The sequence below is a fragment of the Achromobacter sp. 10T422 genome (assembly GCF_056394065.1).
Map to the genome: position 1 here is coordinate 1 of NZ_JBFTHD010000006.1, position 54,787 is coordinate 54,787.

Sequence of the window (54,787 nt, forward strand, 5' to 3'; positions counted from 1 at the left end):
GCCAAGCCCAAGACTATAGCACGATTTTTTGCAGATTGTGCAACTGGCTTTTGCCTAATTTGCTGCAATCCTTGCAATAACCGCTTGGCTCTCATTTCTGATCGCTTCGCGGCAGACCTGGCTCGTTTCTCCTTTTGGAGACCCTCGTTAGGCCTGTTGCGCTTGCCTTGCCTTGCCTTCGCGGTTCAAAACTGTCTGAACTGCGAAGGAGCGAGACTATAGCACAAGTTTTTGCACTGTCATGTCCATGCAGCAAATATTTCTACTGACCCGCCCTGCCGCCTAACAGGCCAACGCCCCTCTATATATAGAGAGGTCCTCGACCAAGCACTTCTCTCTATATATAGAGGGGCGAATTTTGACCGGCCCATCGACAGTGACACCTACCAGCGCATGTAGTCTGCATCCCGCATGCGGCTAAGCTCGCGATGCAGGGTGGTTTCGTTCACCAGCCAGTCCGGCACGCCGATGTCTTGCATGATGTGCGGGTCCATATCGGCGGCCTGATTGCGCATGCGCGCCTTCATTCGCCATTGACGGACCGCAGCAATCAGCTTGCCCAGCAGTCCACCCATCGCGCGCGGCTTATGCGGGGCATCCGCCACCACCGCCACTGGGGCCAGATCTGCTGGTGACGCAAACACTTGCTGGGAAGGCTTGGCGGCAGACTCAAATAGAGAGGAAGAGGCACTGCAAGTATGGGCAGACATGATCGGCTCCTTGGTTTCCGACGTTTTGGTTAGCGTAATCGCCCAATACCCGGGTGAAAATCGAATTGTTTTTGGCCTATTGGTCAGCTAAGCTAACCAAATCGATTTTTCTCCTGAAAAGCCCGTCATGCGCTTGCCTCTGAACACCCTGCCCGCCTTCCGCGCCGTCGCCGAATTACAGAATTTGCGCGCCGCCGCCGATCGGCTGCACCTGACACACAGCGCCGTGAGCCAGCAGATCAAGGGTCTTGAGGAGCAATTGGGCTTCCCTTTGTTTGAACGCAGCGGGCGCGGGATTGTGCTGAACAGCGCGGGCGCCGCACTGCTGTGCAGTGTGCAAAGCGCCCTATCGTTGCTGGACGAAGGGGTGATGGCCGCAGCCGCGGCGGCCACCGGCAGCGAACAGCGCCTGCGCGTGTCAGTCCTGCCCTCTTTTGCGCAACGCTGGCTCTTGCCGCGAATGAGCCGGTGGCGCTTGCGGAATCCCGGGGTGTCGCTGGAGATTGAAACGTCGCAGCAAGTCGTGGACTTGGTACGCGATGGTTTTCATGCGGCGCTTCGGTTTGGACGCGGCCCGTGGGCGGGCACCGAGTCCGAACCGCTATTTGACATGCCGTTACCCCTGATCGCGCTGGCCTCGCCGGAAACCGCGGCTGCGCTTGAAGACCATACGCCCGAAACCCTGGCGCGCCAGCCCTTGTTAGGCGAACGCGAGATGTGGCAGCACTGGTTCAATGCGGCGGGTGTGCGCACACCGGTCACGCCGGTGGCGACCTTCAACGATGCGGGGATGATGCTGCAAGCCGCCGAACAGGGGCTGGGCATCACGCTGGGGCGCGAACTCCTTGCCGCGGACGCGCTGTGCGCAGGCAGATTGGTGCGGATATCCCCGATGAGCGTGCATTACGAACAGGCGCAGACCTATCACCTGGTCTACCCGCCCAGCCTGCGCGACTGGGCGCCGCTCGTGGCGCTCAAGCAATGGCTGCACGAAGAGCTGGAATTGTCCCGCTGCGCGCTGGTCACGACGCAGCCGGAATCCGACGCCTAGACGGCGCCGGGCAAAAAAAAAGGTAAAGCAGCTTGCGCTCCTTTACCTCTACCCAAAACACGGCGCCCGGCGGAAGCCTTCCCCACAAACCAGGATTCGCTTCGCTCGAAGGGCCTGGCGGACGCTGAGACGGCGGCAGCAAAAACGTGCGGGTTCAGGCCGCCTTGCGTGCCGTGGGCTTCGCGGGCTGCATGGAATCCGTTTCGTTGAAACGCTGGTGCCAGGAAAATGCCTCTTCCAGCAGATGGGGCGTTTGGCCGCCGCGCTGGCAGGCGCGGTCGAAATAGTCTTGCAGCGCGGCGCGATAAGACGGGTGCACGCAGTTCTGGATGATGGCGCGGGCGCGTTCGCGCGGCGCCAAGCCACGCAGGTCGGCCAAGCCGCATTCGGTGACCAGCACATCCACATCGTGCTCGGTGTGATCCACATGGGACACCATTGGCACCACGCTGGAGATGTCGCCGTTCTTGGCCATGGATTTCGACACGAAGATCGCCAGATGCGCATTGCGCGCGAAGTCGCCCGACCCGCCGATGCCATTCATCATGTGCGTGCCACCCACGTGCGTGGAATTCACGTTGCCGTAAATATCGAATTCCAACGCCGTGTTGATGGCGATGATGCCCAGACGGCGCACAAGCTCGGGCGCATTGCTGATTTCCTGCGGCCGCAGCAAGATGCGTTCGCGGTAGTGCTCCATGTTGGCCAGGATCTTCTCGTACACGGGCTTGGACACCGTGATCGACGAGGCCGACGCGAACGCGAGCTTGCCCTGGTCCAGCAATTCGATCGCGCTGTCTTGCAGCACTTCGGAGTACATCGTCAGGTTATCGAAGTCCGAAGACTCAAAGCCATGCAGCACCGCGTTGGCGATCGTGCCGATGCCCGCCTGCAACGGCAGCAGCGCGTTGGTCAGGCGGCCCGCATCCACTTCGCCCCGCAGGAACGTATTGATGTGGCCGGCGATGGCGTTGGTTTCATCATCCGGCGGCAAGGCGTTGGACGGGCTGTCCGGCTCATGCGTGATGACGATGGCAGCGATCTTGTCGGGGTCGACTTCGATAAACGGCTGGCCAATACGTTGGTCGACCGACACCAAGCCAATCGGCTGGCGCGCCGGGCGGTCGGCCGGCACGTAAATATCGTGCAGGCCTTCGATGGCGGCCGGCACGCCCATGTTCAATTCGATGATGATTTTGTCCGCCTGCTGCGCGAACGATGCCGAGTTGCCGACCGACATCGTCGGCACGATGGCGCCGGTTTCGGTAATGGAGGCCGCCTCGATGATGGCGACGTTGATCCGGCCCAGATGACCCGCGCGCAATTGCTCAACCGTTTCAGACAAGTGCTGGTCAATGAAGGCGATGTCGCCCTGGTTGATCTTGCGGCGCAGCGTCGTGTCGACCTGGAACGGCATGCGGCGCGCCAGAGCATTGGCCTGCGCCAGCATCTTGTCGGTGTCGTGGCCCAGCGACGCGCCCGTGATCAGCGTGATCGACAGCGGTTCGCGTTCGGCGCGGCTGGCCAAGGCCGCCGGCACCGACTTACAGTCCCCCGCGCGGGTGAAACCGCTCATGCCGACGGTCATGCCGTCCTGAACCAGCAATGCCGCCTGCTCGGCGGATGTGATCTTGGCGTGCAGCCCAGGGTGGCGAATACGGTCGAGATGCATGGTGTCTCCAAATTTAAAGGCCAACGGCTTGCGGCCGGGCGCGGCGATGCCGCCTGCGAGCCCGGGCGCCGTCTGTCGCGGCGTTTCCCGATATCCCGGTGCTGGCGTATGCCCGCCTCGGGATGAATTTTCGGCAGTATAGGAACGCCGGCTCAAATCTCGTAATGACTTAAAATCATTCAATCCAGTCGTTTTTTTCATTGATTGAGTGTTTTGCGCACGACGCGCCCAGGAGCCCGGACATGGATGTGCGTGCATTGCGATACTTCGTCGAGACGGTTCGGCATGCCAGCTTTACGCAGGCGGCGAAGGCCTTGTTCGTTACGCAGTCCACCGTCAGCAAGATGATTCGCCAGTTGGAAGAAGAAGCCGGCACGCCGCTGCTGATCCGCGACGGGCACACCGCCCGCCCGACCGATACCGGACGCGTGATGTACCAGCGCGGGCTGCAAGTGCTGGAGACCATGCGGCAGCTGTCCGAGGAATTGCGCCAGACCGCCGACCTGCATCGCGGCGCGCTGGAAGTCGGCATTCCGCCGATGATCAATCTGCTGTTCACGCCGGTTGTAAAGCGATTCCGCGAGCTGCACCCCGGCATCCATCTGACGCTGCGCGAAGGCACGGGCCAGGCGGTTGAAGGCCTGGTGGCCAGCGGCGAACTGGAAGTCGGCGCCACGATTCTGCCCATTGCGGCCGATAGCGGCCTGACGGCGCAGGCGTTCGGCAGTTATCCGATTTGGGTGATCGGCCCGCCCGACGCCCCCTGGGCCGGGAAGACGTCGCTCCCCTTGAGCGCCCTGCGCGACACGCGGCTGCTGATTCCCACCGATGACTTCGCCATCACGCGACGTTTGCGCCAGGCCTTTGCCGACGCCGGGTTTCAACCCAGCATCGCGGCACAAAGCGCGCATTGGGACTTTTTGGTGGCGATGGCATCTGCCGGGCTCGGCGTGGCGCTCTTGCCCGAGCCGCTGATGCAGCGCATGAAGACGCGGGGACTCAGCACCGCGAAGCTGGCCAAGTCGGGCATGCAGTGGGAAGTGGGTCATATCTGGCTGCAATCGGGCTATCTGTCGTTTGCCGCCCGTGCCTGGCTGGACGTGTGTGATTCGGTGCTGGGAAAACCTAAAAAAGCCCTGCCCCGAGGCCCCGTCGCCTGAACTCAGTTGAATCCAAACGTTGGCGGCGTAAACGTGGATTTCGGGCGGCCGCGCCACTTGGCGGCCATGCCCCCATGGCCAACGATCCGGCCCTTTTTCCACCCCCGGCGCATCGGGGCAATACGCCTCCCTACCGGTGCAAAAAAACAGGGGACATAGCACTAGTTTTTGTTGCAACGGATGGGTCGCAGGCGCGTTATGCTGCCGCCTCGACGCGAGTGCCTCGCCCTTAGAAAATGACCCAGATCAGCCACCCCTTGCTCTTACGCGCCCGCCGCATCCGCACGCCCAATTTCGCCGCAATGCTTGCGGCGTTGTTCCTGGCGCTCTGTATGTTGCCGGCGTTTGCGGCGCCGCCCGCCACGCCCGCCGATACGGAAACCGTGCTGGCTGCCGCCCGCAAGCAAATCGACGACATCCGCAAGCGCGTTGCGGACGAAACCGACGACGCCACGTTGATGCAGCAACGCAGCGACGCGCTCGATATTCAATCCAAGGCGGACGCGGCCAGCGACGCACTGACGCCGCAACTGGCCAGCGTGACGGCCAGGCTCAGTGAATTGGGTTCGCCCCCGGAAGGCGCCAAGGAAGCGCCTGATGTTGCCGCCCAGCGCACGCAGCTGGAGAAAAACAGCCGCGCGCTGGACGCGCAGATCAAACTGGCGCGCTTGCTGTCCGTGGATGCCGCGCAGACCGCCGAACAAGTGTCGGCGCAACGCCGCAAGCAATTCCAGGCGCGCTTGGGCGAACGCCGCGATTCATTCCTGTCCAGCCAGTTCTGGAAGGAATTCCGCGAAGAATTTCCCAGTGACCTTGAACGGCTGGAAGCGTTGGGCACCGACTTGTCGACCGCCGTTGGCCAGACGCCGAAGTGGGGCTGGCTATTGCTGCTGGCCGCCGCGGCAGGCGTGATTGCGCTACGCGTCTGGATCGGCCGGTTTATCTTGCGTCTGACCGCAACGCGAGTTCCGCCCGGCCGGTTGCGCCGCTCGTTCCTGGCGGTGGCGCAAGTGGTGCTGTCGGTCGCCACGCCCGGCCTGGTGGCCCTGCTGATTCAGACCGGCCTGGACTGGAATTCCCAGCTTTCGGACAACACCTCCGCGCTGCTCGTGACGCTGGTGGCCACGGTGTGTTTTGGCGGGTATGTGTCCGGGATGGGCAATGCGCTGCTGTCGACGCATCGCCCGTCGTGGCGCCTGCCGCCCATCAGCGATGCCGTCGCCACGCGGCTGCGCTGGCTGCCTAATTTGCTGGGCACGCTGGTGGTGATGATCTGGCTGGCGGAACGCCTGCCCGTGTTGTTGAACGCCAGCCTGACCACAACGATTACGCTGACCGGCATCGTCGCCGTGCTGATCATGGCGACGATGGGCGCCGTGTTGTCCATCAGCCGCCGGCTGCGGCGCCAGAGCATTCAGGAAAACGACGCGCCGGTGCCCTTCTGGATTTCGCTGCTGCTGGGCGCCGTCTGGACCGTGCTGATCCTGGGGCTGGCGAGCCTGCTGGCGGGCTATGTGGCGTTTGGCGCTTTCCTGGCCAAGCAAGTGCTGTGGGTGCTGATCATTCTGGCCTCCGCCTACTTGCTGTCCACGCTGATCGAAGACGGTTTCAGCACGCTGCTGGGCACGTCGCACCGCGAAGGCGATACCGAAGGCCCGAGCCTGCGCGATCAGGCGGCCGTGCTGTTGTCAGGCCTGGGCCGAGTCGCCGTGGGTCTCTTGACGATCATCCTGCTGCTGGCGCCATTCGGCGAAGGGCCGATGGACCTGATCCAGCGCTTCGACCAGTTGCGCAAAGGCCTGGCGATTGGTGAAGCGCAGATCCGCCCCGGCGCGGTATTACAGGCGCTGATCGTGCTGGCCTTGTCGCTGCTGAGCGTGAAGATGCTCAAGCGCTGGTTGTCGAACCGCTATCTGCCCACGACCGAGCTGGACCCGGGCATGCAGTTGTCGGCCGCCACGCTGTTCGGCTATGCGGGCTTTGTCATCGCGTTTGCCTTGTCGCTGTCAGCGGCCGGCATCGGCCTGGAGCGCGTGGCGTGGATTGCCAGCGCGCTGTCGGTGGGTATTGGTTTTGGCTTGCAAGCGGTGGTGCAGAACTTTGTGTCGGGCCTGATCCTGCTGGCCGAACGCCCCGTCAAAGTGGGCGACTGGGTATCGCTGGGCGGCGTCGAAGGCGACATTCTGCGCATCAACGTGCGCGCCACCGAAATCCAGATGGGCGACCGCTCGACCGTGATCGTGCCGAACTCTGAATTCGTGACGAAGACGGTGCGCAACGTGACGCGGTCCAATCCGCTGGGCCTGGTGCAGATCAAGCTGCCGCTGCCGCTATCGACCGATGCCGAGCAGGTGCGTGAGCTGATCTTGCAGGCGTTTGGTGACCACGAGGACGTGCTGGACACGCCCGCCCCCAATGTGTTCCTGGACGGCATCGAGAACGGCCACCTGATCTTCAACGCCAAGGGCTATGTGTCGTCGCCGCGCGCCGCTTATGGCGTGCGCAGCGCGCTGCTGTTCACCGTGCTCAAGCGCCTGAACGATGCTGGGCTGGAGGTATCGTCGCCGCCCACCATGTTGCTGGCTTCGGCGCCACAGGCCGTCGGGGTCGCCCCTAGCGGGGTTGCCCCAAGCGGGGTCGCCCCAAGCGGAGTTGCCCCAGGCGGAAACGCCCCCGGCGGAGTCGCGCCGCCGGCCTCCAGCTGATCAAGGGCGTGGCTTAGCCCGGCGAATACAGGTCCGCAAACTTCTGGCGGTCCAGACGCGGATTGCGCAGGGGCGGCGACGCCAGCGCCGTGGTTTGCGCCGCCTGCACCGGGTAGGCTTGCACCGGCGCCACCGTGACAGGCAACTGCGCTTGTGACTGCAATTGTGACTGCAATTGCGGCTGCCCCTGTGGCTGCACTCGCGACTGCAATTGCACGGGCGCGGCGGGGACGCCAGCGGCGGTCGACGTCGGCGCGGATTGCGCAACCGCCGTGGTGTCAAAGCGATGATCGGCCGTCGTCAGCGCGGGATTCGTACACAGCCCTTGCGCCACCAACGCGGCCTTGGTGCGGTCGTCGGTCTGGCACAGGATATCGATGGCCGCCGTCTCCAGACGGCGAGAACGGTCGGCGTCCTTCGTGGACGCGGCCGCCTGCATCGTGCGCTCGAAGTTGCGCCGCAAGCTGCATTTCTGGTCTTCGATCGGAATGGCGATGTTCATCCCGAACCCCACCACAGAACCGCCACCGCCGGCGGACACCATGCAGCTGTCCGACGAGAACGATCCATAAAAGCTCTGCCCGCCCACCGGCGGCACCGTCTTTACGGTGCTGGAACCGCTGTTATTGGAATTCAGCGTAATGCCCTGGTTGTTGCCGGCATTGGTCGAGCCCGACGACGCGGACGTCGTGGAACTGGAATTGCTGGTCTGCGCCATGGCCGTGCAGGCCGCAAGCGACAGAGAGACTGCAAGCACTATGTTCTTCATGATGTCCCCTCGCCCGGACGGCCGAAGCCGTCCGGATAATTGGGTCAGCGATTGAAGCCACCAATGTGGCCCATCGAGCCGACACCGCCAATCGCCCCAAACGCACCAATGTTGGCCGACGCGAACGTGCCCGAGGCCGATGCCTTGGTTTCCGTCTGGCCAAACGAGGCGCCGCCGTTGGCGATGCTGTCGCCCACCATGATCGGCGCATTGCCCGACACGTGGCCGTAGGTTTCGCTGGTGGCGTACTGCCGCGTGCTGGTCACGACCGTGGTGCCGTCCCGGTTGAACGTCCCGCCCACTTGCGCGACGCCGCCCGTTTCACCAAACGAAGTCTGGCTGGACGAGCCATAGCCGTTGACCTGAGTGGCTACGACCGAACTGCCGTTGGAGATGGACGAGGCCGTGCCATTGATCGTGCCGGCGTGGCCGGTGACAGACACGGACGGACCGCTTGGTCCACTGGCGTAGGCCGACGCGGCAAACAATGACAACGCTGCGACTGCTGCGAGCTTTTTCATTTGAGCTCCTCCTGATCCGTTTGAAGCGGATGCACAGGTGCCGGTGGCCGACCGGCGCGGACCGCTACGTCCTTGCTGCGCGCCTGACAACGACGTTGGGCGTGGGACTTTCGTATTGGTACGGAATGATTGCTCCGTCCTAGGCACGTCGGTATCGGCTAAACGGGGGACCGCGTCTTTGTGGGCTAGAGACATATGTAAAACATGCAGCGAAAAAGACGAGCACGCTGTCGCCACGCCATGCGTATGGCGGATGAAAGGCGCAGAGGATGCGCGCCGCGCAAGCGCGCGGTTCAACTTTATGGATGGGGAGATGGCCCGTGCGCTCGGACAAGGCGGCTAGCGCACATGCCGGCGGGCAAGCCGTTGATGGCCTTTAGGCTTACTGTCAGCCTTGCTGCCGGGACGCCACGCGAAAGAACTGAGCGGCCTCACGCCGCGCCAGCCACAAGTCGCCCGCCACCAAGAGCAGCAGGAAGCCGCATTCGGCCGAATCAAGATCAGCCAGCACGTGATAGCTGGCCAACAGCACGAAGCCCAAGGTGGCGGTCAACCACGCCGGCCACGCAGACGGCAGCCCACGCAGGGGCGCGCGAACGCCGCGGCTCCAGCTCAGCCATGCCATCAGCGGCAGGCACAGCATCGACAAGGGAATGTAGATGGCGATGGCGGACAGCACGACCACCACGCTGAACTGCGTATGCAGCGACAAGGCCAGGAAAGCGATCACGCCAATGGCGGCGTACCAGAGCAGGCGAACAGCAATAAGACGAGTCAAGGTTACGGCTCGAGGGGTCATCGGACAGGCTGGATTTGGAATTTTCAGCCATACTACTCCGGCCGGCCAGGACCACCCTGGCCCCAATTAATTGGAGACACCGTCATGATCCAGGAGATTGCCAGCATCCATGTCCGCGAAGGGCAGGAAGCGCTGTTCGAAGCAGGTGTTGCACAGGCCAAGCCGCTGTTCTTGCGCGCGCGCGGCTGCCACGGCATGGACCTTTACCGCAGCATTGAACAGCCGCAGCGCTACACGCTGGTCGTTGACTGGGAAACCGTGGAAAACCACATGGTGGATTTCCGTGAATCGGCCGACTTCCAGGAATGGCGCAAGCTGGTGGCGGGCTTTTTCGTCGAACCGCCGCAAGTTCATCACGAACAGAAAGTGATCTGACGGCTACGCATCTGCGGGCGGATCGTTGTACTTGCGCGCGCTGCCCGCAAACCGGTCCGCCGGATATTTCTGCGCATTCTTCACCATCTTGCTCGACACCGCCGCGGCAATGTCGATGCCCAACTGATCGGCCAACGCCACCAGATACATCTGCACGTCGGCGATCTCATCGGCCGCATCCGCCAGGCGTTCCGGCGTCAACTTGCGCGACTCCGCCTCGGTCAGCCATTGGAACAGCGACACCAGTTCGCCTGCCTCGCCCGACAAGGCCATGGCCAAGTTTTTGGGCGAATGAAAGGGCTGCCAATCGCGTTCGGCAGTGAAGGCCCGCAAAGCAAGTTTGATCTGTTCCAGGTCGGACATGAACGCTTCCCGAAAAACCAAAGCAACCGGCGAAGGGAATCAGCCTTCACCCGCCGCCAGACGCGAATGGGCGGCCAGCGCCACCGCTACCGTGGTGCGCACGTCAGCTAACGCGCGGTGAGTCGGATTGGATGCGCCCACATGGCGCGCCAGGATTTCCAGCTTGTGCGACGGCAGTTCCGGCCAGGCATGCCGCGCCAAGGCCAGCGTGCAATGCGTGGGGTTGGCAAACGGCAGGCCGGTGCGATCGGCTGCGGCACCCAGGAACCGCCGGTCAAACGACGCATTGTGAAAAAACACGGGCAGGTCTTCGACGAACTCAAGAAACGACGAAAACGCCTGCACCACCGGCACGCCGTGGCGATCAACTTCCGCCTGGGTAATGCCGGTCAGCCGCGTGATGAAAGGCGGCACCGGAGACATCGTGCGAACCACCTGCGTGTATTCGCGCGCCAACGTGCCGCACGTTTCAACACGCACCGCCGCGAACTCCAGGATTTCGCAAGTGGCCGTGGACAAGCCGGTGGTTTCCAAGTCGGCCACGATGAAGGGGCCGCGCAGGGCTTGCAACGCAGACGCCAGCGCCACGGACGCTTGGGTTCGGGCGCCCGTACTGCGGCTGCTGGTTGCGCGCGGACGCGTAACGCCGGGCGCGAGCGTCGCCGTTACGCCGGGTGTGCGCGGACGCCGGTTGTAGAACGTCACGGTGTTACGACGCCGCGTGCAGCGGCGCAAAACGCGCCGAGCCATCCGCCAGCTTGCCGAAGAACAGCGTTGCGGGGCGCACCCACAAGCCACGCTCGTGCGGCCACAGATGTTCGTACACCACCATCGACTCTTCGGTTTCAGAATGGCGGGCGGTGCCCACATACAGGTACAGGCCGCCTTTGTAATGGCGGTGCGAGGCGAGAGCCAGGGCTTCGGATTCAGTCATGGACGGGGTGCCACAAATAACGTGGCCCGGGCGGGAAGGTTCCGGCCCAGGCCTGGGGTTCAGACAATACCGTCTTTATAGCGCACTCGCGCGGGTCCGATACGGCAGCCCTCAGTAGCGCACATACTCCAGCACCGGCTTGGGCGGCAGCGGCGTATTGGCCGCCGGCCTTGCGCGCACCGTGGCCGTCACCGGCTTGACGAAGCCGACATGCTGGCGCGCCGCCTGGGTATCCGCGGCCTCTTGCGTGGCCCGCAACGTCTGCGCGGCCTCGGCAGTCATCTGCGTGATGTCTTCGGTAACGTCGCCCAGCTTGGCGGACTGGGCGAGTGACACATTCACCACTTCCGCCATGATCTCCGTGACGCGGCGCGACGACGCCACGATGTCTTCCATCGTCGCCCCTGCCGACTGCACCTGGCCCGCACCGCTTTCGATTTGCTCAACCGACGTCGTGATCAGCCCCTTGATTTCCTTGGCGGCGGCGGCGCTGTTCTGCGCCAGGCTGCGCACCTCGGCAGCCACCACGGCAAAGCCCTTGCCATGCGTGCCTGCGCGGGCGGCCTCGACCGCGGCGTTCAGCGCCAGGATGTTCGTCTGAAAAGCGATGCCGTCCATGACGCCGATGATCTCGGAGATGCGGCGCGAGCTTTCGGTAATGGCGCCCATCGTCTGCACCACGCCTTTCACGGTGTTGCCGCCTTGTTCGGCCACCTGGCTCGCGTCCAGCGCCAGCGCGTTGGCCTGGCTGGCGCGCTCGGCGTTTTCCGTCAGCCCCTGCACGGCCACCCGCAAGGTTTGCGCCGCGGTGAAGCGTTTGGTGATGTCGGTGGCGTACTTCACGACTTTAAAGGGCCGGCCCTCGGCGTCGAAGATGGGGTTATAGCTGGCTTCGATCCAGACCTGCCTGCCGCCCTTGCCGATGCGCAGGTACTGCCCGGTGTCGTATTCGCCGCTGCGCAGCTTGCGCCAGAACTCCTTGTACGCCGCGCCGCGCGCTTCTTCCGGCCGCACGAACATGCTGTGATGGCGCCCTTCGACTTCCTCGGCCTGATACCCCACTGCGTTCAGGAACAGATCATTGGCGCGGATGATCGTGCCATCGAGTTCAAACTCGATAATCGCCTGCACCTTTGAAATGGCGGCGAGCTGGCCTTCGGTATCGGCCTGCCGCTGCTGCTGTTCAGTGATGTCGGTGGCGTACTTGACCACTTTGAGCGGCCGGCCGCGCTTATCGAAAATAGGGTTATACGAGGCTTGCAGCCAAACATCGCGGCCATCGGAACGGACCCGGCGATATCGCCCCGCATCATAGGCGCCCTGCCCCAGCTTGTGCCAGAACGCCGCGTACTCAGCGGATTCGCGTTCTTCAGGGTTGACGAACATGCAGTGGTGCTGGCCTACGACCTCGTCCAGGGAATAACCCATGGTGTCCAGAAAGTTCTGGTTGGCCATCAGCACATGGCCTTGAAGATCGAATTCGATCACGGCTTGCGCCTTGTGAATCGCTTCGATCTGGCCGTAGAGTTCGGCCTTCGGCATTTCGCGGTCTCCGCGAAACAGCCGGCGTAGAGTGATCCATTGCATGGTGGCATCTCCTGCCAAGGATGGGACGACGTGGCTGACAAAAATCGGCAAGCGAAATAGTCAAAACAGAACCGCTGGCGCGTCCCAAGCATAGGCAGTGCATGCCGCGCCGCATGCATCGCTACCTGCTGGTCCGTTGCCAATGCGGTAACGGCAGGCTGGAAAAAAACATAAGCACTTCTGAATGTATCCAGTCGAAAATATTTAATCCTAAAAACGGGTGTTTCTCAACATTTTCCCGATAGCCATGACAAAAAATTAATGGTTCAGAAATTATTCAACTTCCGCTTGAAGTCATGGCCGCCACGTTAATCAGGGTTAATACGAAGCCTGCTACGGCATTTTCAGAAAAGTGATTAAGTGGTCACATTTGCGCGCAGCAAATGACCCTATTATTTAATGCGCTGAAAATAATTCGAGACGCATCTTGCGGCATATCGCGCGACCCCATCAGCGCGACCCCATCATTACGCCGGCATTACGCATCCGTCACGCATCCGTCACGCCCCCGTCACGCCGCATCCAGTTCCCGATACTGGCGGAAGATGCCGTCACCAAAGGCCAGGCGTCGGTCGCTGGAAAAATAGGGCTGCAACACTGGCAACTGCGCCACGCGCGCATGCAGCGCCATGACATTCGGATAATGCGAGGCGACCGTCCCCATGCGCTTCGGAAAGGCGTAGAGCAAACCATCAACCAGATGAAAGAGCGACAGGTCCACATACGTCCAGCGCTCGCCACCCGCCAGCCAGGCGTCTGGCCCCGTCAGCACGCGTTCGAAATACCCCAGGAATTTCGGAATGCGCTCATCGCGAAACCCTCGCGCACGCTGCACCGCCGCTTCTTTCTGGTCTTCGTAATAGTCGTCGGCGGAAATGGGGTGATGGGTGTCATGCGCCTCGGTGACCATGTCGGCAATCGTCAATTGCAATTGATTCACCCAAAGCCGGCCTTCCAGGGAATCCGGCGCCAGCCCGTGTTTTTCACCCAGGAAATACAGGATGTTGGCGGTCTGGCCCAAGGTCATCTTGCCCGCCACCAGATAAGGCGGCGCAAAGGGCGGATGCGCGCGTGGCGATTGCATGTCGTCGATCAGCGTACGTTCCGTTGCGCCGGGTTCGCGCGCACGTTCGCGATACGGAATGCCGCCTGCTTCCAATGCCAGGCGCACGAACTCGCCTCGTCCGGTAATTCCGTCCCAATACCAAAGGTCGTAGGTCATGCCGTTCTCCTTGCGTGAGCCGAGGGCTACGCAAGAAACATACCGGCGTCGTCCTCTTGCCCGATGGCGGGTTGCTGGCCACGGGCCTGTTGATACTGCCTGGGAGATAGACCGAAGTGCGCACGAAAGTCGCGTGAAAAATGCGCGCCATCGGCAAAGCCGCAGTCCAGCGCAATCTGCGTGATGCTGGAAGGATTATTCAACAATAACCAGCTGCCGTATTCCAGCCGCAGTTGCCGCTGAAACGCCATGGGCGACATGCCGGTAGCCAGCCGAAAGGCGCGTTCCAATTGCCGGCGGCCCACGCCGACATACCGCGCAATGGCATCCAGCGGCGGCGGGTTGTCGATGCGCTGCTCGATGAAGTGCGCCGCCTGCCGCACGCGCAAGTCCTGAATGCCGGACAAATCTGTGCGGAAATGCGCCTGCGGCACGCGCCCCGGCCGCACGCCCTGAAGCATCATGTGCCGCATCGCCTGCTGCGCCTTGTCGCGCCCGCAATGCCGCGCCACCAGATACAAGGCCAAGTCGATCGCCGCCGTGGAGCCCGCGCAGGAAATCAGATCGCCTTCATCCACAAACAGCCGGTCGACCACCGCACGCGTTTGCGGGAAGCGTTCGCGAAACGCATCCAGCACATTCCAATGCACGCACACCGTGCGCGGTCCGATCACGTCGGCTTGCGCGAGCGCGAACGTACCCGTGCAGATGCCCAGCAGCCGCACGCGCTGCGCGGCCGCCAGACGCAGCCAATCGCGCAGCGGTTCGGGCATGCGCCCGCTGATGTAGTCATTACCGCCGCACACGGCGACGTAATCGAACTCGGCGGGATCGGCGGGCAGGCTGTCGGCGACATCGATGGTCAGCCCCGCACTTGAGCAACGCGGCTTGCCATCCCAGCTCATCACGCGCCACGCGGTATGGATCTGCCGGCTGCGTCCGCCGTGGTCGCCCGCCAGCCGCAACACATCTACCAAGCCGGCGAAAGCGGCCAGCGTGAATTGGTCCATCAGCACGATGCCGACGGTCAGTGCGGGTTTCCCCCGAGGCAAGTCCTCGGCGCCCTCTTCATAGGGAGACGTCGGAAAAGCAGGGGGTGTGGCGGCAGTCATGACGCAATTATTCAAGTTTTTGTCCCGCGCCTTCAAGCTCGTTTTCCCGGGGATCACCCAAGATGCAGTTATGGCAACGTCTTGGATCGTTCCGGCCACACGGACGGGCAGGACACGCCAATAAATCGACAAGGGGAATCCGACATGGCAACACCGAACCGCAGCGCACTGGGCGCCGCCTTGCTGGGCGCCGGGCTATTGCTGGCCACGCCAGCGATGGCGCAGCAGCAGAAGATCACCGTCGCCTGGTATGGCGGCAATTGGGGCGACGCCTTCCGCGCCTGCGTCGCCGACCCCTACACCCAGGCCACGGGCGTCACCGTGGTGCCGGAAGTGGGCACGTCGACCACCACGCTGGCCAAGCTGCAACAGCAGAAGAACGCGCCGACGATCGACGTCGCGTGGATGGACGGCGGCATCAGCGAACTGGCCGCGCAGGCGGGCGTGCTGGACACGCTGGAACCCGCCACGATACCGAATCTGAAAAACGTCATCGACCAAGGCGTGTACCGCAATGGCGATGCGGCCTATGCCGTCAGCACCGGCTATTACTCGCTGGGCATCACCTACAACACCAAGGAAGTGCCGCAAGCGCCGACCAGCTGGAAAGACCTGTGGAAGCCTGAGTACGCCGGCGCCGTCGCCGTGCCCTCGCCTGCGAATTCGTCCGGCGTGCCGTTCATCTTCTTCCTTGCCCGCGTCTTCGCCATCGACCCCTCCAACCTGGCGCCGCTCTACACCAAGCTGGCCTCGCTGGACACGGCCTTGTTCTTCGATAGCTCGGGCGCAGCCAGCAACGCCTATCAAAGCGGCGAAGCCATCATTGGCGCGCATTTCAACGTGGGCGCATGGGACTTGATCGACAAGGGGCTGCCCATCGGCTTTGCCGTTCCCAAGGAAGGCGCGTGGGCCACCGACGCTCGCCTGCATCTGGTCAAGGGCGCGCCCAACGCGGCCGCCGCCAAGCAATTCATCAATACCGCATTGACCCCTGATGCCGCGGCGTGCCTGGCCACGCGCTTGTATCTGGGCCCCGCCGTCAAAGACGTGCAGGTGTCCCAGGACGTAGCCCGCAAGCTGCCGTGGGGTGCTGAAGGCTCGGTCAAGAACTTGAGCCTGTTCGATTGGAACCTCATCAACAGCCGCCGCGCTGAAGTGACCGACGCGTGGAACCGCCAGGTTGCCCGCAAGCGCTAGGCCGGGGTCGACCATGTCTGCTTTGCTCACCATTGAAGGCGTGTCGATGCGCTTTGGCGCCTACCAGGCGCTGGACCATATCGACCTGGACATCCAGCAGGGAGAATTCGTGGCCCTGCTGGGGCCCAGCGGTTGCGGCAAGACGACCTTGCTGCGCTCGATTGCCGGCTTTCTGAAACCGGAATCGGGCCGCATTCTGATCGATGGCCAGGACATCAGCCGCTTGGCCGCGCACCACCGCCCGCTGAACACGGTCTTCCAGAACTACGCGCTGTTTCCGCACATGACCGTGCTGGAAAATGTGGCCTATGGCCCGCGGCGCCAAGGCGCATCCAAAGCCGAGGCCGCTGAACGAGCGCGCGCAGCGCTCGACATGGTGGGGCTGGCGGACTTCGGCCCGCGCTACCCCCGAGAAATGTCTGGCGGCCAACAGCAGCGCGTGGCGCTGGCGCGCGCCATCGTGAATCAGCCCAAGCTGCTGTTGCTGGACGAACCCCTGTCTGCGCTCGATTTGAAGCTGCGCAAGCGCATGCAGCTGGAGCTCAAGCATCTGCAAGCCAAGCTGGGCATCGCATTCATCTTCGTCACCCACGACCAGGAAGAGGCCATGACCATGGCCGACCGCGTCGTCGTCATGCATGCCGGCCGTATCGAACAGGTGGGCGCGGGCACGGATATTTATCGCCAGCCCGCGACCCGCTTCGTCGCCGAATTCATCGGCGATGCAAACTTCATGGCGTTCACCGCGGCAGACAGCAACGCGCTGCGGCTGGACGTGCAGGGCCTGCGCGTGCCACTAGCCGCCGCACCCGCCTTGGCGCGCGGCGTGGCGGTGCTGCGCCCGGAAGATCTGCGCTTGAGCGACGGCCAGGCCGGCTGCGTATTGACGGGCACCGTCACCGACGTCATCAACGTGGGCAGCCACAGCATGATCCACGTCGACATCGGCAGCCAGACGGTCGTGGCGCGCCATGGCGGCATCGCGCCGTCGGGCTTGCGGACAGGAGCCACCGTGAGCCTGGCGTTCGCGCCCGAACACCTGCACCTGATTGGTGAACAGCCATGAACCGGCGCGCTTGGCTCTCACCCGGCCTGCTGCTGGCGGCCCTCGTGCTGTTTTTTGCAGCCTTCTTCCTGGCGCCGTTGGCGGTGGTGGCGTTGGCCAGTATCACGGGCGGCCCGGATGGCGCCACGCTGACCTTGCAGCAGTACACGCGTGTGCTGGCCGACCAATACCACTGGGACGTGATCCTGGTGACCTTCCGCCTGGCGTTCTTCACGACGGTCGTCTGCGTGATCCTGGGCTATCCGCTGGCTTGGTATCTGGTGCGCGTGGTGCGCTGGCAGGCGTGGCGGCGCTTCTGCGTCATCTTGCTGGTCGTGCCGCTGTTCACCAGCAACATCGTGCGCGCCTTTGGCTGGATGGTGCTGTTGGGCCGTAATGGCCTGGTCAACCAGGCGCTGGTGGGCGTGGGCGCGGCCGACCGCCCCGTGCGCTTCATCGGCACCGAGCTGGGCATTTTGATTGGCATGGTCTATGTGCTGCTGCCGTTCGTGGTGCTGGCCGTAGGCAATGCGCTGGCGCGCGTGGACCCGGCGTGCGAACACGCGTCTGCCGACCTGGGCGCCAGCCCCGCCGCGACGTTCTTTCATATCACCTGGCCGCTGACCCTGCCCGGCGTGGTGTCCGGCGCCATCATCGTCTTCACGCTGGCGGTCAGCGCGTACGTGACACCGGCGCTGCTGTCGGGCGGCCGCATCTCGGTGCTGTCCATGCTGATCTTCCAGCAATACAGCTCGGTGTTCGACTTCCATTACGGCGGCGCGCTGAGCATGGTGCTGCTGGTCTTCACCCTGATCCTGGTGGCGCTGGCCAACCGCGCCGCCACCTTGCCCGGAGCCGCGCGATGATCGCCCGCCATCTGATCCGCCTGATCGCGCTGGCAGTGCTGGCGTACCTGGCCCTGCCGCTGATCGTGATCCTGGGTTCGTCCTTCACGGCCACGCCGTACCTGGCGTTTCCGCCGCAAGGCTGGACGCTGGAGTGGTACCGCACGCTGTTGGTCGAAGCCGGCTATGTGGCGGCGTTCACGACCAGCACGGTGCTGGCGCTGGCGGCAACCATCGTGGCGGTGCTGCTGACCGTGCCGGCCGCGCTGGCGGTGGCGCGCTACGAATTCCCGGGCAAGGCGGCGTTGACGTCGGTGCTGATGTCGCCGCTGGTGCTGCCGCACATCGTGCTGGGCGCGGCGCTATTGCAGTACGGCGCGTATTTCGGTTTGACGCGCAGCTTCCTGTCGCTGTTGATCGGGCACATCGTCATCATCGCGCCGTTTGTGCTGCGGTCGACGTTGACGTTGTTGACGCCCGAGCAGCGCGCGCTGGAAGAAGCGTCTGCCGATCTGGGCGCTAATCCCTGGACCACGTTCTTCCTGGTGGTACTGCCGCAGATCCGCCCCGGCATCGTCACCGGTTCCATCTTTGCGTTCATCTCATCGTGGATCAACGTGGAGCTTTCCATCTTCAACACCACGGCGGACCTGAACACCATCCCCGTCAAACTTTTCAACTATGTGCAGTACACGATTGATCCGACCATCGCAGCCGTATCGGGCGCCACGATTGTGGTTGCGGTGATCGCTATCGTCATTCTGGATTTGACCGTCGGGTTGGACATGCTGTCCGAACGCGGCAAATAGTTTCCCTCCTTCCGCTTTTCCCCTTCATCCTACTTAGTCTGGAGCCACAGTCATGCGCAAGCAAGACGCGTTCGATGTCATCTATACCCATACCGAAGGCGAGCCCCTGTGCATCGTGCATAGCGGCATCCCCTACCCCGCCGGGTCAACCATCCTGGAAAAACGGGCCTTTCTGGAGCAGAACTACGACTGGCTGCGCCAAGCGCTGATGCGCGAACCGCGCGGCCACAAAGACATGTTTGGCGTGTTCCTCACGCCGCCGTCCAGCCCCGAGTTCGATGCGGGCCTGATCTACATCGACGGCACCGAGTATTCGCATATGTGCGGCCACGGCACCATTGCGGTCAGCATGGCGATGGTGGCCAATGGCCTGGTTGCCCGCGGCAAGGACGGCATCACGAAAATCCGCTTTGAAACCACGGCCGGGCTCGTGGTGTCAGAAGTGGCGTCCGAAGGCGACAACGTGTTGTGGACGCGCTTTGAGAACGTGCCGGCCTATGTGGCTGCGCAAGACATCCCGGTGGAACTGCCGGGCTATGGCAAGCTGTCGGCCGACATCGTCTGGGGCGGCAACTACTTTGGCATCGTCGACTTGTCGGGCTGCGATCTGCGAATCTCGCCAGACAACGGCACCGAGCTGTCGCGCATGGGCTTGATCGTGCGTGATCAGTTGAACGCGCGCCACCGCATCCAGCATCCGACCCAAGCGCACATCAACAACCTGAACTTCATCACGTTCTGGCACCAGCCGACGATTGAAGGCGCGTTCTACAAGAACGTGCACGTGTTCAGCGCCGGCCAGTTGGACCGCTCGCCTGGGGGCACCGGCACCAGCGCCATGATGGCCATGTTCGAGGCGCGCGGAAAGATGGGCCTGAACCAGCCGATCAAGTCGGAAGGCTTGTTGGGCAGTGGCACGTTCGAAGGCTGCCTTCTGGGTGAAGTGGACCTGAACGGCACGCGCGCCGTGCGCCCCACGGTGAAAGGCACGGCCAGCATTCTGGGCACGGCACGCTGGGTGATCGACCGCAACGACCCGGTGGGTGCGGGGTTTTTGATTCGCTGATGTTGATTGGCTGAAAAAAAGCGCGCAAGGCCAGCCGGCCTTGCGCGCTTTGCTTCATGCCCGGTCACGCTGCCGCAGCGTCTTCCAGGATCATTTCCGCGCCGCGCTCGGCCACCATCATGACGGCGGCCTGCGTGTTGCCGGACACCATCTTCGGCATCACCGATGCGTCCACCACGCGCAAGCCTGTCACGCCATTCACACGCAGCCTGACGTCCGTTACGGCGGCCGCGTCCGACCCCATGCGGCAGGTGCCGATCGGGTGATAGATGGTCTGGCCGTTACGGCGCGCAAACTCCAACCATTGCTCGTCGCTTTCAACCGCTGCGCCCGGGCTGACTTCGGCTTCGATATAGCGTTGCATGGCGGGCTGCCCCACGATACGGCGTGCGGCTTTCATGCCGCCCACGAGACTGTCGCGGTCGATCTGCGCCGACAGGAAGTTCGGGCGGATCGACGGGCCAGCCAGCGGGTCCGCCGACTTCAGATGGATGGAACCCACCGATTCCGGCCGCAACTGCGCCACCCCGATCGTCATGCCCGGATGCCGGTCCAGGATGCGCTCGGCGGCGTTGGCGTAGCTGGCGTGCACAAAGAAGAATTGCACGTCTGGCGTGGGCAGGCCCGGCGCGCTTTTGACAAAGCCATGAACGAGCCCCGTGCCTAGCGTCAGAATGCCGGTGTGACGCGTGTAGTAGCGCGCCACCTGTTGCGCCAGCCGCCAGCCGCGCGACATCTCGTTCAAGGTCACCGTGTTTTTCACGCGCCAATTCATGCGCGTGGCGAAGTGGTCGATATAGTTCTCGCCCACCTGCGGCTGCGCATGCACCACCGGAATATTGAACGATTGCAGCAGCGCGGGGTTGCCCACGCCGGACAGCTCAAGCAGCTGCGGCGATTGCACGGCGCCCATGCACAGCACCGTTTCGCGGCGCGCGCGCACCGTGTGCTCCTGCCCGTTCTGGCGGAACGTGACGCCCACGCAGCGCTTGCCTTCGAACACCAGCCGCGTCACATGCGCGCCGCACTCGACGCTAAGGTTCTTGCGTCCGGCGGCGGGCTTCATGTAGCCGTCCACCACGCTCCAGCGGCGTCCACGATGCTGCAGCACCTGGTAGTAGCCCACGCCTTCCTGGTTGCCGCTGTTGTAGTCGGCGTTCAAGGGCTGGCCGTCTTCCTGCGCGGCGCGCAGAAACGCGTCGGATACGGGAAAGCGCTCGGCCACTTCCTCAAGATGCATGGGGCCATTCTTGCCGCGCGTGTCACCGCCTGCATCGTAATGTTCGATCTTGCGGAACAGGCGCTCGGCCTGCGCATGCCCCCAGCCGGTCGCGCCCGCCGCTTCCCAGCCGTCGTAATCCTGAGGCTGGCCGCGCACGTAAATCATGCCGTTGATCAGCGTTGATCCGCCCACGCCCTTGCCGCGCGGCACGGCGATGGTGCGGCCATACACGTTGTCTTCCGGCTCGGTTACGAAGCGCCAGTTGTAGTCGGGGTTCACCAGCAGCTTGGAAAAGCCTGCCGGGATGCCGATCCACATGCTGCGCGCCTCTTGCCCGGCTTCCAACATCAGCACCCGATGCTTGCCATCGGCGCTGAGCCGGTTGGCCAGAATGCAGCCCGCCGTGCCGCCGCCCGCAATAATGAAGTCGTAATCCGCCATCGCTATTCACCGAATCCTGATGTTGGCTGCATGGCTACTTGGCGGACGTCACGCCCAGCATCTCGGCCATCAATTCAATCTGGCAGGCCAGCATCGGCGCGCCGTAGTGAACCTTGCAGCCCTTGGCTTGCGCGGCCAGCAGCAGCGCGGTGTCTTTCGGCTGCATGATGACTTCGCACACCAGTTGGTCCGGCGTCAGACGCGCGGTGTCCAGCGGCAGCGCATCGCCTTCCTTCATGCCCAGCGAAGTGCCGTTGACGACGAGGTCATGGCCCGACGGGTCGGGCGTGCCCACCGAGATATCGGCATCGGGATGCAGCGACAAAATGCGCGCCTTCAGGTCTTCGGCCTTGGCCGGGGTGCGGTTGGCAATCGTCAGGTGCGACACGCCCGCCTGAACGAGTGCAAAGCCGATGGCGTTGGCCGCGCCGCCGGCGCCCGCCAGATACGCGCGCTTGCCTTGCACCGTGACGCCAGCCGTCAACAAGCCGCGCACGAAGCCTTCGCCGTCCAGCATATGCGCCGTCAGCCGGCCATCGGCATCGCGGCGCACCACATTGGCCGCACCGATTTTTTGCGCGACGGGCGTCACCTCGTCAACGAGGTCCAGGATGGCCGTCTTGTGCGGCATGGTGACGATGACGCCACCCAGGTTTTCCAGCCGGCGCAGGCCGTTGACGACGTCGGCCAGATTGTCGGGCCGCGCGTGAAAGGGCACGCACACGCCGTCAAAGCCCAGCTTGTCGAACAGCTCATTCAAGCGCTGCGGCGTCTTCACGTGATGGATGGGGTCGGCCAGGATGCCGAACAGGCGGGTGTTTCCGCTGATTTCCTTCATGGGGTCTCCGGGATGTTGGGGTCGTATCAGGACTTGATCAGAGCTCGCGCCACGTCGCCAATGCCGGCGGCGTCAAGCTGGTAGTGGGCGTACAAGGTAGTGGGCGGCGCGATCAGGCTGTACTCATCATAGATGCCGTGGCGGCGCAGACGGGTGCCGGTGCCGGCATCCGTCAACACTTCAGCCACGGCCGAGCCCAGCCCGCCCAATACGTTGTGTTCTTCCACCGTCATCATCAGACGGGACTGGCCAGCGGCGGCCAGCACGGCGTCGCGGTCCAGCGGCTTGATGGTGGGCATGTCGATGACGCCCACCGACAAGCCCTCTTCTCGCAATTGCTCGGCGGCTGCCAACGCGGCGTGCAAGGTGATGCCGCAAGCAATGATGTTCAGGTCGCTGCCGGTTGAATGCACGATGGCGCGGCCGAATTCGAATGGCGCGCCGTCTTCATACACCTGCGGATCGCGGCCGCGGCCGATGCGGAAGTAGATCGGTTCAGGCCAGTTGACGGATGCCTTGATGGCCGAGGCCAGTTGCGGGCCGTCGGCGGGCGACACCACCGTCAGGCCCGCCAACGCGCGCATCGTCGAGATGTCTTCGGTGGCGTGGTGCGACGTGCCGTAAAAGCCCAGGCTGATGCCGGTGTGGTGGCCGATGAGCCGGACGGGCAGCTTGGTGTAGGCCACGTCCATGCGGATCTGTTCGCAGCACAACAGGCCCAGGAAGGACGCAAAGGTGGCGACGAACGGCATCATGCCGGTGGTGGCCAGGCCGGCCGCGGCCGACACCATGTTCTGTTCCGAAATGCCGAACTGGATGTAGCGGTCGGGATAGGCCTGCGCGAAACGGTTCAGGCCGTTGGAATATTGCAGGTCGGCCGAGCCCGCCACAACCGGGTGCCCGGCTTGCGCCAATTCGATCAGCGCATCGGAAAGATAGGACAGCCCGGGGTTCACCGCATTCAGGGCGCGGTACTGCCAGGAGTCAGGAGAGAGAACTTGTGCCTGTGCCATTCAGATCTCGCGGGAAAGAATTTCGTCGACGGCGCTTTGCGCGTCTTGCGGCGCCAGATAGCCCAAGTGCCAGCCCGGCTCGGTTTCCATATAGGAAACGCCCTTGCCCTTGATGGTCTTGGCGATGACGCAGGCGGGCTTGTCGCGTGTGTCGTCCGCGCGCAGGCGGCGCAGCAAGGCGGTCAGCGCGTGCAAGTCATGGCCGTCCACTTCATGCACGTCCCAGCCGAAGGCCTGCCACTTTTCCTTTAGCGATTCGACGCCCATCACGTCATCCACCTTGCCGTCCAGCTGGTAGCCATTGCGGTCGATGATGGCGATCAGCCGCGACAGCCGGTTGTGCGCGGCAAAGAGCGCCGCTTCCCAAACCTGCCCCTCCTGCATCTCGCCGTCGCCCAGCATGACGAAGACATTGAAGTCGCGCTGGCTCATGCGCCCGCCCACGGCCATGCCGACGCCGTTGGACAGCGCATGCCCGATGGAGCCCGAGCTGAAGTCCACGCCCGGCACCTTGCTCATGTCGGGGTGGTCGCCCAGCGGGCTGCCGAGGCGCGTGTAGCCGTCAAGCAGTTCGCGGTCGATGAAGCCGTGATCGGCCAGCACCGGGAACAGGCCGACAGCGGCGTGCCCTTTGCCCATCAGGAAGCGGTCGCGATCCGGCCACTGCGGCTCGCCCGGACGCAAGCGCATCACGTCGTAGTACAGCGACGCAAAAATCTCGGCGCACGAGAACACCGAGCTGTAGTGCCCGACCTTGGCGATTTCGATCAGTCTGATTGTCTCCAGCCGGATGTAGCGGGCCTTTTCCCGCAGCATCCCGACTTCCCCCTCGGTGGGGGCCTCCTGGTTGTGGCGCATGGCGCGTCCTTTCTTCGTTAGGATATATGATATATAATATACCCATTGTGCTCGGATTGGCTATGGCGGGCTAGAATTCATCCCGGATTCACCCGTTCCCCTCATACAGCAAGCTCCGAAACGTCATGCCCAGCCTCAAACCGGTCAAGAAAGAGAACCTCTCCGTCAGGGTCTACAACGAAATCCGCAATGCCCTGATCAACGGGCAGTACGAACCCGGAGAACGCCTGATCATTGGCGAACTGGCTCAGGAAATGGGCGTGTCGATCACGCCCGTACGCGAAGCCATCTTCCGTCTCATCAGCGAACAAGGCCTGGAAATGCAGGCGGCCACGGCCGTCTATGTGCCGTACGTGAATTCGGAAAAATTGCGCGAGATCCAGCAGATCCGGTTCCATCTCGAAGGCATGGGCGCGGCTGAAGCCGCGCAGAACATCACGCGCAAGCAGCTGGACAACCTGATCGCGCTGCAAAAGGATTTCATTTCCTGCACGTCGACTGACCCCAAGCGCGCCAGCTACCTGAACCGCAAGTTCCACTTCGGCATTCTGGAAGCCAGCAACAAGCCCATCTTGCGCAGCACCGTGGAATCGTTCTGGGTCATCACCGGCCCTATCCTCAAGGTGTTCCACATCAAGACCGCCGGGCTGGACTATTCCGAAAACGAACACCGCCACGAAGCCGTGCTTGAAGCATTGGAAGCACGCGACTCCGAAGCCGCGCGCAGCGCCATCCAGGCCGATCTGGTCTGGGGCGGCAAGATCATGATCGACTGGTTGGTCGAACGCGAAAAAGAGCTCGACTACCGCCCTCCCGTGCCACGCAAATAGGAAGACTTCATGCTGAAGATTTTTGGCGCTCCCTGCCGCTACATACAGGGAGCGGGCGCCCTGGACACCCTGGGCCAGTACGCCGCCCTGTTCGGACAACGCGCCGCCCTGGTCATCGACCGCTACGTGCATGGCGTGTTGGGGTCCAGAATCGAAAGCCTGTGCGCCGAACACAATGTGGCGCTGACGCCCTTGATCGTTGATGGCGACCTGACGCCTGAACTGATTGCCGAGCTGCGCGCGCAGGCCGCGCCCGCCGGCATCGACATGGTGATTGCAGTGGGCGGCGGCAAGTCGCTGGATGCAGGCAAGGCGGTGGCGAAGTCGTCGCATTGCCACCTGATCACGGTGCCGACGGTGGCCTCCAACGACGCGCCCACCAGCAAGAACTACGTGCTGTACGACGCCCATCACAACCTCCTGGCGGTAGAACACATGCTGTTCAATCCCACGATCGTGCTGGTGGACACGGCCATCATCGCGACCGCGCCCGTGCACTTCTTCCGAGCCGGCCTGGGCGATGCGGTGTCGAAGAAATTCGAAGCCGAGCAATGCCAGCGCAACGGCGGCAAGAACATGTATGACGGCGCGCCCCTGCTGTCGGCGCAGCTGATTGCCGACGGCTGCCTGCGCACGCTGCTGGCCGATGGCGTGGACGCCGTGGCGGCGGCCGGCACCGGCGAACCCACGCCCGCATTCGAACGCGTGGTGGAAGCGATGATCCTCATGAGCGGTCTCGGTTTTGAAAGCGGTGGCCTGTCCATTGCGCATGCCCTGACGCGCGGGTTGCCCAAGATCGGCGGCGTGGGAACGGCGCTGCACGGCTTGCAAGTCGCGGTTGGCTTGCTGGTGCAGCTTGACCTGGAGCAACGCAACGACGGCATGCTGGCCGACCTGACGCAGTGGTACGCCCAAGTCGGTCTGCCCACCACGCTGCGTGAACTGGGCGCGGCCGACATGCCCAGCGACGCCGACCTGACACTGGCCGCCGAACTCACGTTGAAAGCCCGCCATGCCGCCAACTTCGATCGCGTGYTGGACGTCGCCCAGCTGACCGAGGCGCTACGCCGCCACGCTTGAGATCAGCCGGCAGCCGGCGCCCACGCGCCGGCCCGCCGCCCGCTTCCGATCAGAACGCCACGTTGTCCCGGCCCTTCAGGCCGAGCTTGGCGCGCGCTTCGTCAGGCGTCGCCACTTCCAGGTTCAACGCTTCCACAATGGTGCGGATGCGTTCCACCTGCGAGCGGTTGGATTCCGCCAACTGGCCCGGCCCGATCCACAGCGAATCTTCCAGACCCACGCGCACGTTCGACCCCATGGCCGCGCCAATCGTGGCCAGCGGCATCTGGTTGCGTCCGGCGCCCAGAATCGACCATTCATAGTCGTTGCCGAACAGGCGGTCGGCCGTGCGCTTCATGTGCATCAGGTCTTCGGGATGCGGGCCGATGCCGCCCAGAATGCCAAACACCGACTGGATGAACGGCGGCGACTTCACCAGCCCGCGGTCCACGAAGTGCGCCAGGTTGTACAGGTGGCTGATGTCGTAGCACTCGAACTCAAAGCGCGTGCCGTTGGCGTTGCCCAGGGTCAGAATGGATTCGATGTCCTGATAGGTATTACGGAAGATCAGCGAACGGCTGTTCTCCAGATGCTCCCGTTCCCAGTCGTGCTTGAAATCCTGGAAGCGGTCCAGCATCGGGAACAGGCCGAAGTTCATCGAGCCCATATTCAGCGACGCCAGCTCGGGCTTGAACGTCGTGGCCGGGCGCATGCGTTCTTCCACCGTCATGTGCGGGCTACCGCCGGTGGTGATGTTGATGATGGCGTCGGTCTCGTTCTTGATGCGTTCCAAGAAGGGCTTGAACAGCGCCGGGTCTTGCGACGGCTTGCCCGTTTCCGGATCGCGCGCATGCAGATGCAGCACCGCCGCGCCCGCCTTGGCCGCACCAATGGCGGCTTCCGCAATTTCATCCGCCGTGACCGGCAGATGCGGCGACATGCTGGGCGTGTGGATGGCGCCCGTCACGGCGCAGGTGATGACGACTTTCTGTTTCGGCTTAGCCATGATTGTCTCCGTCCTCTTGTTTGTGGCGCATCAAGCGCATCAGTTTTTCATCGCGCCAGAAGCGGCGCTTGCCCAGGTCTTCCTGCGGCAGCAGGCTGCGGCGTTCCTGTTCCAAGGCATCCACCAGCGCGCCATCCCACGCGACGCATTCGCTTTGGTCCGCGCCAATCGATTGGTACAGGCCGCCGTAACGCGCGCAATAGTCGGCAATGCCGCCCGGCGCATTCAGGTCGATGGTTTCAAACGGCCCCATGAACGACCAGCGCAATCCCAGGCCGTCTTTCACCGTTGTGTCGATGTCTTCGGCGCTGGCGATGCCTTCCTTGGCCAGCCGGAAAGCTTCGTGCAGCAACGCGCCTTGCAGGCGGTTCAAAATGAAGCCTTCGATTTCACGGCGCACGCGAACCGGTTTCTGGCCAATGTCCGTCATGACATCGCTTGCGCCCTCAAGCGCCGCGGCATCCGTCCACGGCGCGGGGCAAAGCTCCACTACCGGAATCAGATACGGCGGGTTCACCGGATGCGCGACCAGGCAGCGATGCCGCCCGGCCAGGTGCTCGGTGAACTGGCTGGCGGGAATGCTCGATGTTGAGCTGCCGATGATCGCGTCCGGCTCGGCCACGGCGTCCAGTTCCGAGAACAAGGCGCGCTTCACGTCCACCTTCTCAGGCGAGTTCTCTTGAATGTAGCGGGCGCCCTTGACCGCGTCGGCCAGGCTGGCGGCCACGTGGACCCGTTCGATGATGGTGTCAGCGCCCTTCACGAGCCCTTGCGATTCCAGCTCGCGCAGCTGTTGCAGAATCAGCGCACGCGCCTCGGCCAGCATGGCGGCGTTGACATCGAACAGGCGCACCGTCCAACCCATGCGCGCGAAGACGATGGCCCATCCCTGGCCGATCAGGCCCGTGCCGATGATGGCGGCGCAGCGCACCGCATTGCCGGCGGCCATCAGTAGAGCTTCTGCGTGAAGCCGTCCACCACGATGGCCTGGCCCGTGACGCTGCGGGCGGCCTCGCTGGCGTTGAACAGCACCATGTTGGCGATATCGCGTGCGGTCACCATGCGGCCCAGCACGGCCTGGTTCTCGTACTGCGCAGCAATCTCGTCCACGGGACGGCCCAGCGTGCCGGCCTTGGCCGCGATGACGGCGCGGATGCGCGGGCCTTCAACTGCGCCCGGCAGGATGGCGTTGACGCGAATGCCGTGGGCGCCAAGCTCAATGGCAAGCGACTTCGTGAAACCAATCACCGCCCACTTGGACGCCGAATACACCGAGCGTCCGGCAAAGCCCAGATGACCGGCGGCGGAAGACAGGTTGATCATCACGCCCGCCTTCGATTCCTTCAGCATGGGAATGGCCTGGCGCGCGCATAGGAACTGGCCCGTGATGTTGACGGCCAGCGTGCGGTCCCAGTCGGCCTTGGACAAGGACTCAACATACCCCGTCGGCCCGGCCACGCCCGCGTTGTTGATCAGGATGTCCAGCCCGCCCAGTTCCTGCTTGACCGCAGCAAACAGCGCGCCCACGCTGTCTTCGTCGGACACATCCGCCACCGCGGTATGCACGCCGGGAAGCTCAGAAGGCAGCTCAGCCAGCCGGGCCTGATTCACGTCGCACACGAAAACCGTGGCGCCTGCGTGATGAAACACCTTGGCCATCTCCAGGCCCAGACCATCCGCACCGGCGGTGATCAGGACCCGTTTTCCGGCGAAATCGACTTCCTCGAACATGCTGTTGTCTCCTGGGTTTTATGGAAAATCGCGCGTTTGATCATATACGATATATGATAAAACCCAATTTTTTCTTGTAAGAATTCCACCACGCGACTCCTCCGAAAGGTGCCGTCCGCCTGGCGGAATATTGCGGTTCATTTCCTATGAAATCGGCCGCTAAGGCTTTATTCACGCGGCTTTAGGGAATTCCCCGATTCGGCTTGAAGCCGCCGACACTAGAATCCACTTCGGGGTTTTTGTACCTGACCGGCGCATATATCATATATTTAAAAAAGACGGACAACACAAAAACAGTCCGCATCCCAAACCGACAAAGGAGCGAAGACAGTGTTCAAGTTCAACAAGATTATTGTGGCGCTGGGCGTGTGCGGCGTACTGGCAAGCGGCACCGCAGCGGCCGACATGAAAGTGGGCGCCCTCTTCCCGTTCAGCGGCGCGCTTGCGCTCCTGGGGCAAGAGAGCTATCGCGGCCTGGAGCTGGCCGTCAACGAGATCAACGCTGCAGGTGGCGTCAACGGAGAGAAGATTGAAATCGTCAAGGCGGACGCGGTTGACCCGACGCAAGCCGTGTCGGAAACCAAGCGCCTGATTTCAGCCAATGTGGTCGGCGTGTTTGGCAGCTACGCATCGGGCATCTCGTACGCGGCCTCGCCCGTGACGGAACTGGCCGGCGTGCCGTACTTCGAACTGGGCGCCACCGCCCACAAGATCACGACGCGCGGCTACAAGTACCTGTTCCGCAGCAACCCCAACACGGCGCTGTACGGCGTGTCGGTCGTCAACGCGCTGCACGACACCATTGCCCCGGGCATGGGGCTGAACCCCAAGGACATCAAGATCGGCATCATCCACGAAGACGGCCCTTATGGCACCGACGTGGCGGCGACCGAAAAGAAGCGCGCGCAAGAGCTGGGCTACACGGTCGCCGAAGTGCTGCCGTATTCGGCCAAGACGGTGGACCTGTCGTCGCTCATCCTGCGCTTGAAGGGCGCCAAGGTTGATGTGGTGTTGCAAACGGCTTACCAGAACGACGCCATCCTGTTCTTCAGCCAGGCGCGTGCCGCAGGCTTCAAGCCCAAGGTCGTGATTGGCGCGGGCGGCGGCTATTCGTTGGCCGATACCGCCAAAGCGGTGGGCGCCGACATGAACGGCGTGTTCGATCTGGACTTCCCGCAATCGTCCATCAACCCGGCCGGCGCGCCGGGCCTGGACAAGTTCCTGGAAGCCTACAAATCCACCTACAAGAGCGATCCGCAATCCGGCCATAGCCTGACCAACTACGTCGGCGCCAAGGCCTTCTTCGAAGCCATCGGCAACGCCAAATCCACCGACAAGGACAAGATCCGCGCCGCGGTCATGGCCTACAAGAAGCCCGCCGGCCAGACGGCCAACGGCTGGGCCTTCGACTTTGGCGAAGACGGGCAGAACAACGCTTCCACGTTCTACGTCATGCAATGGCAAGACGGCAAGCTCGTCACCATCGCGCCCAGCAACCTCGCACTTGGCAAGCCTGTCTTCAAGAAATAAGCGCCACGCCAGTGATCAGGCGCTCGGGGGCGCCTGACGATTCCCGGGTTTTGCGCGCCCCGGCGCAGCCGCACTCCATGCGGCCGCGCCGGGGCGGCATCCCGCTCTAAGAGGTTGCACCATGGATATCTTCATTCAACTGGTCATCAATGGCCTGTTGCTGGGTGGCGCGTACACCATCATCAGTCTGGGGCTGACACTGATCTTCGGCGTCGTGCGCGTCGTGAACTTTGCGCATGGCGAGTTCCTGATGATCGGTATGTACCTGGTCTATCTGATCGCCGCGCAATTCGGCGTACACCCTTATGTGGGCCTGGTTCCGGTGGCCGTCATTCTGTTCGCGCTGGGTGCGCTGACGCAGAAGGGCATCATCCAGCCGCTGCTTAACGCCGACCAGCACATTCAGATTTTCGCCACGGTGGGCGTGTCCACCATCCTGCTCAATCTGGCGCTGGTGATCTTCGGCGCCAACGTGTATCGCGCGCCGGTTGCGCTGGGCACCAACGCCATCGACGTCGGTAACTACTCGATGGTGACGGGCCAGTTGATCACCTTTGTGGTCGGCATCAGCCTGGCCGTGCTGCTGCATCTGTTCATGCATCGCACCTACCTGGGACGCGCGCTGCGCGCCGTGGCCCAACATCGCTATGCCGCCACGCTGATGGGCGTGAACGTGAACAACGTCTACGCCATCGCCTTTGGCCTGGGCACCGCATTCGTCGGCATCGCCGCCGGCCTGCTGGCGCCGCAGTATCCGGTGTTTCCGACCGTCGGCACGTATTTCGTGCTGACGGCATTTGTGATCGTGGTGCTGGGCGGCCTGGGCAGTTTGTACGGCGCCGTCGCCGGTTCAATGATCATCGGCATCGTCGATACGCTGGCCGGTTATTACATCGCCCCCGACCTGAAAGAGGTCGTGTATTTCGGGATCTTCCTCTTGATCCTTGTCCTGCGTCCGAACGGTTTGTTCGGCGTCGGCACCGAGTGATCAACGCCACAAGGAGCGAGACGTGTTTCCCGACTTTAGAAGCCCCAAAGCCTACGTCAGCCTGATTCTGCTGATCGTCATGTTCATCGTGCCCGCCGTGATGGGCACGCCTTTCTGGACCAATCTTTTCGTTCTGCTGTTCGTCTTTTCATCGCTGTCGGTGGCCTGGAACATCGTGGGCGGCTACGCAGGGCAGCTGTCGCTGGGCCATGCCGTGTTCTACGGCATCGGCGGCTATACCGCGACGCTGCTCACGCAGAACTTCGGCATCTCGCCGTGGTTCGGCATGTTGGCGGGCGCGGCGATTTCGGCGGCCGTCGCCATCCTGATCAGCTACCCCACGCTGCGGCTGCGCGGCCCCTTCTTCGCGCTGGCCACCATCGCCATTCTTGAAGTGGTGCGGCTGCTGGTCATCCACGAAGAAAGCTGGACGGGCGGTTCTAGCGGCATCAGCCTGCCGCTGAACATCGGCTGGGCGTGGATTGTGTTCCGCGAAAAGCTCAACTACGTGATCATCGCGTTCGGGCTGTTCCTGTTCGTGACGTGGGTGTCCTGGTACGTCCGCAAGTCACGCATCGGCCACTACCTGATCGCCATCCGTGAACGCGAAGACGCAGCGCTGGCCGTGGGCATTCCCACGGTGCGCGTGAAGATCATCGCCGCGGTCGTGTCGGCCATGCTGACGAGCATCATCGGCACGTTCCACATCACCTACCTGACGTTCGTGGACCCGAGCTCGGCGTTCTCGCTGGAGCTGTCGATTCAGGTGGCTATGTTCGCGTTGATTGGCGGCCTGGGCACCGTTGCTGGCCCCATCGCGGGCACCTTCCTGGTGCTGCCAATTGCCGAGCTTGCGCGCGGCTGGTTGTCCAGCGTGGGCAACGGCATGCACGGGCTGATCTACGGCCTGATTCTGGTGGCCGTGGTGCTGACCATTCCGCGTGGTCTGGCCGGCGCGTTCGGCCCTGCCATTGAACGCATGCTGGCGCGTCTGCCTTACCTGGGCACGCCGCGCAAGAAGCTGAAATTGGCTGACGAGCTGCGCATGCATAACGCCACGCGCGTCGAGCAACCGGTGCTGAAGGCCGACAAGCTGTTCAAGAGTTTTGGCGGCCTGCGCGCCACCAACGACGTGTCGCTGACGCTGAACCAGAACGAAATCCTGGGCATGATCGGGCCGAACGGCGCGGGCAAGACCACGGTGTTCAATCTGCTGTCGGGCTTTTTGTCGCCCGACAAGGGCGGCATTTCGATGCTGGATGCGGACGGCAATTGGGTCACGTGCAAGACGCCGGACGAGTTCGCGCACAAGGGGCTGGGCCGCACGTTCCAGATCGCCAAGCCGTTCACGGGCCTGACGGTGCTTGAGAACATCATGCTGGGCGCGTTCATCCGCACGTCCAGCCGCGACGAGGCCGAGCAGATTGCGCTGAAGGTGGCCGAGCAGACGGACCTGGTCAAGTACTTGAACACCGAGGCGCGCAGCCTGACGGTGGGCGGCATGAAGCGTCTGGAGATTGCCCGCGCGCTGGCCATCAAGCCGCGCATTCTGTTGCTGGACGAAGTGATGGCGGGGCTGAATCCCACCGACATTGAAAAGTCGATCCAGATGATTCGCCGCATCCGAGATTCGGGCGTGTCGGTGCTGCTGATTGAACACATGATGCAGGCCACGATGGCGCTGTCCGACCGCATCATCGTCCTGAACGAAGGCGCCGTGCTGGTCAGCGGCGCGCCGAAGGACGTGGTCGAGAACCCCGCCGTCATCGAGGCCTATTTGGGCAAGGAGTACCAGGATGCTTAAGGTGTCGAATCTGTCGTCGGGCTATGGCAAGAGCCAGGTGCTCAACGGCCTGAACTTCGAGGTCAACGCGGGCGAAATCGTGACCCTGATCGGCGCCAACGGCGCGGGCAAGACCACGACGCTGAAGACGCTGTGCGGCGTGATTCCCGCCATGCAGGGCAAGGTCGAGTTCGAAGGCCATGACCTGACCAACCGCAACCCCTACGACATCGTGGACGCCGGGATCACCATGATTCCCGAAGGCCGCCAGTTGTTCCCGCACTTCACGGTGAAAGATAACCTGTTGATGGGGTCGTACAAGCGCGCCGCGCGGCCGATCGTGCAGCGCAAGCTGGACGAAGTGCTGCGCATTTTTCCGCGCGTGAAGGAACGCCTGTCGCAGTACGCCGGCTCGTTGTCGGGCGGTGAGCAGCAGATGGTGGCCATTGCGCGCGGCATGATGGCGGACCCCAAGCTGCTGGTGTTCGATGAACCTTCGCTAGGCCTGTCGCCGCTCTTGGTGCAGCAGATGTTCGACATCATCCGCAACGTCACGTCCCATGGCGTGACGGTGCTGCTGGTTGAGCAGAACGTATTCCGCACCTTGCGGCTGGCCGACCGCGGCTATGTGCTGGAGAACGGCGCCATCGTGCGCACCGGCACTGGCGCCGAGCTGCTTAGCGACCCCCACGTAAAGAAGGCCTATCTGGGCCATTGAAGATCAGGATTCCCTTATGTCCTTACGCTGCACATTCATCGACCATGGCAAGGGCGGCGCGCCCGACTGCATGCACATCGCCGAACGCGACATGGACGCGCCCACCGGCCGCCAGGTGCTGATCGAAGTGGCTTATGCCGGGGTCAACCGCCCCGACGTGCTGCAACGCTCGGGCTCGTACCCGCCGCCCTCGGGCGCATCGCCCTATCTGGGGCTGGAAGTCTCCGGCACCGTCATCGCCGTCGGTCCTGACGTGACCGCCTGGAAAGTGGGCGACGCCGCCTGCGCGTTAACGCCTGGCGGCGGCTACGCGCAGTACTGCCTGGCCGACGAGCGCCATTGCCTGCCGGTGCCGCGCGGCATGGACATGCTGTCCGCTGCCGCCATCCCCGAAAACTACTTCACCGTCTGGACCAATGTGTTCGACCGCGCCCGCTTGTCGGCCGGCGAAAAATTCCTGGTGCACGGCGGCTCCAGCGGTATCGGGCTGACGGCCATTCAACTGGCGCGCGCCTTCGGCGCAGAAATCTGGACGACGGTTGGCAACCAGGCCAAGGCCGACGCCTGCTTGAAAGCGGGCGCGCACCACGCCCTGCTTTACCGCGATGCGGACTTCGAAGCGGAAATCCGGCTCGCCACCGATGGCGCGGGCGTTGACGTCATTCTGGACATGGTGGGCGGCGCCTACATCAACAAGAACATCCGGTCGCTCGGCATCAACGGCCGGCTGGTGCAGATTGCGTTCCTTGAAGGCAGCAAAGCCGAAATCGATGCGCTGCCCATCATGACGAAGCGGCTGCAGTTCACGGGTTCCACGCTGCGCCCCAGGTCAGATGACGACAAAGGCGCCATCGCGCAATCACTGGCGGAAAAAGTCGTGCCCCTGATGGAGCAAGGCCAATGCCTGCCGCTGATTCACGAAGTGTTCCCGCTGGCCGAGGCCGCGCGCGCACATGCCTTGATGGAAAGCAGCAAGCACATCGGCAAGATCATGCTGAAGGTGCAAGCATGAGCGGACGCTTTCAGGATCAGGTCGCTATCGTGACCGGCGCTGTGGGCGGCATCGGGTCGGCGATTGTCGAGGGCTTTCTGGCGGAAGGCGGCCGGGTGGGCCTGATTGATTTCAACGCGCAAGGCGGACAAGCCTACGAAAAGACGCTGCGCAAACACGGCCACGACGCCGTCTTCGTGCCGGCAGATGTGGCGCACTTCGACCAATGCCAGGCCGCGTACGACCGCATTACGTCAGAGCTAGGTGCGGCCACGATTCTGGTCAACAACGTCGGCATCTCGCCCAAGACCGAGGGGCGCGCGCTGAAGGTCTGGGAGATGCCGCCCGGCGAATGGAACAACGTGGTCGCGGTGAACCTGAACAGCGTGTTCTACATGACACATCTGGCCACGCCGCACATGGTCAAGCAACGCCAGGGGCGCGTGATCAATATGTCGTCCGTGGCCGGCAAGGCGTATTGCGACATCGTCGCCGCGCATTACGCGGCGACCAAGGCCGGGCTGATCGGCCTGACGCGCCACTGGGCCGCCGAGCTGGGCGAGTTCGACGTCACGGTGAACGGGCTGGCGCCCGGGCGCATCAGCACGCCACTGCTGAAAAGCGTGCCGCAGGAAATCAACGACGCGGTTACGCGCGTGACCGCGTTGCGCCGGCTGGGCACGCCCGAAGAAGTGGCCGATGCCTGCCTGTTCTTCGCGTCCGATCAGGCAAGATTCGTCACCGGCCAGGTGCTGGATGTGGCGGGCGGCTGGTTGATGACGTAAGCGCCTCAGCCCCAGAAAAAAAGCCCGTTTGCGAAAACGGGCTTTTTCAATGGTGCTGCAACGTCGATGACGCAACAACGGTCAGGCGTCTTGCACACCCAGCCGGTACACCACCGTGTCCAGCCGGCTGACGCCCGCGCTCTGGAACTTGGGTTCTTTTTCAAGAATGTCGCGGCGGTCAATGATGGCCGCGGGCGACACGCCGGTGAAGATTGCCTGCACTTCGCTGTCCAGCACCGCAAACGGCGGCCCCGCCATTTCTTCCTGCGGGTAGTCCAGCGTGATCAGCAGCCCCCGGCTAGCCGGCGACAACTGCCCGTAGACGTGCCGCACATAGTCGGCGCGCATGTCTGCAGGCAAGGCGACGAGCGCGGCGCGGTCGTACGCGCCCACGCAATGCGACAGCAGTTGCGCATCCAGCTTGAAGATGTCGCCGCAGATGATCTCGATGTTGCCCGCCACATAGTGCTTGCCGTACACGGATTCATGCGTCACCGGCCGCAGCTCGTTTTCAGTGAAGAACTGGTCCACCGCGAGCTGCGAGAGTTCAACCCCCAGCACCGAATGCCCCTGCGCCGCCAGCCAGACCATGTCCAGCGATTTTCCGCATAACGGCACCAACACCCGTCCACCCTTCGGTACGGCCAACGTGGGCCAATACTTCTGCAAGAGCGGCGTGATTCGGGTTTGATGAAAATGCGTGCGCCCTTCGCGCCAGCGTTCCAACCAGAATTCTGCGTCCATGCTTTGTCTGCTCCTCCTGTGTTTCGGTTGCAAGCTCATCGCTTCTGCCGGGCCGGCCGGGGCCCGGATGCCTTGGCGTAACCAGCGTAGCGGGTATCGCCGCCCGAGCGCTTGATGCCGCGCAAAATCGGACTGGCGCATTGTAGTGCCCGCACGATGGATGACGGCGACCACCGCCCCCGGGTATGCTCTGGAACAGCACGCCCTTGCCCCCCTAGGAACCGATGCCCGACGCCCAGCACCTCCAGGCCCTGCTCCTTCAGTGCGCGGAAAAACGCGAATCCGCACTGGCGGAGATTTATCGCCTTGCGTCCCCGCATCTGTTTGCGCTGGCCAGACGTATGTTGAGAGACCAGGCCGCTGCGGAAGACGTGCTTCAAGAGTGTTTCGTGTCGATCTGGCGCCAGGCCGGGCAGTACCAGGCCGAGCAGAGCCAGCCCATGACATGGATGACCCGTATCGTTCGCAACCGCTGCATTGACCGCTTGAGGCGCCCCGATATCCTGGTGCCCGACCCGGACGATACGCTGACCCTTGCCATGGCCGACGACAGCCCCGGCCCGCTTGCCCGTCTGGAAGACAGTCAGGAAGGCCGCCGGCTGGCTGATTGCATGGGCCAGCTGGAGGGACCGCAGCGCGTTGCCATCGCCATGGCGTTCTTTGACGACCTGGCTCACCCCGACATTGCGGCGCGCCTGGAAACGCCGTTAGGAACGATCAAGAGCTGGATACGCCGTGGGTTGCAACGGCTAAAAAGGTGCCTGGAATGAATTACCGCCACCCCGAACTGCAAGACCGCCTGGCCGCCGAGTACGTGCTGGGCGGCCTGCGCTCTGGTGCGCGGCGGCGCTTCCAGCAATTGCTGCGCGACGATGCCGGCCTGCGCCGCGCAGTCACCGAATGGGAAGACCGGCTGCTGCCGCTGGCGCTTGCCCTGCCTCCTGAAACGCCGCCGGCCCATGTGTGGAAGGCCATCGCCGCCCGCATCGCGCCCGCGGCCAGCCCGGCCCCGGCCCGCGCCGCGTCGGGCCGTGGTCTTTCATGGTGGCGCACGCTGTCTGCCGGCTTGGCCACGGCCGTGGTGGTGCTGGCCTTCCTGACGCTCAAACCGCCCGCCACGCCGCAAGACGTGCGCACCGTTGCCGTGCTGTCGGGCGAAAAGACGCCGGGCGCGCTGGTCGTGAACACCTTGCCGGACAATCGCTTGTCCGTGCAGCCCATGCAGGACCTCGTTGCCCTGGCCGATGGCCGCGCGCTGGAACTGTGGGCAATCTCGCCCGGGCAAGCCCCGCGTTCATTGGGCGTGGTGCTGCCCGGCCAGACCACCGTGCTGTCGCCGCGCTTGCCACCGCTGCAAGGCGATACGGTTGCCATCACGCTGGAACCGGAAGGCGGCGCCCCGAATGGCATCCCGACCGGCCCCGTCGTGTTAAGCGGCAAGGTGATCTGATCAGGGTTTGTCCTTAGTGAAATAAGCGCATCCATTCGCAGGCCAGCCGCGTATCTCCTCATGACGGCCACACAAAAGGAGATCGTCATGAAATTGCTAGCCTCGATTGCCATCGCTTGCTCCGCCCTGACCCTGTCGCCCGTGTACGCGGCCGACGTCATGGTGGGCGGACAGCCGATGATGCCCGCCAAGAACATCGTGGCGAACGCCGTGAATTCCGCGGACCACACCACATTGGTTGCAGCCGTGAAAGCGGCGGGCCTGGTCGATACGCTGCAAGGCAAGGGTCCGTTCACGGTGTTCGCACCGACCAACGCCGCGTTCGGCAAGCTGCCTGCCGGCACGGTGGACACGCTGGTCAAGCCTGAAAACAAGGCAACGCTGACCAAGATCCTGACCTATCACGTTGTGCCTGGAAAGCTGGACTTCGACGCGCTGGCCGCCAAGATCAAGAAGGGTGGCGGCAAGACCGAACTGACCACCGCCAGCGGCGGCAAGCTGTGGGTGATGATGAACGGCAAACACAACCTGACCTTGAAGGACGAAAAGGGCGGCGTGTCCACCATCAGCACGTATGACGTCTACCAGTCCAATGGCGTTATCCACGTCATTGATACGGTGCTGATGCCGCAGTGATCGTTGCGGCCTTGCGCCGCGCCACGTGATGAAGCGCCCGGCCTATGTGCCGGGCCTTTTCGCTACTGGCCGGGCTTACGGTATCGTAGGAGCCAAATTTGCCTCCCCTTCCTCATCCGGAACCGCCGACCCCATGCTTGCGATCCTGCGCCGCCGTCTGCTGCCCTTTCTGCTGTGCTCACCGCTGCTGATCCTGGCGTTGCCCGCCGCCCACGCACAAAGTGCAGCGCAGCTGGACCATGCTTATCAATCGGAACTCCAGGCGGAGAACGACGCCCTGCGTGCGCGCATCCAGCAGTTGCCCCCCGCCATGCAGGAATTGAACACGCAAATCTCGGCCGCGTTGCGCGCCGGCAATCGCCCGGAAGCGCAGCGTGTCGCCGAAGAGATGGCGCGACAAGATCCCCGCAATGCGGATGTGCGGCTGTTCCTGGGCAAGCTTCACGCCCAGCAGGGCGACCTGCCCGCCGCGCAAGACCTGCTCGACCAGGCCATCAAGCTGAACCCCGACAATAAATGGGCCTACGTGAACAAGGCCGGCACGCAGGCCGAACGTTCTGACCTGCCCAACGCGCTGGCGACCTCCCGTGAACTGACGACACGCTTTCCCGGCTGGAGCATTGGCTACAACGTGCAGGCATCGTTGCTGGATGCCATGAACCGCGAAAGCGAAGCGCTGGACGCTTATCAAAAAGCCGTGCGCGCCGAACCCGCCAGTGCGCTGATCCTGACGAATCAGGGTAATTTGCTGCGCCGCGTGGGGCGGTTGACCGATGCGCGCCTGTCCTATGAAGATGCATTGCGAATTCAGCCGGGCTATGCGCTGGCCAAATCCGCACTGGCTGATTTGCCGAATTCACCGGAGAAACAATGATGAAGCGCCGTCCACTGCTTGCGGGTCTGAGTTTGGGCTGGCTATTGACCGCGCCGTTGCGCGCACTAGCCGCCACCGATCGCAAGCCGATCATCCGGCAGGTGTTCGCCACGCCGGCCGACGCCATCCCGATGTCTTCCCAACACGCGGCCCTGATACGGTTGCTGCGCGTGCTGTGGATGCCCATCGAATCCGGCGCACCGGGCATCGATTTCGAACAACCGCTGCTAGGCGGCCCCGACACGCTGGCCATCGCGCGCCAGGCGTTGAAGACGTCGGATGATGCGCTTGCCATCCGGCGCATGGCCGAGGTGTGCCGCTTGGTGCCCGGCTTCGTTGCATCAATGGGCAAACTGGAGCCGGGCCATTACACGCTGCCGGCCGAGATGAAAGAAGCGTTCGACTTTCCCGAAAGCGGTGTCGACGCGCAAGGCGGTTTTACAGTGCGCGCCGAACACCTGACGGTGTTGCGCGCGGCCGCGTGGCGCGAAGCGAACCCGCAGCAGCTGGAAGCCGTGCTGCGCGAAGGTGATCGGTACTGGCCCGCGCCCCTGATCGACGGCAAGCGGCCCTATGGCGACGCGAGCTACTACCAGGTCGACATGGCCCGCCTGCTGGGCGAGCCCTACCCGCTGGACGCCAAAGGCTACGCCATCACCGAACCGGCCAAGGACGCCCGGCTGAAAAAACTGCATTACGAAACCTACGCCGCGCTACAGGTTTTTCTGGGCCATGCCACCCCGCGCAAAGCGATACGCTGACATTGCCGTTGCCGCTGACGTTGGCGCTGACGTTGCCGCTGACGTTGCCGCTGCCGTTGCCGCTGCCGTTGCCGCCACAGCTGCCGCGCTAGGCGCGGCGCAGAAAGCTGCGGATGTCGTCCGTGATCGGCACCGCCGCCAGCACCATCAGCAGCAGCGCCAGCGGCCAAGTTGAACCGAAGCCAAAGTGGTAGAACGAATACGCGCCCGTCACGCCGCCCACGAAGAACAGCGACACCATCAGGCTCAGCACGATGAGTTTGCCGCGGTCGGCGAGCACGTGCGGCGTGGTCTGCGCATCGCTCTTGGCGACGTTCCAGTAAAACAGCTTGCCCAGTTCAATGCCGATGTCGGTCACCATGCCGGTGACGTGCGTGGTGCGGATCTCGGAGCGCGACACCTTGGTGATCATCGCGTTTTGCAGGCCCATGATGTAGCACAGCAGCATCACGGTGCCTGGCACGTAGAACCAGCGCAGCGTTTCCAGGTTGGCTCCCAGCAGGCCGAATAGCAGCAACAGCACGGCTTCCAGCAGCAGCGGCAGCGCGTATTCGCTGGCCAGGTGCGAGCGCCGTCCGAAATTGATCAGGAACGCGGAGCTGGCCGCACCCGCCAGGAACGACAGCAACGCCGCCACGCCCTGCAACACCACCACCACGCCGCCCAACGCCATGTGGTCGGCCATCATCGAAACGATGCCCGACATGTGCGAGGTGTATTGCTGGACGGCCAAAAAGCCGCCCGCGTTGACCGCGCCGGCGGTAAAGGTCAGGAGGTAGGCAAGATGCCTGTTGGCTTGCGGGCTACGGCTAACCGCCGTCAGTCGGCGCAGATACGGAATGGCCACGCGGTTCCCTTGTCATTGCGACGCGACAGACATTCTAGTCGGGGATGGCGCGTGGCGGCCGGCCAGCGCCAGGCATCGTCATAGCGAAAAATCCCGCAGGTTGGCCACGCGTTCGGCAAGCCCATCCGCGCCAAGGTAATGGCTCAGGTTGCCTGCGCGTACGCGGCGCAGGTCTTCCTGGTAGCTGTTGGCCATGGAATCGCGCACGTCCGCAAACGCGGTGGCGATATCGTCTGCGCAGGCCGCCGCGACAAGACGCGCGGCCTCGGGCGATCCGCAGGCCACGCATCGAGCCACGCCCAACGCATCGGCTTGGGCGCCCTGCGCCAGCAGCCGTTCGACGAGTGCCGCCGAAGGCTTGCGGTCAAAGCGATGGATGGCCGTGGGGCTGACCGTTGCGCCTGCCTGCAGCAAGGCATCGGCGGCGGCGTACGCGTTCTGCATCAGCGCCACATCCACCGGCTTGGCGCTGCCGCGCAAGGGCTGGTCGAAACGCATGCCCTGGTCCGCCAGCTGCCGGACCAGCGCCGCGTCATCGTTGCTTAAGGCATGCTGCAAGGCCAGGCCGGCCAAGCGCGACGATTCCATCAACGTGCCGGCCGCAAGCGGACCACGCCAGTCCACCAGCGCGCGCCGGTAATAGGCGACGAGCGCATCGGCCAGCGCTTGCGGCATGCCATGGTCCGACACGCGTTCATCCACATATTCCAGCACGCGCACGCCGGGGCTATCCACGTCGTCTTCGGGGTCTGTCTCCAGACTCAGCGCGGCGAAGGCGGCGAGCAGATCCGGCGCAATGGTTGCAATGCCATCTTGTTGCAGCGCGTGCGTCCAGCCGGGCAGGCCTTGCTTCCACGCGACGATGCTGCCTGCGCGGGGGCCGGGTTCCGTCGCCACGTAGATGCGGTCGCAGTATTCAAAACCGCCAATCGGCAGATAGCGCAGCGTGCCGTTCCAGGTCTCGCCGTCTTCGGCGGCGGCCTCTTCGGCGCACTCTTGTTCGTGTTCGATCCAGCCTTGCAGATCGCGATAGTGGTCGCTGCCGTCATAGAACAGTTCAGACCAGCTCAACGCCTCTTCATTGCCGTCCATTTGCGCGCGCAAGTCGTAGGCAAGTTCGCCGCCGGCAGTCAGGCGCCATAGGTCGCGTAAGGCTTGTGGCAAGGGGCCGGCGCAGGCGGATTCAATTTCCGCAATGCGCGCATCGGACAAGGGCGGCTGCACCGCAATCAGTACGCGGCCGGCGAACAGTGCAATGCCGTGTTCGCGCAAAACGCGCACATCGTCGGGGGAAAACGGGTCGGTCATCGGGCATCGTCGGTAGTGAAAGCTGCCCTGGATTCTACTAGCCGGCCATCCCATTAAGATGGCCGGCTGAAGCGTCCAGATGACGCCGCCCTTTTTGCTTTTTACGCCGCGCCCGATTCCAGCAACTGCTTGCGGCGGAACTCGCCCTGGCGCACGTGCATCCAGCCGGGATACTCCGGCGGCAGCGCGCTGACCTTGTCCAGTGCGGCCAGCTCGTCTTGCGTCAGCTTGATGCCCGTAGCGGCCAGGTTGTCGTCCAGCTGATCCACGCGCTTGGCGCCGATGATGACGCTGGTGACCACTTGCTGATGCAGCAGCCACGCCAGCGCCACTTGCGCAACCGACACGCCACGCGCATCGGCCACGGATTTCAGCGCGTCGATGCTGTCGTAGGCGCGGTCGCGGTCCACGGGCGGGAAGTCGAAAGCGGCGCGGCGGCTGCCGGCTTCGGCCGAACCATCACGGCCATACTTGCCGCTGAGCAAGCCGCCCGCAAGCGGGCTCCACACCATCAGGCCGACGCCTTCGCTTTGCAGCATGGGCACGAGTTCGCGCTCCAGGTCGCGGCCCGCGATCGTGTAGTAGGCCTGTAGCGATTCAAATCGCGCCAGCCCTAAGCGTTCGGCAATACCCAGCGCCTTCATGATTTGCCACGCCGCCCAATTCGACACGCCCACATAACGCACATGGCCATGCTGCACCAGATTGTCCAGCGCGCGCACGGTTTCCTCGACAGGCGTCGCGGGGTCGAAGCCATGGATCTGATACAGGTCGATATGGTCCAGCTGCAAGCGCGACAAGCTCTTCTTCACGCTATCCAGAATGTGGAAGCGCGAGTTGCCGCGCGCGTTCACCCCGGCGCCGGTCTGGCCGAACACCTTGGTGGCGATGACCACATCGTCGCGCGCCACCTTCAAGTCGCGCAGCGCCTGGCCCGTGATGATTTCCGAGCGGCCTTCGGAATACACATCCGCCGTGTCGATGAAGTTGACGCCCGCATCCAGGGCGCGTCCGACCAGGCGGTTGGCGTCCTCTTGTTGCAGGTTGCCGATCTTGCTCCACAGCTCGCCTTCGCCGCCAAAGGTCATGGTGCCCAGGCACAGTTCCGAGACGAATAGACCGGTGCTGCCAAATTTCTTGTATCGCATGATGGGACTCCTTCAGGGGCGTCGCCGGGCCGCGCGCCCCGGGATGGGACGCCGGGCGCCTGCTTGCCGGGGTGCTGACAGTATGCGTCGCCGCCCATCCGATTGCGCTGCTTGATCCTGCCCTTTTTTTGCCTGATTCTCTGGCAGCCGCTTTGCAGGATCAGGCATGCGCCCGATCCTCCAAACTTTTTGCCCATTTCTCCACACTGGGAAAAAGGCGCTGTGCAGCGCGTTCCGGCCGCGCATACACTGGAGCGCATCCACCCCCTGTTGCGCCGCCGGCCCACCCGCGCGGGCGACGCGCCCTTCGGAGCCCACATGCCTATTACTACCGAACGACCGGGAGACTCCGTCAGCGCCGCCGCCCTGGACATCGCCGTCGAACCGGCCCGCCGGGAACTGTTGTGCACGTTGGACCGGATGACGGGCCACTTGGAAGGTTCATTGGATACGCCCATCGAGGGCTTGTATCTGCACCGCCTGTCGCAGCCGACGGGCGCCAAGCCCGGCTTGCAGAAAGCCGCGTTGGCGGTCATTGCCCAGGGGTCCAAGCGCCTGCTGATCGGCGACGAGAGCTTTGAGTACGACCCCTTCCACTATCTGATCTCGTCGGTGGACCTGCCCGTGGTGGCAAAGGTGTCTGTCGCCAGCCCGACCCTGCCCTACCTGGGATTGCGGCTGGATCTGAACCCCGAAGAGATCGCCGAACTGATCAGCGACGAAAACCTGCCGCCGCTGGTGCCCGCCGAAGCGGCGCGGGCGCTGTGCGTGAACCCGCTGGGCGGCTGCCTGCTGGACGTGGTGCTGCGCCTGCTGCGCTTGCTGGACACGCCGCGCGACATCCCCATCCTGGCGCCCATGATCAAGCGCGAGCTGTTGTACCGCCTGCTGATGAACGGCCAGGGCGTGGTGCTGCGGCAGTCGGTGTTGCAAGACAGCCAGTTGAACCGCGTGGCCAAGGCCATTCGCATCCTGCGCGACAACTATGCGCAGCCGCTGCGGGTGGAAGAGATTGCGCGCGACGTGCACATGAGCGTGTCGTCTCTGCATCACCATTTCAAGCAGGCCACCGCCATGAGCCCGCTGCAATACCAGAAGCATCTGCGGCTTCAGGAAGCGCGCCGGCTGATGCTGAGCGATGACGCCGGCGTGGCGCTGGCCGCGCACGCAGTGGGCTACGAGAGCTCATCGCAATTCAGCCGCGAATACAGCCGCTTGTTCGGCACCCCGCCGCTGCGCGACAAGCAGCGCTGGAAGGAAGAGTCAGCCGGCGCAGCCGCCTAAGCCCGTTCGGACCCCTCGCCCCGCCGCTTTCCGCCCGAAGACGCGGGGGCGTTATATGCTCCCCGCTACGTCTTAATTCGGAAACTGCGGGAAGCTCATGCACGACTTGAATGATCTCTACTACTTTGTCCAGGTCGTGAAACATGGGGGCTTTGCCCCCGCCGGCCGCGCGCTGGATATCCCGAAATCCCGCCTTAGCCGCCGCATCGCCCTGTTGGAAGAACGCCTGGGCGTGCGCCTGATCCAGCGGTCCACCCGCACCTTCGCCGTGACCGAGCTGGGGCAGGAATATTTCGACCAGTGCCTGTCGATGCTGGCGGGCGCCGAAGCCGCGCAGGATGTCATCGACCGCACGCACGCCGAGCCACAAGGCACCATCCGCATGAGCGCGCCGCCCGCGCTGATCTATTACTTTCTGGGTGACGTGGTGGCGCGCTTCATGGAAAAGTGCCCCAAGGTGCATGTGTATCTGAAGAGTTTTTCGCGCTCGGTCGACGTGCTGCGCGAAGGCTTTGACCTGGCTGTGCGCRTGCGTTTCGGCCCCATTGAAAGCAGCGACCTGGTAATGAAGCATCTGGGCATGAGCTGCCAGAGCCTGGTCGCCAGCCCGGCTCTTGCGCGCACCTTGCCCCCCAACGCCGACCCCGCGCAGATCAGCCAATTGCCGACCCTGGCGCTGGGCACCGAGCAGCGCGAATGCCTGTGGCGGCTGGATGGCCCTGACGGCCAGCGGCAGAACGTGCCGTTCACGCCCCGGCTTGTCACCGACGACATGCTGGCGTTAAAGCAGGCCACGCTGCGCGGTGTGGGGGCGGCGGCCTTGCCCCTGATGATGATCCATGAAGAACTGGACGCCGGCACGCTCGTGCCGGTGGGCGCGCCCTGGCACCCCGAGCCCGGGGCCGTCCATGCCGTTTTCCCGTCGCGGCGGGGTTTGTTACCTGCGGTGCGCGAACTACTGGATTTCATGAGCGCGGAGTATCGTGAAAACGCCCGGCGCGAAACGCAAACGCAACTGCGCCACGGCATTTCATCCCCGAAGGGTGTGCCCCCATCGTCCGATTTATAGAACGCTGAGACACGATTTAGCCCTCTACCGGGGCCATTGGCTTGTATTTAGAATTCTGTTCATGCACTCACCGCGCAACACCGCGCACCAAAACTTGAAGACATAACGGAGCAAACCATGACCAAGCCCTACGTGAAACTGGACAAGAACGAAGCCGCCGTCCTGCTGGTTGACCACCAAGCCGGCCTGCTTTCCCTGGTGCGTGATTTCCAACCGGACCAATTCAAGAACAACGTGCTGGCGCTGGCCGATCTGGCCGAATACTTCAAGCTGCCCACCATCCTGACCACCAGCTTCGAAGACGGCCCCAACGGTCCGCTGGTTCAAGAACTGAAAGACAAATTCCCTGCCGCCCCCTACATCGCCCGCCCCGGCAACATCAACGCCTGGGACAACGAAGACTTCGTGAAGGCCGTCAAGGCCACCGGCAAGAAGCAGCTGATCATCGCTGGTGTGGTCACCGAAGTGTGCGTCGCCTTCCCCGCCCTGTCGGCCCTGGAAGAAGGCTTTGACGTGTTCGTCGTGACGGATGCCTCGGGCACGTTCAACGAAGTCACCCGCAACGCCGCCTGGAGCCGCATGGAGCAGGCCGGCGCCCAGCTGATGTCGTGGTTCGGCGTGGCGTGCGAGCTGCATCGCGACTGGCGCAATGACGTGGAAGGCCTGGGTACGCTGTTCGCCAACCACATTCCCGACTACCGCAACCTGATGGCGTCGTACTCGACCAAGGCCGCGAAGTAAGCGGATCTCCCCCCCAGCAGGCCGGATGCAAAAATATTTGCATCCGGCCTGCATCCGTTTCGGCCTCCCGCGTGTAGTACCTGTACCGGCGCGCATCGTGCGCGTCGTCTACAGACCTTTCACGTCGCTGGAGACCGCTCATGAAGACCCAACGTTCGAATCGCCTTCCCACCGTTGCCGGCCTGTTCGCCGTGTCGCTCCTTGCCGCTTGCGGCACGATGAGCTCGAAGTCCATGGCTTATTCGCAGGCCAGCCTGCCCGCCAGCGTTCAAGTGCCCGCGGGCAACAAGGTCGCCTGGGAAACCGTGGGCGTGGGCGAGATCACCTACGAATGCCGCGCCAAAGCCGACATGAAGAGCCAGACGGAATGGGTCTTTGCCGGCCCCAAGGCCGTGCTGAATGACCGCCAGGGCAAACAAGTGGGCACCTACTACGGCCCGCCCGCCACGTGGGAGGCCATGGACGGCTCCAAGCTGACCGGCACGCAAGTGGCCGTGGCCCCGGCTGGCGATGGCAACCTGCCCTATCAATTGGTGAAGGCCAACCCCGCCATGGGCGCGGGCGCGCTGACGGGCGTGACCTATATCCAGCGCGTGGCGCTCAAGGGCGGCGTGGCGCCGAAAACGCCCTGCACGCCGGCGACCGTCGGCCAGAAAAGCCAGGTGCCGTACCAGGCCGACTACATTTTCTGGAAGGCGAACTAAGGCGGGGCTGCGCACCCAGATGTCTCTGGCCGCCGGTCAGCCGATCGTATCGGCGGGCCGGCGGCGGGAAAGAGTCCGGTAAGATGGCGCGATTCCTTGCCGCGCGCGCGTCATGCGCGCGGCCGCCTCCTACTGACCTTTCCCTTGCTATCGCATGCCGAATCGCCAGACCCAGGATTTTGATTACGACGCGGCTATCAAGGCGTGCGCGGCCGGCCATCGGCCCGCACTGGAAACCTTGTACCGGCAAGAAGGCCCACGCCTGCTGGGGGTGGCCCAACGACTGCTGCGCGACCGCGCTTGGGCAGAGGACATCGTGCATGACGCCTTCGTCAAAATCTGGAACCAGGCCGGCAGCTTCGACGCATCGCGCGGCTCGGGCCGCGGCTGGCTCTACAGCATCACCCGCAACCTGGCCCTGAACGCGCTGCGCGACACCGCACGCGAAACCGATGTCGACGACGACACCGCTGCGGCGCTTGACGCCCGCGACGCCATCGACGCCTGGCAAGACACCCGCGACGCCTTCGACTGGCGCGCCAGCGCCGGCCAGATCGGCCCTTGCCTGGAACAACTGGAACCCGTGCGCCGCAATTGCGTGCTGCACGCCTATGTGGAAGGGCTGTCGCATAGCGAAATCGCGCAGCGCCTGGGCGCGCCGCTGGGCACCGTCAAGGCCTGGATCAAGCGCAGCCTGCAAGCGCTCAAGGAGTGCCTGGCATGAGCGCCCCGCAAGATTTTCAAGATGACCGCGACGAACTTGCCGGTGAGTATGTGCTGGGCACCTTGTCCGCGGCGCAGCGCCGCGACGTGCAAGCCCGTCTGATGCACGACGCCGCGTTGCGCGAGGCCGTCGCCCGCTGGGAAGACAGGCTGCTGCCCTTGACCAACTTGTCCGAACCCGTTGAGCCTTCCAGCCGCTTGTGGCCGCGCATCCTTCGTACTCTGGACGCGTCCCAAGCCGCCGCGCGCCCCGCCGCGCCGCGCGCGGCCGGACTATGGAACAGCTTGAACTTCTGGCGCAGTCTGGCGGCCGGAGGACTTGCCGCCGTCTTGGTTCTGGGCAGCACCTTGGCCTTGCGCCCCGCCGCCATTCCCGGTGCGCCGCAGTATGTGGTGGTGCTGGTTGCGCCGCAATCGCAGGCGCCCGGCTGGGTGGTGCAAGCGCAGGCTGGCCAGAGCGCGGTGCAACTGGTGCCGATCGCGGCAACCGAAGTGCCGCCTGATCGTGCGCTGGAATTCTGGACCAAGGCAGACGGATGGGCCGGCCCCGTGTCGCTCGGCCTGATCAAGCCGGGTGAACCGGTCATCATCCCGCTGGATAAGCTGCCGCCGCTGGAACCCAACCAGCTCTTCGAGCTGACGCTTGAGCCCAAGACCGGTTCGCCCATCGGCAAGCCGACGGGTCCGATCCAGTTCATCGGACGCGCGGTGAAGATGCTGTAGGGAATGAGGGGGGGGGGCGCCCTACTTCTTGCGCGCGAACGGATACGCCTGTTGCGCCAGGAACGTGCCCGGCATGTCGTTGTCCAGAATGCCGTAGTTCTCGGGCAAGCGCTTGCCCACGCCGAGCACGGCGGTGCCGAACAGGTAGTCGATGAACGAGAAATGCGCGGCGTAATTCTTGTCGATGGCTTCGGTGTCCGACGAGTGATGCCAGTGATGGAAGTCCGGCGTCACGATGATGTAGCGCAGCCAGCCCCACGGCAGTTTCACGTTGGAGTGAATCAGCACCGCCTGGAAGCCGACGATGATGATGTAGGCGTCCAGCACCGCTTTCGAAAAGCCCAGCACGAACAGCACGCCCAGCACGGCCACACGCGTGATCAGCAGCTCGACGATATGCAGACGCGAACCCGCCAGCCAGTCCAGGGTGCGCGTGCTGTGGTGCACGGCATGAAAGCGCCACATGAACGGCACCTCGTGATAAATCCGGTGCGCCGCGTACTGCGCCAGGTCCGCCACCAGCACGGCGACGAACAGTTCCAGCAAGTACGGCATCGACTGAATGGCGGCTTGAAGCGGCTCGTAAGCCGCCCACGAGAACAGCCGGTGAATGAAGAAGTTGATGCACAGCAGCACCGCCCCCACCGACAGGTGGTTGAACAGGAAGTGCTTCATGTCCACCTGCCACTCGCCCCGGAACACCGGTTGCCCCGGATACAGCGGCGTCAGCTTTTCGAAGATGATGAAGACCGTGCTGGAAGCCAGCAAGTCCAGGATGAACCAGTCCAGGCCCAGATAAGGATGGTTGCCCGTGTTCGTCGTGGTCACCACAACCTGGCTGCCGCCTGCCGCAACCGCGCAGCAGACCAGCACGAAGGCGGAAATGTTCAGCCAGCGCTGGCGGCCCAGAATGGTATTGGCCAGCGCGATGGAACCGGACACCAGCAGCGCGGTGAACAGCAGCGTGCGCATGGCTTCGACGGAATAGAAGCTGCGCAATTCCGGCGTGGTCAGGTAGGCCGGGAAGTGAAATGCCAATACGCCCAGCACAGAGAGTATGGCCAGAAACAGCGCTATCACGCCGCTCATCATGCCGGTGCCAGCGTGAATACGCCCGTCTTGCCTGAAAAGTTCAAAGACTTGCCGATGAATAGGCGCGCGCTGTTTCATATCACTTCTATGGCTAACCACGGGGAAGCGAGTGTATCGCCAGGAAAAATTGGCCTTGTAATGAAACGTGAGCATAAGAGACAGAGTTGCGGGCGCCGCGCGGGCCCTTGCGCGGCGTCAATTTCTGTCACTTGACGCGCCCGGCGCTTGGTTGACAACGCGCAGGCGTTGGCGTGTCATGGAAATGACGCTGACGCGTGCGCTACCCGACGCGCCGTCGGTCCCGTCAATCAGTTCACTTAAGAGAGGCCCCAATGTTCCCTGAATATCGCCAACTCATTACTCAACTGAAATCCGAGAACGCGCATTTTTCCGCGCTGTTCCAACGGCATAACGATCTGGACCAGGAAATTCAAAATATGGAAGACGGCATCGTGCCGACTTCGGGCGTGAACATTGAAGTGCTGAAGAAGGAAAAGCTGCACTTGAAAGACAAGCTGTATGGCTTGCTGAAAGCGGCGGACCAGAACGGAGGMTGACCCGCCCCGCGCGGTTTACATCAGCTCCAAGCCCGCGCCTTTGACGACCGCCGCGTACTTCGCCATTTCGGAGCGGAAGTACGCCACCGTCTGATCCGGTGGCATCAACAGGATCTTGTTGTTCTGTGTCGTCATCGCCTGCTTGACCTCTGGCGTGTTGAAAGCCCGCCCCAGTGCATCGTAGATGCGGCGCACTTCGGCGGGCGGCAACTTCGCCGGGCCTGCTGCGGCAAACCATCCCCCGATCTCGTAGTCCGCCAAGCCCTGCTCGCGCACCGTGGGCAGATCCGGCAGCGCCGCCATGCGCTCACCGCCACAGGCGCCCAGCGCCTTGAGCGCGCCGCTTTTCAATTGCGGCAACACCGACGGCAGCGACAACACCCCAAAATCCACCTGCCCGCCGATCAGGTCCGCCATCATCGGACCCACGCCCTTGTAAGGGATATGCCGCGCCTTGACCCCCGCCTGCTGCACATACATTTCAGCGGCCAGATGCAGAATCGTGCCATTGCCCGATGACGCGTAGTTGTACCGCCCCGGCTGCGCGGCCAGCAACGCGGTCAGCTCCTGGATGTTGCGGGCAGGAATGTTCTTAGGATTCGCCACCAGCAGGAACGGCGTCATGCCAATCATGCTGATCGGCGTAATGTCATTCAGCGGATCAAACGGCAACGACTTGTACACGCTGGGAAAGATCACATGATTGTTCGACAGCATGCTTAGCGTGTAGCCGTCTGGCGTTGACCGAACCAGCGCCGACGTGCCAACGATGCCGCCCGCCCCGGGCTGGTTTTCAACCACGACCGTATGCCCCAGCGCGGTAGTCAGTGCCGGCCCCGCCGCGCGGGTAATCGTGTCCACGCCCGACCCTACGCCCACGGGCAGAATGAATTTCACCGGGCGCGCGTCCTGCGCCCACGTCATGGCAGGCGCGGCCAGCATCGCGGCGCCCAGCGCTCCCAGCATCTGACGGCGGCTCCAGCCAGCGCGTTGATGGTTCATGTTTGTCTCCTATCGGTTTTCGTATCGGCCGACTGGCGCGGCCGTTTCCATACAGCAACTTCAATCTTGCATCGCGCGCCCTACTGCAACCCCGCGCGTCGGGCTGCCTGCCTTATGCCGCGGCGCCCTGCTCGCGCATCACCGCAATCTGACCCGCGTCATAGCCCAAGTCCGACAACAACGCATCCGTATCGGCGCCCAACACAGGCGGGTGTTGCCTGACGCCCAGGCGTTGCCCGTCCATCATCAGCGGAAACAACGCCGCGCCCGCCATCTGGCCGGCGCGCTCGCCGTCGGGTAAACGGATGTCGGCCAGGCCGCCCGTCGCGCGCAGGTGGGGGTCGTCATACAGTTCTTCGGGCTTCACGATGGGTGCGAACGGCAGGCCGATGCGTTCGAACACCTGCGCCAATTCCGCCGCCCGATAACCGCCCAAGCGCTGGCGCAGATCCGCCAGCAAGGTGTGGCGCATGCGCACGCGATCGTTGTTGGTGGCCAAGGCGGGATCGCACTTCAGGTCATCAAAGCCGAAGGCGTCGCAAAAGGTGATCCACTGCGCATCGCTCACCGCCGCCAGGAAAATCTGCTCGCCGTCTTTCACGGTAAACACGTCGTACAGCGCCCAGGCGGAGACGCGGTCGGGCATCGGCGCAGACGGCTGGCCGGTGATCGCGTACTGCAACATGTGCTGGCCCACCAGGAACACATTGTTCTCGAACAACGCCGACTGCACCTCTTGGCCGCGCCCGGTAATGCCGCGCTGGATCAGCGCCGCCATCGCGCCGATGGCGCCGAACATGCCGCCCATGATGTCGTTCACGCTGGTGCCCGCGCGCACCGGGTCACCCGGGCGGCCGGTCATGTAGGCCAGCCCGCCCATCATCTGCACCACCTCGTCCAGCGCGGTGCGCATGGCGTAAGGCCCGGGCAGAAAACCCTTGTGGCTGACATAGATCAGGCGGGGGTTGTCCTTCGCCAGCGACGCGTAGTCGAGCCCGTACTTCGCCATCGTTCCGGGCCGGAAGTTCTCGGCCACCACGTCGGCGCTGGCCGCGAGCTTGCGCGCAGCCGCTGCCCCCGCCGGGCTCTGGATATCCAGCGCGATGCTCTTCTTATTGCGGTTGAACATGGGGAAAAAGCCCGCCCCCACGCCCAACAGATGACGCGTGCGGTCGCCTTGCACCGGTTCAACCTTGATGACCTCGGCGCCCAGGTCGGCCAGCACCATGCCGCATGTGGGGCCCATCACCATGTGCGTAAATTCCACGACGCGCAGGCCGGCCAGCGGCAAGGTGCGAGCGGGTGGGGAAACGGGGGTGTCTTCAATGGCGTGTGACATGGGCAAACTCAGTGTGGCGGGGCGCGCGTTCAAACTGCGCCCGCGTAGGAAGGAAAGGTCTTGGGCAGGCCAGCGCGCCACAGCGCGCCATGCAGGGGCTGATCCGGTAACCAGCGGCCCGCAGCCTCGCGCAGCGCGAGCAAGCGGCTGATGTCCACGCCCGTTGCGATGCCCATGCTTTCCAGCATGAACACCAGGTCTTCGGTACTGACGTTGCCGCTGGCGCCCGGCGCATGCGGGCACCCGCCGATGCCCGCCAGACAGGCATCAAAACGCGACACCCCGGTCTCAAGCGCGGCCAGCACATTGGCCAGCCCCAGCCCGCGCGTGTCATGAAAATGCGCGCAACACAGGCGGTCGCCCGCGATACGGCGCGCCTGTTCAAACAGACGCCGCACTGACGCCGGGTCCGCATAGCCGACGGTATCGGCCAGGCTGACGCGATCAGCGCCGGCATCCAGCAGCGCCTGCATCAGCCGCAAGACCTCGTCCGCCCGGACTTCGCCCTGCAACGTGCAACCAAACGCCGTGCCGACGCCGCCCTCAATCAGCATCGCCGACCCGGCCGCATCGCGCGCCGCGCGGATTTCACCGACCATGGCCACCACGTCTTCGGGCGTCTTGCGCAAGTTGGCCAGGCTGTGCGCATGGCTGGCCGACAGCGGCACCAGCATCAAGTCCGCGCCGCTGGCGATCGCGCGTTCCGCGCCTTTCAAGTTGGGCACCAGTACCGACACCAACAGGTCCGGCCGCTGCTTGGCGTAGGACACCAGCGCATCGGTATCCGCCAGTTGCGGCAGCAACTTGGCCGGCACAAACGAGCCCACCTCGATTTCGCGCTGACCGGCGACATAGGCGGCGTCGATCCATTCGAATTTGGTCTGCGTGGGCAGCACAATCGGCAGACTTTGCAGCCCATCACGCAGGCCCACTTCGCGCACGGTTGCGGAAGTCGGAAGACAGGAGGACGTGGAAAGGGTTGTCATTGCAGCCGGAATCAGATCAAGGAACTGCCAGTTTAGATATTCTGGTTTCGCTCACCAGCGCTATTTAGGAACGTCTAATATTCCGTATCGGAACTTCACAAGGCTGCGCGCGATGCGTGACCTGGACATCACCACCTTGAGGCTCTTCATCTCGGTCTGCGAGACGGGCAACATCGCGCGCGCCGGCCAGCACGCCAACATCGTGGGCTCGGCCATCAGCAAACGGCTGGCGCAATTGGAAGACACCGTCGGCGCCAAGCTGTTGATGCGCAAGCGGCGGGGCGTTGAACCCACCGAAGCCGGCGAGACGCTGCTGGAACACGCGCGCGCCATTCTGGCGAGCTCGGAGCGCATCGAACGCGATATGTCGGCCTATGCCAGCGGCGTCAAAGGCCAGGTTCGCATTCTGGCCACCGCATCGGTGCTGGCCGAGTCGCTGGCCGAAGACATTGCCACCTTTCTTCAGGCCGCCCCCCATCGCAACATTCGCGTCGACATGGAAGAGCGCGTCAGCCAGGACGTCGTGCGCGACGTCAAAGGCGGCATCGCCAGTCTGGGCATCTGCTGGGACGCCGCCGATTTCCACGGCTTGGCCACCCGCCCTTACCGGGGCGACCGGCTGGCCGTGGTCACCGCGCCCGGCCACCCGCTGGCCCAACGCGACACCGTCTGGTTTGAAGAGGCGCTGGCGTACGAACACGTCAACATGCCTGCGGCCGGCGCCGTATTGCGCATGCTGCAAACGGCCGCCAGCCAAAGCGGCAAGGTGCTTCGGCACCGGGTGACCGTCAGCAACTTCGACTCGGCCTTTCGTGTGGTGTTGGCCGGCCTGGCGATCAGCGTGGCGCCCATTGAAGTGGCCACGCCCTACGCCATGGCCCATGGCCTGCGGGTGCTGCCGCTGAACGACGCCTGGAGCCACCGCCGCTTCGCCATCTGCATGCGCGACGAAAACGCCTTGTCCGCCGCAGCCAGTTTGTTGCTGGACCATCTGGTGGAGGCCGGGCGTCAGAGGGACTGAAATGTCTGACTGAAATACTGGGCTGAAATCCGGAGCGGAAATG

Annotated in this window: 55 protein-coding genes and 1 pseudogene; 30 read left to right on the forward strand and 26 right to left on the reverse strand. The window is 63.6% G+C overall.

The features are described from left to right. Positions 1–383: 383 nt before the first annotated feature. Positions 384–710 (reverse strand): DUF1127 domain-containing protein, encoded by a 327-nt coding sequence (locus tag AC1DB0_RS16420; RefSeq protein WP_454669526.1) that lies wholly within the window; start codon positions 708–710, stop codon positions 384–386. Between the two features lie 127 nt (positions 711–837). Here AC1DB0_RS16420 and AC1DB0_RS16425 point away from each other — a divergent pair, with 127 nt between their 5' ends. After that, the gene (locus tag AC1DB0_RS16425) at positions 838–1,761 is read left to right on the forward strand and encodes a LysR substrate-binding domain-containing protein (RefSeq protein ID WP_054427879.1); all 924 of its coding nucleotides are present in this window, start codon (positions 838–840) and stop codon (positions 1,759–1,761) included. A gap of 154 nt (positions 1,762–1,915) precedes the next feature. On the opposite strand, the gene AC1DB0_RS16430 is transcribed toward AC1DB0_RS16425, so the two are convergent. After that, on the reverse strand, positions 1,916–3,433 hold the full coding sequence (locus tag AC1DB0_RS16430; RefSeq protein WP_476758049.1) for an acetyl-CoA hydrolase/transferase family protein: 1,518 nt from the start codon (positions 3,431–3,433) through the stop codon (positions 1,916–1,918). A gap of 242 nt (positions 3,434–3,675) precedes the next feature. On the opposite strand from AC1DB0_RS16430, the gene AC1DB0_RS16435 reads away from it, so the two are divergent. Next, positions 3,676–4,593 carry a LysR family transcriptional regulator gene (locus tag AC1DB0_RS16435; RefSeq protein WP_342067529.1) on the forward strand — a complete coding sequence of 306 codons (918 nt, stop codon included), beginning with the start codon at positions 3,676–3,678 and terminating at the stop codon, positions 4,591–4,593. A gap of 302 nt (positions 4,594–4,895) precedes the next feature. After that, positions 4,896–7,298: a DUF3772 domain-containing protein gene (locus AC1DB0_RS16440; protein ID WP_476758056.1), complete on the forward strand. Its 2,403-nt coding sequence runs from the start codon at positions 4,896–4,898 to the stop codon at positions 7,296–7,298. 13 nt (positions 7,299–7,311) lie between these two features. On the opposite strand, the gene AC1DB0_RS16445 is transcribed toward AC1DB0_RS16440, so the two are convergent. The 3 genes from AC1DB0_RS16445 to AC1DB0_RS16455 form a co-directional block, all read right to left on the reverse strand. Beyond that, complete coding sequence (locus AC1DB0_RS16445; protein ID WP_054427882.1) at positions 7,312–8,067, reverse strand: hypothetical protein; 756 nt, start codon at positions 8,065–8,067, stop codon at positions 7,312–7,314. Between the two features lie 44 nt (positions 8,068–8,111). After that, positions 8,112–8,588: a hypothetical protein gene (locus AC1DB0_RS16450; RefSeq protein WP_054427883.1), complete on the reverse strand. Its 477-nt coding sequence runs from the start codon at positions 8,586–8,588 to the stop codon at positions 8,112–8,114. Positions 8,589–8,976: 388 nt separating this feature from the next. Continuing rightward, positions 8,977–9,366: a hypothetical protein gene (locus AC1DB0_RS16455; RefSeq protein ID WP_245636509.1), complete on the reverse strand. Its 390-nt coding sequence runs from the start codon at positions 9,364–9,366 to the stop codon at positions 8,977–8,979. A gap of 105 nt (positions 9,367–9,471) precedes the next feature. On the opposite strand from AC1DB0_RS16455, the gene AC1DB0_RS16460 reads away from it, so the two are divergent. Further along, positions 9,472–9,762 (forward strand): antibiotic biosynthesis monooxygenase family protein, encoded by a 291-nt coding sequence (locus AC1DB0_RS16460; RefSeq protein WP_476758048.1) that lies wholly within the window; start codon positions 9,472–9,474, stop codon positions 9,760–9,762. A gap of 3 nt (positions 9,763–9,765) precedes the next feature. On the opposite strand, the gene AC1DB0_RS16465 is transcribed toward AC1DB0_RS16460, so the two are convergent. The 6 genes from AC1DB0_RS16465 to AC1DB0_RS16490 all read right to left on the reverse strand — a co-directional run bounded on the left by AC1DB0_RS16465 (position 9,766) and on the right by AC1DB0_RS16490 (position 14,980). Further along, positions 9,766–10,125: a nucleotide pyrophosphohydrolase gene (locus AC1DB0_RS16465; protein WP_342067531.1), complete on the reverse strand. Its 360-nt coding sequence runs from the start codon at positions 10,123–10,125 to the stop codon at positions 9,766–9,768. A gap of 39 nt (positions 10,126–10,164) precedes the next feature. Then, positions 10,165–10,713 carry a 3'-5' exonuclease gene (locus AC1DB0_RS16470; RefSeq protein ID WP_245636511.1) on the reverse strand — a complete coding sequence of 183 codons (549 nt, stop codon included), beginning with the start codon at positions 10,711–10,713 and terminating at the stop codon, positions 10,165–10,167. Between the two features lie 121 nt (positions 10,714–10,834). Then, entirely contained in the window at positions 10,835–11,059 is a 225-nt protein-coding gene (locus AC1DB0_RS16475) for a DUF1653 domain-containing protein (protein WP_054427886.1), read from the reverse strand. Positions 11,060–11,170: 111 nt separating this feature from the next. Next, a complete protein-coding gene (locus tag AC1DB0_RS16480) occupies positions 11,171–12,646 on the reverse strand; it encodes a methyl-accepting chemotaxis protein (protein ID WP_476758047.1) in 1,476 nt (491 codons plus the stop codon). Positions 12,647–13,157: 511 nt separating this feature from the next. Further along, positions 13,158–13,868: a glutathione S-transferase gene (locus AC1DB0_RS16485; protein WP_175171507.1), complete on the reverse strand. Its 711-nt coding sequence runs from the start codon at positions 13,866–13,868 to the stop codon at positions 13,158–13,160. Positions 13,869–13,894: 26 nt separating this feature from the next. Beyond that, positions 13,895–14,980, reverse strand: coding sequence for a GlxA family transcriptional regulator (locus tag AC1DB0_RS16490; RefSeq protein ID WP_054427889.1), 1,086 nt, complete (start codon positions 14,978–14,980; stop codon positions 13,895–13,897). Positions 14,981–15,124: 144 nt separating this feature from the next. Here AC1DB0_RS16490 and AC1DB0_RS16495 point away from each other — a divergent pair, with 144 nt between their 5' ends. The 5 genes from AC1DB0_RS16495 to AC1DB0_RS16515 are packed head-to-tail and all read left to right on the forward strand — an operon-like array spanning position 15,125 to position 19,942. Then, a complete protein-coding gene (locus tag AC1DB0_RS16495) occupies positions 15,125–16,177 on the forward strand; it encodes an ABC transporter substrate-binding protein (protein ID WP_476758045.1) in 1,053 nt (350 codons plus the stop codon). Positions 16,178–16,190: 13 nt separating this feature from the next. Beyond that, positions 16,191–17,243 carry an ABC transporter ATP-binding protein gene (locus AC1DB0_RS16500; protein ID WP_346553408.1) on the forward strand — a complete coding sequence of 351 codons (1,053 nt, stop codon included), beginning with the start codon at positions 16,191–16,193 and terminating at the stop codon, positions 17,241–17,243. After that, complete coding sequence (locus AC1DB0_RS16505; protein WP_476758044.1) at positions 17,240–18,088, forward strand: ABC transporter permease; 849 nt, start codon at positions 17,240–17,242, stop codon at positions 18,086–18,088. The genes AC1DB0_RS16500 and AC1DB0_RS16505 overlap by 4 nt, the downstream gene beginning before the upstream one ends. Then, positions 18,085–18,876, forward strand: a complete 792-nt coding sequence (locus AC1DB0_RS16510; protein WP_175171504.1) for an ABC transporter permease — start codon at positions 18,085–18,087, stop codon at positions 18,874–18,876. The genes AC1DB0_RS16505 and AC1DB0_RS16510 overlap by 4 nt, the downstream gene beginning before the upstream one ends. 52 nt (positions 18,877–18,928) lie before the next feature. Further along, the gene (locus tag AC1DB0_RS16515) at positions 18,929–19,942 is read left to right on the forward strand and encodes a proline racemase family protein (RefSeq protein ID WP_441372142.1); all 1,014 of its coding nucleotides are present in this window, start codon (positions 18,929–18,931) and stop codon (positions 19,940–19,942) included. Positions 19,943–20,006: 64 nt separating this feature from the next. Here AC1DB0_RS16515 and AC1DB0_RS16520 read toward each other — a convergent pair whose 3' ends face one another. Genes AC1DB0_RS16520 through AC1DB0_RS16535 form a run of 4 tightly spaced genes read right to left on the reverse strand, consistent with a single transcriptional unit; the run spans position 20,007 to position 24,314 of the window. After that, positions 20,007–21,605, reverse strand: coding sequence for a GMC family oxidoreductase (locus AC1DB0_RS16520; RefSeq protein WP_476758043.1), 1,599 nt, complete (start codon positions 21,603–21,605; stop codon positions 20,007–20,009). Between the two features lie 34 nt (positions 21,606–21,639). Further along, positions 21,640–22,443, reverse strand: a complete 804-nt coding sequence (locus AC1DB0_RS16525; protein WP_054427895.1) for a shikimate dehydrogenase family protein — start codon at positions 22,441–22,443, stop codon at positions 21,640–21,642. Positions 22,444–22,469: 26 nt separating this feature from the next. Next, positions 22,470–23,456 carry a transketolase family protein gene (locus tag AC1DB0_RS16530; RefSeq protein WP_054427896.1) on the reverse strand — a complete coding sequence of 329 codons (987 nt, stop codon included), beginning with the start codon at positions 23,454–23,456 and terminating at the stop codon, positions 22,470–22,472. Beyond that, positions 23,457–24,314: a transketolase gene (locus AC1DB0_RS16535; protein ID WP_476758042.1), complete on the reverse strand. Its 858-nt coding sequence runs from the start codon at positions 24,312–24,314 to the stop codon at positions 23,457–23,459. It lies immediately after the preceding gene. A 125-nt stretch (positions 24,315–24,439) separates the two neighbouring features. On the opposite strand from AC1DB0_RS16535, the gene AC1DB0_RS16540 reads away from it, so the two are divergent. Then, positions 24,440–25,144: a GntR family transcriptional regulator gene (locus AC1DB0_RS16540; protein WP_054427898.1), complete on the forward strand. Its 705-nt coding sequence runs from the start codon at positions 24,440–24,442 to the stop codon at positions 25,142–25,144. Between the two features lie 9 nt (positions 25,145–25,153). Next, entirely contained in the window at positions 25,154–26,224 is a 1,071-nt protein-coding gene (locus tag AC1DB0_RS16545) for a glycerol dehydrogenase (RefSeq protein WP_054427899.1), read from the forward strand. Positions 26,225–26,273: 49 nt separating this feature from the next. On the opposite strand, the gene kce is transcribed toward AC1DB0_RS16545, so the two are convergent. The 3 genes from kce to AC1DB0_RS16560 are packed head-to-tail and all read right to left on the reverse strand — an operon-like array spanning position 26,274 to position 28,940. Beyond that, positions 26,274–27,209 carry a 3,5-dioxohexanoate:acetyl-CoA acetone transferase gene (kce, locus tag AC1DB0_RS16550; RefSeq protein ID WP_054427900.1) on the reverse strand — a complete coding sequence of 312 codons (936 nt, stop codon included), beginning with the start codon at positions 27,207–27,209 and terminating at the stop codon, positions 26,274–26,276. Then, on the reverse strand, positions 27,202–28,158 hold the full coding sequence (locus AC1DB0_RS16555) for a 3-hydroxyacyl-CoA dehydrogenase (protein WP_054427901.1): 957 nt from the start codon (positions 28,156–28,158) through the stop codon (positions 27,202–27,204). Before AC1DB0_RS16555 ends, kce begins: the two co-directional genes overlap by 8 nt. Further along, positions 28,158–28,940 carry an SDR family oxidoreductase gene (locus tag AC1DB0_RS16560; protein WP_476758041.1) on the reverse strand — a complete coding sequence of 261 codons (783 nt, stop codon included), beginning with the start codon at positions 28,938–28,940 and terminating at the stop codon, positions 28,158–28,160. Before AC1DB0_RS16560 ends, AC1DB0_RS16555 begins: the two co-directional genes overlap by 1 nt. Before the next feature lie 330 nt (positions 28,941–29,270). On the opposite strand from AC1DB0_RS16560, the gene AC1DB0_RS16565 reads away from it, so the two are divergent. The 6 genes from AC1DB0_RS16565 (at position 29,271) to AC1DB0_RS16590 (ending at position 35,735) form a co-directional block, all read left to right on the forward strand. After that, positions 29,271–30,470 (forward strand): ABC transporter substrate-binding protein, encoded by a 1,200-nt coding sequence (locus AC1DB0_RS16565; RefSeq protein WP_175171499.1) that lies wholly within the window; start codon positions 29,271–29,273, stop codon positions 30,468–30,470. Between the two features lie 121 nt (positions 30,471–30,591). Further along, positions 30,592–31,458, forward strand: a complete 867-nt coding sequence (locus AC1DB0_RS16570; protein WP_175171498.1) for a branched-chain amino acid ABC transporter permease — start codon at positions 30,592–30,594, stop codon at positions 31,456–31,458. A gap of 22 nt (positions 31,459–31,480) precedes the next feature. Next, a complete protein-coding gene (locus AC1DB0_RS16575) occupies positions 31,481–33,262 on the forward strand; it encodes a branched-chain amino acid ABC transporter ATP-binding protein/permease (protein ID WP_054427904.1) in 1,782 nt (593 codons plus the stop codon). Next, complete coding sequence (locus tag AC1DB0_RS16580) at positions 33,255–33,959, forward strand: ABC transporter ATP-binding protein (protein ID WP_054427905.1); 705 nt, start codon at positions 33,255–33,257, stop codon at positions 33,957–33,959. The genes AC1DB0_RS16575 and AC1DB0_RS16580 overlap by 8 nt, the downstream gene beginning before the upstream one ends. A 16-nt stretch (positions 33,960–33,975) precedes the next feature. Beyond that, positions 33,976–34,971, forward strand: a complete 996-nt coding sequence (locus tag AC1DB0_RS16585) for an NAD(P)H-quinone oxidoreductase (protein WP_476758040.1) — start codon at positions 33,976–33,978, stop codon at positions 34,969–34,971. Continuing rightward, complete coding sequence (locus AC1DB0_RS16590; protein ID WP_427947340.1) at positions 34,968–35,735, forward strand: SDR family oxidoreductase; 768 nt, start codon at positions 34,968–34,970, stop codon at positions 35,733–35,735. Before AC1DB0_RS16585 ends, AC1DB0_RS16590 begins: the two co-directional genes overlap by 4 nt. 81 nt (positions 35,736–35,816) lie before the next feature. On the opposite strand, the gene AC1DB0_RS16595 is transcribed toward AC1DB0_RS16590, so the two are convergent. Then, on the reverse strand, positions 35,817–36,479 hold the full coding sequence (locus AC1DB0_RS16595; protein ID WP_175171495.1) for a thiopurine S-methyltransferase: 663 nt from the start codon (positions 36,477–36,479) through the stop codon (positions 35,817–35,819). Between the two features lie 224 nt (positions 36,480–36,703). Here AC1DB0_RS16595 and AC1DB0_RS16600 point away from each other — a divergent pair, with 224 nt between their 5' ends. The 5 genes from AC1DB0_RS16600 to AC1DB0_RS16620 all read left to right on the forward strand — a co-directional run bounded on the left by AC1DB0_RS16600 (position 36,704) and on the right by AC1DB0_RS16620 (position 40,200). Continuing rightward, positions 36,704–37,249, forward strand: a complete 546-nt coding sequence (locus AC1DB0_RS16600; RefSeq protein ID WP_054427909.1) for a sigma-70 family RNA polymerase sigma factor — start codon at positions 36,704–36,706, stop codon at positions 37,247–37,249. Further along, a complete protein-coding gene (locus AC1DB0_RS16605; protein ID WP_342067541.1) occupies positions 37,246–37,929 on the forward strand; it encodes an anti-sigma factor in 684 nt (227 codons plus the stop codon). Before AC1DB0_RS16600 ends, AC1DB0_RS16605 begins: the two co-directional genes overlap by 4 nt. An 87-nt stretch (positions 37,930–38,016) precedes the next feature. After that, positions 38,017–38,565 carry a fasciclin domain-containing protein gene (locus tag AC1DB0_RS16610; RefSeq protein ID WP_054427911.1) on the forward strand — a complete coding sequence of 183 codons (549 nt, stop codon included), beginning with the start codon at positions 38,017–38,019 and terminating at the stop codon, positions 38,563–38,565. A gap of 133 nt (positions 38,566–38,698) precedes the next feature. Then, positions 38,699–39,439: a tetratricopeptide repeat protein gene (locus AC1DB0_RS16615; protein ID WP_476758039.1), complete on the forward strand. Its 741-nt coding sequence runs from the start codon at positions 38,699–38,701 to the stop codon at positions 39,437–39,439. Beyond that, positions 39,436–40,200 (forward strand): hypothetical protein, encoded by a 765-nt coding sequence (locus AC1DB0_RS16620; protein WP_476758038.1) that lies wholly within the window; start codon positions 39,436–39,438, stop codon positions 40,198–40,200. Before AC1DB0_RS16615 ends, AC1DB0_RS16620 begins: the two co-directional genes overlap by 4 nt. A 109-nt stretch (positions 40,201–40,309) precedes the next feature. Here the strand turns inward: AC1DB0_RS16620 and AC1DB0_RS16625 are convergent. From AC1DB0_RS16625 to AC1DB0_RS16635, 3 genes and pseudogenes are all read right to left on the reverse strand, one after another. Beyond that, positions 40,310–41,047: pseudogene (locus tag AC1DB0_RS16625) on the reverse strand (YoaK family protein); the annotation flags it as partial. 78 nt (positions 41,048–41,125) lie between these two features. Continuing rightward, positions 41,126–42,355, reverse strand: a complete 1,230-nt coding sequence (locus AC1DB0_RS16630; protein ID WP_476758037.1) for an SMI1/KNR4 family protein — start codon at positions 42,353–42,355, stop codon at positions 41,126–41,128. A 101-nt stretch (positions 42,356–42,456) separates the two neighbouring features. Beyond that, positions 42,457–43,503, reverse strand: a complete 1,047-nt coding sequence (locus AC1DB0_RS16635; protein WP_346553399.1) for an aldo/keto reductase — start codon at positions 43,501–43,503, stop codon at positions 42,457–42,459. Positions 43,504–43,821: 318 nt separating this feature from the next. On the opposite strand from AC1DB0_RS16635, the gene AC1DB0_RS16640 reads away from it, so the two are divergent. From AC1DB0_RS16640 to AC1DB0_RS16665, 6 genes are all read left to right on the forward strand, one after another. Continuing rightward, positions 43,822–44,787: an AraC family transcriptional regulator gene (locus AC1DB0_RS16640; RefSeq protein WP_175171488.1), complete on the forward strand. Its 966-nt coding sequence runs from the start codon at positions 43,822–43,824 to the stop codon at positions 44,785–44,787. Positions 44,788–44,884: 97 nt separating this feature from the next. Beyond that, complete coding sequence (locus AC1DB0_RS16645) at positions 44,885–45,856, forward strand: LysR substrate-binding domain-containing protein (RefSeq protein WP_476758707.1); 972 nt, start codon at positions 44,885–44,887, stop codon at positions 45,854–45,856. A 117-nt stretch (positions 45,857–45,973) separates the two neighbouring features. Beyond that, on the forward strand, positions 45,974–46,597 hold the full coding sequence (gene ycaC, locus AC1DB0_RS16650; RefSeq protein WP_054427918.1) for an isochorismate family cysteine hydrolase YcaC: 624 nt from the start codon (positions 45,974–45,976) through the stop codon (positions 46,595–46,597). A gap of 140 nt (positions 46,598–46,737) precedes the next feature. Continuing rightward, the gene (locus AC1DB0_RS16655) at positions 46,738–47,301 is read left to right on the forward strand and encodes a DUF3455 domain-containing protein (RefSeq protein WP_054427919.1); all 564 of its coding nucleotides are present in this window, start codon (positions 46,738–46,740) and stop codon (positions 47,299–47,301) included. A 154-nt stretch (positions 47,302–47,455) separates the two neighbouring features. Continuing rightward, positions 47,456–48,025 carry a sigma-70 family RNA polymerase sigma factor gene (locus AC1DB0_RS16660; RefSeq protein ID WP_054427920.1) on the forward strand — a complete coding sequence of 190 codons (570 nt, stop codon included), beginning with the start codon at positions 47,456–47,458 and terminating at the stop codon, positions 48,023–48,025. Next, complete coding sequence (locus AC1DB0_RS16665; RefSeq protein WP_175171486.1) at positions 48,022–48,747, forward strand: anti-sigma factor; 726 nt, start codon at positions 48,022–48,024, stop codon at positions 48,745–48,747. The genes AC1DB0_RS16660 and AC1DB0_RS16665 overlap by 4 nt, the downstream gene beginning before the upstream one ends. Before the next feature lie 21 nt (positions 48,748–48,768). Here AC1DB0_RS16665 and AC1DB0_RS16670 read toward each other — a convergent pair whose 3' ends face one another. Continuing rightward, positions 48,769–49,917: a sterol desaturase family protein gene (locus tag AC1DB0_RS16670; RefSeq protein WP_054427922.1), complete on the reverse strand. Its 1,149-nt coding sequence runs from the start codon at positions 49,915–49,917 to the stop codon at positions 48,769–48,771. Positions 49,918–50,171: 254 nt separating this feature from the next. On the opposite strand from AC1DB0_RS16670, the gene AC1DB0_RS16675 reads away from it, so the two are divergent. Beyond that, positions 50,172–50,396: an HP1242/YdcH family protein gene (locus AC1DB0_RS16675; RefSeq protein ID WP_054427923.1), complete on the forward strand. Its 225-nt coding sequence runs from the start codon at positions 50,172–50,174 to the stop codon at positions 50,394–50,396. 15 nt (positions 50,397–50,411) lie between these two features. Here the strand turns inward: AC1DB0_RS16675 and AC1DB0_RS16680 are convergent, their stop codons facing one another. The 3 genes from AC1DB0_RS16680 to AC1DB0_RS16690 all read right to left on the reverse strand — a co-directional run bounded on the left by AC1DB0_RS16680 (position 50,412) and on the right by AC1DB0_RS16690 (position 53,723). Next, positions 50,412–51,398: a tripartite tricarboxylate transporter substrate binding protein gene (locus tag AC1DB0_RS16680; RefSeq protein WP_476758035.1), complete on the reverse strand. Its 987-nt coding sequence runs from the start codon at positions 51,396–51,398 to the stop codon at positions 50,412–50,414. 112 nt (positions 51,399–51,510) lie between these two features. Then, positions 51,511–52,737, reverse strand: coding sequence for a CaiB/BaiF CoA transferase family protein (locus AC1DB0_RS16685; protein WP_476758034.1), 1,227 nt, complete (start codon positions 52,735–52,737; stop codon positions 51,511–51,513). Positions 52,738–52,766: 29 nt separating this feature from the next. Then, positions 52,767–53,723: a hydroxymethylglutaryl-CoA lyase gene (locus tag AC1DB0_RS16690; protein WP_476758033.1), complete on the reverse strand. Its 957-nt coding sequence runs from the start codon at positions 53,721–53,723 to the stop codon at positions 52,767–52,769. Between the two features lie 112 nt (positions 53,724–53,835). Between AC1DB0_RS16690 and AC1DB0_RS16695 the strand changes: the two genes are divergently transcribed. Continuing rightward, entirely contained in the window at positions 53,836–54,744 is a 909-nt protein-coding gene (locus AC1DB0_RS16695; RefSeq protein WP_476758032.1) for a LysR family transcriptional regulator, read from the forward strand. Positions 54,745–54,787: the final 43 nt, after the last annotated feature.

Excerpts from the sequence above, each read along its gene's own strand:
- AC1DB0_RS16420 (WP_454669526.1), bottom strand. The coding sequence starts at position 710 with ATGTCTGCCCATACTTGCAGTGCCTCTTCCTCTCTATTTGAGTCTGCC.
- AC1DB0_RS16425 (WP_054427879.1), top strand. The coding sequence starts at position 838 with ATGCGCTTGCCTCTGAACACCCTGCCCGCCTTCCGCGCCGTCGCCGAA.
- AC1DB0_RS16430 (WP_476758049.1), bottom strand. The coding sequence starts at position 3,433 with ATGCATCTCGACCGTATTCGCCACCCTGGGCTGCACGCCAAGATCACA.
- AC1DB0_RS16435 (WP_342067529.1), top strand. The coding sequence starts at position 3,676 with ATGGATGTGCGTGCATTGCGATACTTCGTCGAGACGGTTCGGCATGCC.
- AC1DB0_RS16440 (WP_476758056.1), top strand. The coding sequence starts at position 4,896 with ATGCTTGCGGCGTTGTTCCTGGCGCTCTGTATGTTGCCGGCGTTTGCG.
- AC1DB0_RS16445 (WP_054427882.1), bottom strand. The coding sequence starts at position 8,067 with ATGAAGAACATAGTGCTTGCAGTCTCTCTGTCGCTTGCGGCCTGCACG.
- AC1DB0_RS16450 (WP_054427883.1), bottom strand. The coding sequence starts at position 8,588 with ATGAAAAAGCTCGCAGCAGTCGCAGCGTTGTCATTGTTTGCCGCGTCG.
- AC1DB0_RS16460 (WP_476758048.1), top strand. The coding sequence starts at position 9,472 with ATGATCCAGGAGATTGCCAGCATCCATGTCCGCGAAGGGCAGGAAGCG.
- AC1DB0_RS16465 (WP_342067531.1), bottom strand. The coding sequence starts at position 10,125 with ATGTCCGACCTGGAACAGATCAAACTTGCTTTGCGGGCCTTCACTGCC.
- AC1DB0_RS16475 (WP_054427886.1), bottom strand. The coding sequence starts at position 11,059 with ATGACTGAATCCGAAGCCCTGGCTCTCGCCTCGCACCGCCATTACAAA.
- AC1DB0_RS16480 (WP_476758047.1), bottom strand. The coding sequence starts at position 12,646 with ATGCAATGGATCACTCTACGCCGGCTGTTTCGCGGAGACCGCGAAATG.
- AC1DB0_RS16485 (WP_175171507.1), bottom strand. The coding sequence starts at position 13,868 with ATGACCTACGACCTTTGGTATTGGGACGGAATTACCGGACGAGGCGAG.
- AC1DB0_RS16490 (WP_054427889.1), bottom strand. The coding sequence starts at position 14,980 with ATGACTGCCGCCACACCCCCTGCTTTTCCGACGTCTCCCTATGAAGAG.
- AC1DB0_RS16495 (WP_476758045.1), top strand. The coding sequence starts at position 15,125 with ATGGCAACACCGAACCGCAGCGCACTGGGCGCCGCCTTGCTGGGCGCC.
- AC1DB0_RS16500 (WP_346553408.1), top strand. The coding sequence starts at position 16,191 with ATGTCTGCTTTGCTCACCATTGAAGGCGTGTCGATGCGCTTTGGCGCC.
- AC1DB0_RS16505 (WP_476758044.1), top strand. The coding sequence starts at position 17,240 with ATGAACCGGCGCGCTTGGCTCTCACCCGGCCTGCTGCTGGCGGCCCTC.
- AC1DB0_RS16510 (WP_175171504.1), top strand. The coding sequence starts at position 18,085 with ATGATCGCCCGCCATCTGATCCGCCTGATCGCGCTGGCAGTGCTGGCG.
- AC1DB0_RS16515 (WP_441372142.1), top strand. The coding sequence starts at position 18,929 with ATGCGCAAGCAAGACGCGTTCGATGTCATCTATACCCATACCGAAGGC.
- AC1DB0_RS16520 (WP_476758043.1), bottom strand. The coding sequence starts at position 21,605 with ATGGCGGATTACGACTTCATTATTGCGGGCGGCGGCACGGCGGGCTGC.
- AC1DB0_RS16525 (WP_054427895.1), bottom strand. The coding sequence starts at position 22,443 with ATGAAGGAAATCAGCGGAAACACCCGCCTGTTCGGCATCCTGGCCGAC.
- AC1DB0_RS16530 (WP_054427896.1), bottom strand. The coding sequence starts at position 23,456 with ATGGCACAGGCACAAGTTCTCTCTCCTGACTCCTGGCAGTACCGCGCC.
- AC1DB0_RS16535 (WP_476758042.1), bottom strand. The coding sequence starts at position 24,314 with ATGCGCCACAACCAGGAGGCCCCCACCGAGGGGGAAGTCGGGATGCTG.
- AC1DB0_RS16540 (WP_054427898.1), top strand. The coding sequence starts at position 24,440 with ATGCCCAGCCTCAAACCGGTCAAGAAAGAGAACCTCTCCGTCAGGGTC.
- kce (WP_054427900.1), bottom strand. The coding sequence starts at position 27,209 with ATGGCTAAGCCGAAACAGAAAGTCGTCATCACCTGCGCCGTGACGGGC.
- AC1DB0_RS16555 (WP_054427901.1), bottom strand. The coding sequence starts at position 28,158 with ATGGCCGCCGGCAATGCGGTGCGCTGCGCCGCCATCATCGGCACGGGC.
- AC1DB0_RS16560 (WP_476758041.1), bottom strand. The coding sequence starts at position 28,940 with ATGTTCGAGGAAGTCGATTTCGCCGGAAAACGGGTCCTGATCACCGCC.
- AC1DB0_RS16570 (WP_175171498.1), top strand. The coding sequence starts at position 30,592 with ATGGATATCTTCATTCAACTGGTCATCAATGGCCTGTTGCTGGGTGGC.
- AC1DB0_RS16580 (WP_054427905.1), top strand. The coding sequence starts at position 33,255 with ATGCTTAAGGTGTCGAATCTGTCGTCGGGCTATGGCAAGAGCCAGGTG.
- AC1DB0_RS16585 (WP_476758040.1), top strand. The coding sequence starts at position 33,976 with ATGTCCTTACGCTGCACATTCATCGACCATGGCAAGGGCGGCGCGCCC.
- AC1DB0_RS16590 (WP_427947340.1), top strand. The coding sequence starts at position 34,968 with ATGAGCGGACGCTTTCAGGATCAGGTCGCTATCGTGACCGGCGCTGTG.
- AC1DB0_RS16595 (WP_175171495.1), bottom strand. The coding sequence starts at position 36,479 with ATGGACGCAGAATTCTGGTTGGAACGCTGGCGCGAAGGGCGCACGCAT.
- AC1DB0_RS16600 (WP_054427909.1), top strand. The coding sequence starts at position 36,704 with ATGCCCGACGCCCAGCACCTCCAGGCCCTGCTCCTTCAGTGCGCGGAA.
- AC1DB0_RS16605 (WP_342067541.1), top strand. The coding sequence starts at position 37,246 with ATGAATTACCGCCACCCCGAACTGCAAGACCGCCTGGCCGCCGAGTAC.
- AC1DB0_RS16610 (WP_054427911.1), top strand. The coding sequence starts at position 38,017 with ATGAAATTGCTAGCCTCGATTGCCATCGCTTGCTCCGCCCTGACCCTG.
- AC1DB0_RS16615 (WP_476758039.1), top strand. The coding sequence starts at position 38,699 with ATGCTTGCGATCCTGCGCCGCCGTCTGCTGCCCTTTCTGCTGTGCTCA.
- AC1DB0_RS16620 (WP_476758038.1), top strand. The coding sequence starts at position 39,436 with ATGATGAAGCGCCGTCCACTGCTTGCGGGTCTGAGTTTGGGCTGGCTA.
- AC1DB0_RS16630 (WP_476758037.1), bottom strand. The coding sequence starts at position 42,355 with ATGACCGACCCGTTTTCCCCCGACGATGTGCGCGTTTTGCGCGAACAC.
- AC1DB0_RS16635 (WP_346553399.1), bottom strand. The coding sequence starts at position 43,503 with ATGCGATACAAGAAATTTGGCAGCACCGGTCTATTCGTCTCGGAACTG.
- AC1DB0_RS16640 (WP_175171488.1), top strand. The coding sequence starts at position 43,822 with ATGCCTATTACTACCGAACGACCGGGAGACTCCGTCAGCGCCGCCGCC.
- ycaC (WP_054427918.1), top strand. The coding sequence starts at position 45,974 with ATGACCAAGCCCTACGTGAAACTGGACAAGAACGAAGCCGCCGTCCTG.
- AC1DB0_RS16655 (WP_054427919.1), top strand. The coding sequence starts at position 46,738 with ATGAAGACCCAACGTTCGAATCGCCTTCCCACCGTTGCCGGCCTGTTC.
- AC1DB0_RS16660 (WP_054427920.1), top strand. The coding sequence starts at position 47,456 with ATGCCGAATCGCCAGACCCAGGATTTTGATTACGACGCGGCTATCAAG.
- AC1DB0_RS16665 (WP_175171486.1), top strand. The coding sequence starts at position 48,022 with ATGAGCGCCCCGCAAGATTTTCAAGATGACCGCGACGAACTTGCCGGT.
- AC1DB0_RS16670 (WP_054427922.1), bottom strand. The coding sequence starts at position 49,917 with ATGAAACAGCGCGCGCCTATTCATCGGCAAGTCTTTGAACTTTTCAGG.
- AC1DB0_RS16680 (WP_476758035.1), bottom strand. The coding sequence starts at position 51,398 with ATGAACCATCAACGCGCTGGCTGGAGCCGCCGTCAGATGCTGGGAGCG.
- AC1DB0_RS16685 (WP_476758034.1), bottom strand. The coding sequence starts at position 52,737 with ATGTCACACGCCATTGAAGACACCCCCGTTTCCCCACCCGCTCGCACC.
- AC1DB0_RS16690 (WP_476758033.1), bottom strand. The coding sequence starts at position 53,723 with ATGACAACCCTTTCCACGTCCTCCTGTCTTCCGACTTCCGCAACCGTG.
- AC1DB0_RS16695 (WP_476758032.1), top strand. The coding sequence starts at position 53,836 with ATGCGTGACCTGGACATCACCACCTTGAGGCTCTTCATCTCGGTCTGC.